Origin of the sequence: Acinetobacter sp. SM1B, assembly GCF_003289665.1 — a bacterium.
Lineage (GTDB): Bacteria > Pseudomonadota > Gammaproteobacteria > Pseudomonadales > Moraxellaceae > Acinetobacter > Acinetobacter schindleri.
In genome coordinates this window covers 2,209,705-2,267,375 of the sequence record NZ_QMBM01000001.1, presented here as the reverse complement: position 1 = coordinate 2,267,375, position 57,671 = coordinate 2,209,705, and the positions used below count along the sequence as shown (strand labels likewise).

The 57,671-nt window shown below is 43.9% G+C and carries 46 protein-coding genes and 2 tRNA genes (1 of these 48 running past the window's edge); 30 read left to right on the top strand and 18 right to left on the bottom strand.

All coding sequences use genetic code 11. The annotated features are described in order from the left end of the window. The 3 genes in view from nusA to C8322_RS10965 are tightly spaced (at most 10 nt apart) and all read left to right on the top strand, a layout consistent with a single transcriptional unit that may run on beyond the window. Positions 1-1,416, top strand: the 3' portion of a protein-coding gene (gene nusA, locus C8322_RS10975; protein ID WP_004810069.1) for a transcription termination factor NusA. It extends 69 nt beyond the left edge of the window; the window shows 1,416 of its 1,485 coding nt (coding positions 70-1,485); its start codon lies off the left edge, out of view; the stop codon is at positions 1,414-1,416. A gap of 10 nt (positions 1,417-1,426) precedes the next feature. Further along, the gene (gene infB / locus C8322_RS10970; RefSeq protein ID WP_004810067.1) at positions 1,427-4,135 is read left to right on the top strand and encodes a translation initiation factor IF-2; all 2,709 of its coding nucleotides are present in this window, start codon (positions 1,427-1,429) and stop codon (positions 4,133-4,135) included. Next, complete coding sequence (locus C8322_RS10965) at positions 4,135-4,539, top strand: ribosome-binding factor A (protein ID WP_019836077.1); 405 nt, start codon at positions 4,135-4,137, stop codon at positions 4,537-4,539. The genes infB and C8322_RS10965 overlap by 1 nt, the downstream gene beginning before the upstream one ends. A 122-nt stretch (positions 4,540-4,661) precedes the next feature. On the opposite strand, the gene C8322_RS10960 is transcribed toward C8322_RS10965, so the two are convergent. The 11 genes from C8322_RS10960 to C8322_RS10910 all read right to left on the bottom strand — a co-directional run bounded on the left by C8322_RS10960 (position 4,662) and on the right by C8322_RS10910 (position 17,712). Then, positions 4,662-5,060, bottom strand: a complete 399-nt coding sequence (locus C8322_RS10960; protein WP_111810628.1) for a Na+/H+ antiporter subunit G — start codon at positions 5,058-5,060, stop codon at positions 4,662-4,664. A gap of 11 nt (positions 5,061-5,071) precedes the next feature. Continuing rightward, positions 5,072-5,347, bottom strand: a complete 276-nt coding sequence (locus C8322_RS10955) for a monovalent cation/H+ antiporter subunit F (RefSeq protein ID WP_111810627.1) — start codon at positions 5,345-5,347, stop codon at positions 5,072-5,074. Beyond that, on the bottom strand, positions 5,344-5,877 hold the full coding sequence (locus C8322_RS10950; protein ID WP_111810626.1) for a Na+/H+ antiporter subunit E: 534 nt from the start codon (positions 5,875-5,877) through the stop codon (positions 5,344-5,346). The genes C8322_RS10955 and C8322_RS10950 overlap by 4 nt, the downstream gene beginning before the upstream one ends. A gap of 2 nt (positions 5,878-5,879) precedes the next feature. Then, the gene (locus C8322_RS10945; protein ID WP_111810625.1) at positions 5,880-7,688 is read right to left on the bottom strand and encodes a monovalent cation/H+ antiporter subunit D; all 1,809 of its coding nucleotides are present in this window, start codon (positions 7,686-7,688) and stop codon (positions 5,880-5,882) included. Then, positions 7,688-8,053 carry a Na+/H+ antiporter subunit C gene (locus C8322_RS10940; protein WP_111810624.1) on the bottom strand — a complete coding sequence of 122 codons (366 nt, stop codon included), beginning with the start codon at positions 8,051-8,053 and terminating at the stop codon, positions 7,688-7,690. Before C8322_RS10940 ends, C8322_RS10945 begins: the two co-directional genes overlap by 1 nt. A gap of 4 nt (positions 8,054-8,057) precedes the next feature. After that, positions 8,058-10,895, bottom strand: a complete 2,838-nt coding sequence (locus C8322_RS10935) for a monovalent cation/H+ antiporter subunit A (protein ID WP_111810623.1) — start codon at positions 10,893-10,895, stop codon at positions 8,058-8,060. Between the two features lie 420 nt (positions 10,896-11,315). Further along, a complete protein-coding gene (locus C8322_RS10930; protein WP_004810052.1) occupies positions 11,316-12,698 on the bottom strand; it encodes an AAA family ATPase in 1,383 nt (460 codons plus the stop codon). 37 nt (positions 12,699-12,735) lie between these two features. Then, positions 12,736-14,238: a UvrD-helicase domain-containing protein gene (locus tag C8322_RS10925; protein ID WP_071319786.1), complete on the bottom strand. Its 1,503-nt coding sequence runs from the start codon at positions 14,236-14,238 to the stop codon at positions 12,736-12,738. Positions 14,239-14,253: 15 nt separating this feature from the next. Further along, positions 14,254-15,036 (bottom strand): bifunctional phosphoribosyl-AMP cyclohydrolase/phosphoribosyl-ATP diphosphatase HisIE, encoded by a 783-nt coding sequence (gene hisIE, locus C8322_RS10920; protein WP_111810753.1) that lies wholly within the window; start codon positions 15,034-15,036, stop codon positions 14,254-14,256. A gap of 217 nt (positions 15,037-15,253) precedes the next feature. Further along, a complete protein-coding gene (locus C8322_RS10915) occupies positions 15,254-16,141 on the bottom strand; it encodes an SDR family NAD(P)-dependent oxidoreductase (RefSeq protein ID WP_004810045.1) in 888 nt (295 codons plus the stop codon). Positions 16,142-16,434: 293 nt separating this feature from the next. Next, positions 16,435-17,712 (bottom strand): O-acetylhomoserine aminocarboxypropyltransferase/cysteine synthase family protein, encoded by a 1,278-nt coding sequence (locus C8322_RS10910; protein ID WP_111810622.1) that lies wholly within the window; start codon positions 17,710-17,712, stop codon positions 16,435-16,437. Between the two features lie 317 nt (positions 17,713-18,029). On the opposite strand from C8322_RS10910, the gene ettA reads away from it, so the two are divergent. Continuing rightward, positions 18,030-19,691, top strand: coding sequence for an energy-dependent translational throttle protein EttA (gene ettA / locus C8322_RS10905; protein ID WP_004810042.1), 1,662 nt, complete (start codon positions 18,030-18,032; stop codon positions 19,689-19,691). 57 nt (positions 19,692-19,748) lie between these two features. On the opposite strand, the gene C8322_RS10900 is transcribed toward ettA, so the two are convergent. The 6 genes from C8322_RS10900 to C8322_RS10875 all read right to left on the bottom strand — a co-directional run bounded on the left by C8322_RS10900 (position 19,749) and on the right by C8322_RS10875 (position 23,037). Further along, entirely contained in the window at positions 19,749-20,135 is a 387-nt protein-coding gene (locus tag C8322_RS10900) for an SEL1-like repeat protein (RefSeq protein WP_004810040.1), read from the bottom strand. Between the two features lie 175 nt (positions 20,136-20,310). Continuing rightward, a complete protein-coding gene (locus C8322_RS10895) occupies positions 20,311-20,652 on the bottom strand; it encodes a hypothetical protein (RefSeq protein ID WP_111810621.1) in 342 nt (113 codons plus the stop codon). 168 nt (positions 20,653-20,820) lie between these two features. Beyond that, a tRNA-Glu gene (locus C8322_RS10890) sits at positions 20,821-20,896 on the bottom strand. Positions 20,897-20,930: 34 nt separating this feature from the next. Then, a tRNA-Ala gene (locus C8322_RS10885) sits at positions 20,931-21,006 on the bottom strand. Positions 21,007-21,063: 57 nt separating this feature from the next. Next, the gene (gene gltX / locus C8322_RS10880; protein WP_111810620.1) at positions 21,064-22,572 is read right to left on the bottom strand and encodes a glutamate--tRNA ligase; all 1,509 of its coding nucleotides are present in this window, start codon (positions 22,570-22,572) and stop codon (positions 21,064-21,066) included. Positions 22,573-22,707: 135 nt separating this feature from the next. Further along, positions 22,708-23,037, bottom strand: a complete 330-nt coding sequence (locus C8322_RS10875; RefSeq protein ID WP_004810034.1) for a hypothetical protein — start codon at positions 23,035-23,037, stop codon at positions 22,708-22,710. Positions 23,038-23,425: 388 nt separating this feature from the next. Here C8322_RS10875 and C8322_RS10870 point away from each other — a divergent pair, with 388 nt between their 5' ends. The 9 genes from C8322_RS10870 (at position 23,426) to C8322_RS10830 (ending at position 33,890) form a co-directional block, all read left to right on the top strand. Continuing rightward, positions 23,426-24,427: a sulfate ABC transporter substrate-binding protein gene (locus tag C8322_RS10870; RefSeq protein WP_111810619.1), complete on the top strand. Its 1,002-nt coding sequence runs from the start codon at positions 23,426-23,428 to the stop codon at positions 24,425-24,427. A gap of 254 nt (positions 24,428-24,681) precedes the next feature. Continuing rightward, positions 24,682-25,701 carry a sulfate ABC transporter substrate-binding protein gene (locus C8322_RS10865; RefSeq protein ID WP_005223477.1) on the top strand — a complete coding sequence of 340 codons (1,020 nt, stop codon included), beginning with the start codon at positions 24,682-24,684 and terminating at the stop codon, positions 25,699-25,701. A 190-nt stretch (positions 25,702-25,891) separates the two neighbouring features. Further along, positions 25,892-26,803 (top strand): 16S rRNA (cytosine(1402)-N(4))-methyltransferase RsmH, encoded by a 912-nt coding sequence (gene rsmH, locus C8322_RS10860; RefSeq protein WP_111810618.1) that lies wholly within the window; start codon positions 25,892-25,894, stop codon positions 26,801-26,803. Between the two features lie 10 nt (positions 26,804-26,813). Then, the gene (locus tag C8322_RS10855; protein WP_004810026.1) at positions 26,814-27,146 is read left to right on the top strand and encodes a cell division protein FtsL; all 333 of its coding nucleotides are present in this window, start codon (positions 26,814-26,816) and stop codon (positions 27,144-27,146) included. 15 nt (positions 27,147-27,161) lie between these two features. After that, positions 27,162-28,985, top strand: a complete 1,824-nt coding sequence (ftsI, locus tag C8322_RS10850; protein WP_004810024.1) for a penicillin-binding protein PBP3 — start codon at positions 27,162-27,164, stop codon at positions 28,983-28,985. A gap of 11 nt (positions 28,986-28,996) precedes the next feature. Beyond that, positions 28,997-30,493 carry a UDP-N-acetylmuramoyl-L-alanyl-D-glutamate--2,6-diaminopimelate ligase gene (locus tag C8322_RS10845; RefSeq protein ID WP_108675593.1) on the top strand — a complete coding sequence of 499 codons (1,497 nt, stop codon included), beginning with the start codon at positions 28,997-28,999 and terminating at the stop codon, positions 30,491-30,493. A gap of 12 nt (positions 30,494-30,505) precedes the next feature. Next, a complete protein-coding gene (locus C8322_RS10840; RefSeq protein WP_111810617.1) occupies positions 30,506-31,909 on the top strand; it encodes a UDP-N-acetylmuramoyl-tripeptide--D-alanyl-D-alanine ligase in 1,404 nt (467 codons plus the stop codon). After that, entirely contained in the window at positions 31,910-33,028 is a 1,119-nt protein-coding gene (gene mraY, locus C8322_RS10835; RefSeq protein ID WP_111810616.1) for a phospho-N-acetylmuramoyl-pentapeptide-transferase, read from the top strand. Positions 33,029-33,086: 58 nt separating this feature from the next. Continuing rightward, on the top strand, positions 33,087-33,890 hold the full coding sequence (locus tag C8322_RS10830) for a putative RNA methyltransferase (protein WP_111810615.1): 804 nt from the start codon (positions 33,087-33,089) through the stop codon (positions 33,888-33,890). A gap of 71 nt (positions 33,891-33,961) precedes the next feature. On the opposite strand, the gene ponA is transcribed toward C8322_RS10830, so the two are convergent. Then, positions 33,962-36,490, bottom strand: a complete 2,529-nt coding sequence (gene ponA / locus C8322_RS10825; RefSeq protein WP_111810614.1) for a penicillin-binding protein PBP1a — start codon at positions 36,488-36,490, stop codon at positions 33,962-33,964. A 169-nt stretch (positions 36,491-36,659) separates the two neighbouring features. On the opposite strand from ponA, the gene C8322_RS10820 reads away from it, so the two are divergent. The 17 genes from C8322_RS10820 to C8322_RS10740 all read left to right on the top strand — a co-directional run bounded on the left by C8322_RS10820 (position 36,660) and on the right by C8322_RS10740 (position 57,464). Next, the gene (locus C8322_RS10820; RefSeq protein ID WP_004810013.1) at positions 36,660-37,718 is read left to right on the top strand and encodes a pilus assembly protein PilM; all 1,059 of its coding nucleotides are present in this window, start codon (positions 36,660-36,662) and stop codon (positions 37,716-37,718) included. Next, positions 37,718-38,359 carry a PilN domain-containing protein gene (locus C8322_RS10815; protein ID WP_111810613.1) on the top strand — a complete coding sequence of 214 codons (642 nt, stop codon included), beginning with the start codon at positions 37,718-37,720 and terminating at the stop codon, positions 38,357-38,359. The genes C8322_RS10820 and C8322_RS10815 overlap by 1 nt, the downstream gene beginning before the upstream one ends. Further along, positions 38,353-39,072: a type 4a pilus biogenesis protein PilO gene (locus C8322_RS10810; protein WP_026056744.1), complete on the top strand. Its 720-nt coding sequence runs from the start codon at positions 38,353-38,355 to the stop codon at positions 39,070-39,072. Before C8322_RS10815 ends, C8322_RS10810 begins: the two co-directional genes overlap by 7 nt. After that, positions 39,072-39,599, top strand: a complete 528-nt coding sequence (locus C8322_RS10805) for a pilus assembly protein PilP (protein WP_004810006.1) — start codon at positions 39,072-39,074, stop codon at positions 39,597-39,599. The genes C8322_RS10810 and C8322_RS10805 overlap by 1 nt, the downstream gene beginning before the upstream one ends. Before the next feature lie 16 nt (positions 39,600-39,615). Then, positions 39,616-41,781, top strand: a complete 2,166-nt coding sequence (gene pilQ, locus C8322_RS10800) for a type IV pilus secretin PilQ family protein (protein ID WP_005223467.1) — start codon at positions 39,616-39,618, stop codon at positions 41,779-41,781. Positions 41,782-41,817: 36 nt separating this feature from the next. After that, the gene (gene aroK / locus C8322_RS14600; RefSeq protein WP_005223465.1) at positions 41,818-42,354 is read left to right on the top strand and encodes a shikimate kinase AroK; all 537 of its coding nucleotides are present in this window, start codon (positions 41,818-41,820) and stop codon (positions 42,352-42,354) included. Positions 42,355-42,381: 27 nt separating this feature from the next. Further along, positions 42,382-43,461 carry a 3-dehydroquinate synthase gene (aroB, locus tag C8322_RS10790; RefSeq protein WP_111810612.1) on the top strand — a complete coding sequence of 360 codons (1,080 nt, stop codon included), beginning with the start codon at positions 42,382-42,384 and terminating at the stop codon, positions 43,459-43,461. 13 nt (positions 43,462-43,474) lie between these two features. Continuing rightward, positions 43,475-44,317, top strand: coding sequence for a hypothetical protein (locus tag C8322_RS10785; RefSeq protein ID WP_005223461.1), 843 nt, complete (start codon positions 43,475-43,477; stop codon positions 44,315-44,317). A 461-nt stretch (positions 44,318-44,778) separates the two neighbouring features. Further along, on the top strand, positions 44,779-49,254 hold the full coding sequence (gene gltB, locus C8322_RS10780) for a glutamate synthase large subunit (RefSeq protein ID WP_171063866.1): 4,476 nt from the start codon (positions 44,779-44,781) through the stop codon (positions 49,252-49,254). 72 nt (positions 49,255-49,326) lie between these two features. Next, the gene (locus C8322_RS10775; RefSeq protein WP_111810611.1) at positions 49,327-50,748 is read left to right on the top strand and encodes an FAD-dependent oxidoreductase; all 1,422 of its coding nucleotides are present in this window, start codon (positions 49,327-49,329) and stop codon (positions 50,746-50,748) included. A 292-nt stretch (positions 50,749-51,040) separates the two neighbouring features. Next, positions 51,041-51,631, top strand: coding sequence for a LemA family protein (locus tag C8322_RS10770; protein ID WP_004809996.1), 591 nt, complete (start codon positions 51,041-51,043; stop codon positions 51,629-51,631). 19 nt (positions 51,632-51,650) lie between these two features. Beyond that, a complete protein-coding gene (locus C8322_RS10765; protein WP_111810610.1) occupies positions 51,651-52,751 on the top strand; it encodes a TPM domain-containing protein in 1,101 nt (366 codons plus the stop codon). After that, positions 52,745-53,305, top strand: a complete 561-nt coding sequence (locus C8322_RS10760) for a TPM domain-containing protein (RefSeq protein ID WP_111810609.1) — start codon at positions 52,745-52,747, stop codon at positions 53,303-53,305. Before C8322_RS10765 ends, C8322_RS10760 begins: the two co-directional genes overlap by 7 nt. A 455-nt stretch (positions 53,306-53,760) precedes the next feature. Then, positions 53,761-54,231: a pilin gene (locus C8322_RS10755; protein WP_111810608.1), complete on the top strand. Its 471-nt coding sequence runs from the start codon at positions 53,761-53,763 to the stop codon at positions 54,229-54,231. 284 nt (positions 54,232-54,515) lie between these two features. Next, positions 54,516-54,920 carry a pilin gene (locus C8322_RS10750; RefSeq protein WP_201897984.1) on the top strand — a complete coding sequence of 135 codons (405 nt, stop codon included), beginning with the start codon at positions 54,516-54,518 and terminating at the stop codon, positions 54,918-54,920. After that, positions 54,921-55,679 carry a TfpX/TfpZ family type IV pilin accessory protein gene (gene tfpZ, locus C8322_RS10745; protein WP_111810607.1) on the top strand — a complete coding sequence of 253 codons (759 nt, stop codon included), beginning with the start codon at positions 54,921-54,923 and terminating at the stop codon, positions 55,677-55,679. Between the two features lie 153 nt (positions 55,680-55,832). After that, on the top strand, positions 55,833-57,464 hold the full coding sequence (locus C8322_RS10740; RefSeq protein WP_111810606.1) for a PglL family O-oligosaccharyltransferase: 1,632 nt from the start codon (positions 55,833-55,835) through the stop codon (positions 57,462-57,464). Positions 57,465-57,671 lie beyond the last annotated feature (207 nt).

Genomic DNA, 57,671 nt, shown 5'->3' with positions numbered 1-57,671 from the left:
TTTGAAGCACTAGAACAAGCTTTAGTTGCAGCGACCAAGAAAAAGTTCTACGAAGGAACTAACTCGGAAGAAGCACGTTTACGTGTAGAAATCGATCGTAAAACTGGAGACTACCGTACTTTCCGTCAATGGGAAGTGGTTGCAGACGAAGATCATGAAATGCCAGCCTGTCAGGATGCCATCTCTGATGTTGATCCGGCAAAATGGTCAATCGGTGACATTCGTGAGCTGGAAGTTGAGTCAATCGATTTCGGTCGTATTGCTGCGCAGATTGCTAAACAGGTGATTGTACAAAAGATTCGTGAAGCAGAACGTGCACTGGTTGCTGATGCTTATGAATCTAAAGTCGGTGAGCTGATCTATGGTGAAGTGAAAAAACAAACCAAAGACGGTTTCATTATTGACTTAGGGGACAATGCTGAAGCATATCTTGCACGTGAAGAAATGATTCCGAAGGAAATCCTTCGCCCGAAACAACGCGTGAATGCGATTCTTTTCAATGTCAACCGTGAAGGTCGTGGTGCTCAGCTACAGCTTTCTCGTGCTAAACCTGAAATGCTGATCGCATTGATGAAAAAAGAGATTCCAGAAATCTCGGAAGAAATCATTGAAATCAAGGCAGCCGCACGCCAGCCAGGTGTACGTGCCAAAATCGCAGTGAAAACAAATGACCACCGTATTGATCCGGTTGGTGCTTGTATTGGTATGCGTGGTACACGTATCCAGGCAGTACAACAGGAACTCAATGGTGAGCGTATTGATGTCGTAGTATGGTCAGATGATCCTGCTCAGTACATCGCAAGCGCACTTGAACCAGCAGATGTATCCAGTATTGTTATCGATGAAGATGCACGTACTGCAGACATCATTTTCGCAACGAGTGATCAGTTGGCTCGTGCGATTGGTTCACAGGGTCAGAACGTTCGTCTGGCATCGGAACTGACTGGCTACAAGTTGGATATGATGCTGGAAGAAGAATACTACGCACGTCAACAAAGCGAAGCGCAAAAATACCTGGACATGTTTGTAACACGTCTGGATATTGCTGAAGATTTGGCTATGGCGTTGGTAGAAATGGGCTTCACCTCGCTTGAAGAAATTGCATACGTACCTGCAGAAACGTTTGATGAAATCGAACTGGATGCGGAACTGGTTGAACTACTGCAAAGCCGTGCAAAAGAAGTTGCACTTGCTGATGCATTACAACAGCAAGAAAACGTACAAGCGCCAAGTGAAGAACTTGTTGCAATGGATGGCATGACAGCAGAGATCGCGCAAGCTCTAGCAGCTCGTGGTGTGGTAACAGTGGATGACCTTGCAGATCAGGCAACTGACGATATCGCAGATATTGAAGGTTTAGGCGCTGAAAAAGCGGGTCAGCTCATTATGAAAGCGCGCGAATCATGGTTTAACTAGGAGGTAGTATATGACGGACAAGTCGATTAAAGAGTTAGCCCTCAAATTGGGTCGCCCAGTTGAGAAGCTCCTGGAACAGGTTCGTGAGGCAGGTTTACCACAGCGCAAATCTGACGAAATTATTACCGCCGAACAACAAGATCACCTGATGAGCCATGTGAAAAAATCACAAGGTTCGGATGGTCATGCAGGACAAATCACGTTGAAACGTAAAACGACCAGTACGGCTAAAGTAGCCAGTACTTCGGGTAAGGCAAAAACCATTAATGTAGAAGTTCGCAAGAAACATACATTTACTAAGCCTGATCCAGAACAGATCAAAGCAGAAGCACTGGCAAAAGCGCAAGCTGAACAGCAAGCAAAAGCTGAAGCTGAGCAAAAAACAGCAGCGCCGAAGCCAGCTGACGCACCAAAACCAGGTGCAAACAATGCCAGCAAAGCATTAGAAGCAATGCGTGCTGCTGCGAAACAAACCAGCGACAAGCAGGAAGTTTCTAAAGCGGCTGTAGTTGTAAAACGCAAATCTACAAACAAACCAATTGTGAAGCAGGTTGTTAAACCGACTGAAACTGCTGAACAGAAAAAAGCACGTGAAGCGCAAGCAGCACAACTCAAAGCTGTTGAAGAAGCTGCACGTCGTAAGGCTGCTGAAGAAGCGCAACAACGTACGCTTGAACAAATGCGTCAAATGGCGTCTAAGTACACAGCGGAAGATACAACAGCAACGATTCGTGTTGTTGATGATTCTCCTCTTGCTGCTGGTCTGGTTGGTCAAGCATACGAAGACTCTTTCGCAAAAGAAGACCGTGAAATTAAACGTGGTACGAACACGAATAATACTCGCTCATCTAAGAAAGGCGGTCGTCGTGGTGAAGAGCAATCTTTCCGTGATAACTCACATAAACGTGGTCTGAAAACAAGTCAATCGAACAAACATGGCTTCGAAAAACCTGTTAAGAAACAAGTTTATGATGTTGAAATCGGTGAAACGATTGTTGTTGCTGACCTGGCTGCGAAAATGGCAGTTAAAGTTCGTGAAGTTATCAAATCACTGATGAAAATGGGTGAACTGGTTACTCAGAACCAGGCGATTGACCAGGAAGTTGCTGCGCTGATCGTTGAAGAAATGGGCCATAATCCGGTACTGGTTTCTGAAACTGCAGCAGAAGATACGCTGATGGAGCAAGCTGAAGAGGCGCGTGGTGTGCAATCTACACGTGCACCTGTTGTTACTATCATGGGTCACGTTGACCATGGTAAAACATCGCTGCTTGACCGTATTCGTCGTGCCAAAGTGGCTGCGGGTGAAGCGGGTGGTATTACACAGCATATCGGTGCCTACCACGTAACAACTGATAAAGGCATCATCACTTTCTTGGATACTCCGGGACACGCAGCATTTACAGCAATGCGTTCACGTGGTGCGAAAGCGACTGATATCGTGGTGTTAGTTGTGGCGGCAGATGATGGTGTAATGCCACAAACTGCTGAAGCAATTGACCATGCGCGTGCTGCGGGTACGCCAATCATCGTGGCGATCAACAAAATGGATAAAGAATCTGCTGATCCAGATCGCGTATTGAATGAATTGACGACCAAAGAAATCGTGCCTGAACAGTGGGGCGGTGACGTTCCTGTGGCCATGGTTTCTGCGCACACTGGTGCCGGTATCGACGAGCTTCTTGATCTGATTTTAATTCAGGCTGAACTTCTAGAGCTTAAAGCTTCTGAAGAAGGTGCTGCACAAGGTGTGGTTATTGAAGCACGTGTTGATAACTCTCGTGGTGCAGTAACGTCAATCCTTGTACAAAACGGTACCTTGAAAGTAGGTGATCTTGTTCTTGCAGGTTCATCATACGGCCGCGTTCGTGCCATGACAGATGAAAACGGTAAACGTATTCAATCTGCAGGTCCTTCGATTCCAGTGGAAATCTTGGGTCTTCCAGAAGCGCCAATGGCAGGTGACGAAGTTCTTGTTGTGAATGACGAGAAAAAAGCACGTGAAGTTGCTGATGCGCGTATGGATCGTGAACGTCAAAAACGTCTTGAGCGTCAATCTGCAATGCGTCTTGAGAACATCATGGCATCAATGGGCAAGAAAGATGTGCCGATTGTGAATGTGGTTCTGAAAACTGATGTACGTGGTACATTGGAAGCATTACACGTTGCGCTTGCTGACCTGGCAACCGACGAAGTTAAAGTACGTATTATTGGTTCAGGTGTAGGTGCAATCACCGAGTCTGACGTAACACTTGCTGAATCTTCTGAAGCTGTACTTCTAGGCTTTAACGTCCGTGCCGACAACACTGCCCGTCAAAAAGCAGATGCTGACAGTATCGATATCCGTTACTACTCAGTAATCTACCAATTGATCGACGATGTGAAAGCAGCCATGAGCGGTAAGCTTGCACCTGAACACCGTGAAACAATTCTTGGTGTTGCGCAAGTACGTGAAGTATTCCACTCTAGTAAATTTGGTGCAGCTGCGGGCTGTATGGTACTTGAGGGTACTTTACACCGTAACAAACCGATTCGCGTATTACGTGATGACGTAGTTGTGTTCCAGGGTGAACTTGAATCTCTACGTCGCTATAAAGAAGTGGTTGAAGAAGTTCGTGCCGGTATGGAATGTGGTCTTGCAGTGAAAGGCTATAAAGACATCAAACCTCTCGACAAGATCGAAGTGTATGATGTTCAACTGATTAAACGGAGTCTTTAATGGCGGGTAGTCAGCGTCTTAAGCGTATGGCTGATACAGTTCAGAGAGAACTCTCTGAACTGATTCGTCAGGAGCTTAAAGATCCACGTCTGGGTGGTCTAGTGACCATCTCGGCGGTGAAAGTCAGCCCTGATTTAGGCTATGCTGAAGTTTATGTGACTGTAATGGGTCGTGAACTGGGTGATGAGCAAAGTGAAGCGGCAAATAAAGAAACGCTGGATGTGTTAAACAAAGCGTCTGGTTTCTTGCGCCACGAACTAAGCCGTCGGATCAAGACACGTATTACGCCACGTCTGCGTTTCCATTACGACAAAACCAATGCATATGGTAACTATATGTTTGGTTTGATTGCAGAAGCGGTAAAAGATTTACCTCCTGCAGCACCTAAGCAAGATGAAGAATAAATCAGTGATGATAAAAAATGCCACCTTCGGGTGGCATTTTTTTGTCTATCATGTTTGAGCTTTTGCAATGTAAGCAAGGTTATATCCGATACGATGCTTTTCTTTAATGCCTGACTAATATTCTAGACCAAATCATCATGGGACTTTTTTTCATAACGACGTAAATTACGACGTTGGCGTTGCCACGGTAATGGACGATCTAAGGTTTCAGGCACATTGCCACTCATCGAACGTAAACGTAAATGAAGTGCGGCCTGCGCCATTAAATTGGCAGAAACAGGTGCGGTAATAAATGCAAATAGGGTGATTAATACTTCTGGAAAGCCAAATCGTCCTTCAAATGCCGCATAAATAATGGCTGCAATTAAGAAACTTCCCAGTCCTAAAGTGCTGGATTTTGTAGGGGCATGCAGTCGCATAAATAAGTCGGGCAGGCGAACCATACCGATGCCGCCCACTAACATGAAAAATGCACCAATGATTAAAAAGAATGACACTAAAATTTCCATGAGTAATTGCATGTTCATTCTCCTTAATCAATCACATGACCACTGGTGAAATAACGCGCCAGTGCTGCAGTAGACACAAAGCCTAGCATCGCCACCAATAATGCACCTTCAAATAAGGAGGTGGTGCTCCAATAGATACCCAGAACTACCACCAAGCAGGTTGCATTTAAAAATAAGGTATCCAAGGCCAACAGACGGTCCACAATTGAAGGGCCAATAATCAGACGGTATAGGCACATAAACATGGAAAGCGTGATCGCAACCATGCAGATTCCAAGTGCATAAGGCAGAATCATCATTGCTTTTCTCCTGACTGCGCACCAAAAATTTCAATTAGTGGTTTTTCATAACGATTTTTGATGTCTTGAATATCTACACTTTCATCTGTAGTGTTTAAGGCATGTACCAAAATATCGCCACGATCTTGGTCGATACCGGCAGTGACCGTGCCCGGTGTGGTGGTAATGATCATCGCCAGAATACTGTTGACCTGTTCGTGTTGTGTTTCGAGAGGGACACGGAACCATTTTGGCTGCATGCGATCTGTCGGGCCAAGTACCAGTTTAGCCACAAGAATATTAGAAATCATAATATCCCAGACCACCACAAAGAATAGGCGACTGGCTGCAGTCCAGTTGATGTCTGGTGTACGCGTGATAAAGGGCTGGATCAATTTAGGAATTAATAGTGCCAAAACCAGTGCCATCAACAGATTTCCTGCAGAAACACTATGCGCCAACATCAGCCAACTCAGTGCCACCAATACAGATACAAATGGATGGGGCAGCAGGTTGTCCCAAAACGAAGTTTTCGATGTCGTTTTTTGCATGTTTAGGGCTCCGCAGGTTTGAGTTGAGTATCGCTAGGTTGCTGCGCTTGCTCACGATTTTGCTGTTGAATTTGACGTTGTTTATAGTCAGAAATATGTTCACCTTCCAAGGTATTTGGATGAATCACGTATGGAATTAAATGTGCATTGGCATCGATTGCTTCGCCACCGTACTTGGTTTCAGGTAAGTACAATGGATCATAAGGTTGTACGCTAATCACATTTCCAGTACGGTCTTTTTTCAGAATCAATGCTTCATAGGCCGCATTATGTTGAATTTGCTGTGCAGTATTCAGCATATATTGTTGAATTGGATTGGCAAATACCACGTACAACACTAAACCCGTCAGGAGCAAATAAATGACACGGTCATTGCGGGGCGGAGCAATTGCAGGCAATGTCTGATATTCATCATAGGCTTTAGTTTGTATATCATCTTCAGGTTTGGTCGCGCGCCAAAATAAAATAAAGCCGACACGGGTGAACGCAATAATACTGAGCAAGCTGACCAAGAGAATGATGCCAATAATCCAGCCTTGATGTGCCATATTGGCAGTAGCTTGTAAAATAAAGACCTTGCCCAAAAAGCCACTAAACGGTGGTAAGCCCGCCATCATTAAGGCAATCATGAAGTACGTGATAGCCAGTACTTTATGTTGCTTCATTTGCGGGGCAATGTTGAAGTGATCTTTAAATGCGCCACGTTGAGAGGTAATCCAACCGCACAGCAAATAGAAAGCCGCTGCAATTAAGGTACTGTGTACCAAGTAATACAGTGCAGCTGACCATGCCTGTGTGTTCAGCATTGAAATAGCAATCAGGATGGTACCAATTGAAGACAGCATCATAAAACCGACAAAGCGACGTAAGCGCTCTGCACCAATCGCGCCAATGACCCCATACAGTGAGGTAATCAGACCAATCGGCAATAACCAGTCTTGTAGGATTTTATGGCTCAGTTCATCATCAAATACGGTTCCATTGACCCGTAAAATCGCATACACACCGACTTTGGTCATGATGGTGAACAAGGCTGCCACAGGAGTTGTTGCCACGGCATAGGTTTTAGGTAGCCAAAAACCGACAGGAAGCATGGCAGCTTTAATACCAAACACCACAAATAACAGTAAGCCACCTGCCACCGCAATTTTATGTGCATCAGCATCGAGTAGGGGAATCAGACGCGCCACATCGGTCATGTTTAAACTGCCGACACTGCCGTAAATCATTCCTAAGCCAATCAGGAAGAGGGCAGAGGCTAATAGGTTGATGGTGACGTAATGAATCCCGAGTTGAAAACGTGCTTTGCCTTGACCGTGCAATAACAACACATAAGAAGCGAGGAGTAATACCTCAAAGAATACGAACAGGTTAAATAAGTCACCTGTGAGGAATGCACCGCAAAGTCCCATGAGCAGGAAATGCACCATGGTGTGAAAATAGCGACCACGCTCATCCCATTTTTTGCTGGAAAACCAGAGCAATGGCAAGGCAAGTGAATAAGTCAGTACCAACATGAGGGCAGACAATTGATCTAGCACCAAAACAATGCCAAATGGTGCGGCCCATTCGCTCAAATTATAAATAATAATTTGTCCGCTGCTGACTTGGATTAAATAGCTGATCGCAGTGATTAAACCGAGCGTGGCAGAGATCAGACTAATGCCACGACGCCATGGCTGACGCCAGTCACGTGAGAGTGAACCAAAGCCCGGATTACCTAATAGCACCAAAATAAATGCGGTAAAGGTTGGAATTAAGATGCTAAAGATAGGTGAATGCTGTAGCCAAAATTGGAGGAAATCAGTCATTATGGCTCATCCTCGCGTGGGTCAAGCAGTGGATATTCTTCTTTGGCATCAACGTGGTCTGTCCCTGTTTCATAACGGCTACGCAGCGCCAATTGCACAATAAATGCAGTGGTGGCAAAGCCAATCACAATTGCAGTTAACACCAAGGCTTGCGGTAATGGGTCAGAGACTTTCGCGGCTTCAGTCAAAATTGCAGGCGCATTGATCTGAATACGCCCCATACTAAATAAGAAAATATTGACTGCATAACCAATCATCGCTAAACCCAAAACAACAGGAAAGGTACGGGCACGTAAAATTAAATAAATCCCTGTCGCGACTAACATCCCAATGGCAGACGCAATTAAAAACTCGATACTAATCATTGCATTATTCCTTTGGAAGTGGGCCAAACATGCCTGAGTGACGTGAATCGCCCAAGACCGAAATCATCAACATAACCGCGCCAACCACTGTGACATACACGCCCACATCAAATAAGGCGGCTGAAGCGAGGTGCATTTCACCAATGATTGGAGGATTGACATAAATATGTGCGCTAGTGAGGAAAGGACGTCCCCAGAACCATGCGGCAAGACCTGTCAGACCTGCAATGCTTAAACCCACACCAATCCAAATTTCGTATAAACGTCCAGATTTGGCTTTGAGCATTTGTTCGGTCTGGTCTTGACCAAGCGCAATGTATTGGATGATTAGTGCCATTGCGGTAATTAAACCAGCAATAAAGCCTCCACCTGGTAAGTTATGACCGCGCAAGAAAATATACAGACTGACCACAAGGGCGATAGGTAAAATCCATGAGGCGGTAATACGCAGCATCAACGGTGAAGGATTAAAGCGGTAGGTTAAACCTTGCGTCATGATAGTGCCGTGCGCACGCATACCATCCATTAAACAGAGCGTACCAATCGCGGCAATGCCCAAGACGGCAATTTCACCAAAGGTATCGAAAACACGGAAGTCTACCAAAATGACGTTGACCACGTTGGTTCCGCCACCGAGAGGAATGGATTGCTGATTAAAGAACCATGAAATTGAATTATGGTCGCGGGTTATCACCAGCCATGCAATCCAGCCGATACCAATGCCGCCACCAATCGCAATCAAGGCATCTCGCCAGCGACGTGAGCGGCTTGATTCATAAGGGGTTAATTGTGGGAGCAGGGAGAGACTCATCAGCAATAAAACAGTGGTGACGACATCAACCGTGATTTGGGTTTGTGCCAAGTCAGGTGCAGACAGTCCGACAAATATCATGGTGACAACCAAGCCAACTGCACCGCTAATTAAGACAGCTTTGATGCGCTCATGGTGGAACCACAGCATCATCCAACAGGCAGAGAACAGCAATAACCATAAAACAATGGCAATTATAGGTGCATGTGTGAGTTCGCGTGTACCAGTTGTTAAGCCCTGATTGAATAATGGTAGGGCGACTATGAATACTGTAAAGACAATGATCCACACCAAATAGCTTTGCAGTGAACCATTTTCAGTTTTACGTTTAATTTTGCGAGAAACTTGTAGTAAATGTTTTAAGAATAATTGAAACAGCAGTTTGCCTTGGAATTGACCTAAATGTGGATCGAGGTCAATTTCACGGATTTTTCCACCTTTGGCGAGCGAGAAATAGAAGATGATCCCGCCAAGCAAAGCAATTGCACTCATTAGCAAGGGAAGGTTAAAGCCATGCCAAATTGCCAAATGTGTGCCTTCAAACTGTAACAGTTGGGTACTGGCACGAGTTGTGCTATTGACAATATGCTCGACCAATAAGGCAGGCATCAAGCCGACTAAAATACATAAAACCGCCAATAAAGTTGCGGGTGCACGCATGCCAAACGGGGGTTCGTGAGCTTCTTTATTGGGTACATTTTTACCAATAGGACCGTCAAAGAAAACGCCGTGTACCAAACGTATTGAATAGGCCACTGCAAAAATACCAGCCAGTGTGGCAACAATTGCAGAAACCCACAGTACAGGGCCAGATAAGTTTGCTACCAGTTCGGTAAAGAACATTTCTTTAGACAAAAAGCCGTTGGTCAACGGTACGCCAGCCATAGAAGCCGCGGTAATCATGGTGAGGGTAGCGGTAAAGGGTAGCAGTTGCCATAAGCCACTAAGTTTACGTAAATCACGTGTGCCTGATTCGTGGTCGATAATTCCCGCAATCATAAACAGTGCCGCTTTAAAGGTGGCGTGGTTGATGATATGGAAAATGGCTGCAGCCACTGCCAACGGTGAACCAATGCCCAGTAAACACATGATCAGACCTAAATGACTGATGGTGGAATATGCCAATAAGCCTTTTAAATCTTCTTTGAAAATGGCAAAGAATGCTGCCATACAGAGCGTAAACAGACCAATAAAGGTGACTAGGTTGTGATATAACGCTGCGCCTGCAAAAATTGGCAATAAGCGCGCCAGCAAGAAAATCCCTGCTTTGACCATGGTTGCCGAATGCAGATAGGCAGAAACAGGCGTGGGAGCAGCCATGGCATTCGGTAGCCAGAAGTGAAACGGAAATTGCGCACTTTTAGTAAATGCACCCAGTAAAATCAGCAATAAGGTTGGCACAAATAAATCATGACTTTGAATTTGTTCAGTCATCATTAAGATTTGGTCAATTTGATAGGTGCCTGTGATTTGCGCCAATAACACAAAACCACCGAGCATGGCGAGTCCGCCCATACCTGTAATGGTCAGTGCCATACGTGAGCCGCGTTGTGCCGCTTCGTAATTGCTCCAATAACCCACCAATAAGAAAGAGGAAATACTGGTCAGTTCCCAAAACGTCAGCAACAAAATCAGGTTATTGGAGAGCGAGATTCCCAACATGGCAGCCATAAACAGCATGAGGAGAAAATAGAGTTTACTGAGCGAGTTTTGCGGACTTAAATAATAATAGGCATAAATAAAGATGAGTGTGCCGATTCCTGTGATCAGCAAGGAGAATAATAAACCAAGCGCATCCAGACGAAAGCTTAAATCAATCCCCAATTGTGGCAGCCAAGACCATGTTTGAATGATCGTTTTGCCATTAAAGACTGCTTTTGCTTGAGTCAGGAGCAGAATAAGACTACTCAGACTGACGCCAATCGCCCCTAAAGCCGTTACCCCGCGTGAAAATTGTTTCAGCCACGAGACAAGGGTTGTGCCCAGTACTAACGGTAACAATATAATAATCGGTAGCACACTCATATCCATTGTCGTGAATAGGTTGAAAACCTAAAGGGTGAATCTTATCTTCCAAGGATTACAGGAATGCAAGGAGCAGCCCAAATTTCTCAATCTTGAAAGCCAAATCGTATTCAAAGAATAAAAACAGTTGTATTGCGCAACTTATAAACGATAGCAAATTCAGATTTTACAATGAAAAATGCAAGTAATTCCGATCATATTACAGGATAACAACAACATCAATCTTTTTGTGTACGACTTAACAATTATACGATGACCCCATGAAAGCATGGGGCGCATGCTTGAGCACATCGACCGGATTGAACTGAAAATAAAGATCAAACTTGAAGAGTCTATTGAAAAAAATGGACAGTCTTGAAGACCTGCCTCGATGAGGAGGCATTCAGAAAAATTAAATCAGGTTAATTCAAGAGCCAGCTTATTCGCTTAAAACGGAATTTGGGGAATTTTCCGGTCATTCTGATTCAGTAAACGTAGCAACTCCTGTTGCTGCTCTTCATTCAATGTTTGCTGAATCAGTTGCAAGATTGAAAGTGGCGTTACTTGTTCAAGCTCGGGCTCGAGCAGCACGATTTCCTCAGTATTCAGGGTTTCTTGACCCAGGCCTAAATTCGCATAGAGTTGATCATATTGCGCTGGGATTGTATCAACTTGAACTGGATAGAGTTGTTTATCTTCAAGACACACACATTGAAAATCTGCTGCCTGTTCCAGTAACTCAGGACGGTTACCAGTCACAATGATTTGCAGTTCAGGAAAGGCTTGATGCAGACGAGACAGAATGACTGCTGCCATGTCCTGATCCAGCTGATGATCAATCGCATCAATCAGTAGAATGCCACTGCCTTCCTTGCATGGAAACAGGCTTTTCGGATTGAGCAGACACAGGCGACGTACAATATCTCCGACTAAGGCAATCCAGTTACGGATGCTATTCGGTAATTGCTGTAAAGTCTGGGTTTGTCCTTTGTAGCTCACCATCAGCTGCATTTTAGGTTGGTACTGCAAATAGAGATTGCTGACTTCAGGCAGAACGATCGACAAAGCTTCACGCAGGCTATTTAAACTCGGAGTATTCACCTGGATCTGGGCATGTTCAATATGCTTGACCAGTTCATCCATATTGTGTTTTTTATCCTGCTGCGAAGCGCGGCTCAGGATTTGCTCCAGAATCTGCGCACTTTGCGCATTTTCAATGTCGCTGATTTCCCGGAACCATTCAAAAAAACGGGTAAAAGTCGTGAAGGGAATAGCTGCAATTTCATAGGCATAGACCGTCTGTAAAATCGCCGGATTATTTTTACTAAGCAGATTGATTTCATTGACAAAACGCTCAGCCGGATAATAGGCAATCAGCGGTAAGCCCAGCATCGGATCTTTGGCAAGGGCTTTCTGATACAACGTGACCATCGCTTCGAGTTGCGATGTATCTACCTTACTCAGTCCCACACCCTGACTATTTAAAGTTTTATAAAGCTGCCAGCTGCACTGCTGGGTAGAAGATTGCTGTTGATCGCTACTTTCTGCAAAAGAGCCAATTTCTTCAGGAAAACGGACCTGAATATTGATCTTGGATTGCAGACGATGTTGCATGATGTCCTGATCCAGCATCACCATGCCGGCAGTACGCAGGTCGCGATAGCGCGCAGCGAACCAGGTCAGTGCCTGATAGGTGCTACGCAGCAGCGCCGTTTTACCAGAACCCTGATCACCGAGAATTAAGGTAACAGGCAGTTTATGATATTTAAAATCAAGCTGGATATCAGAAAAGTGCAGGGTATGTTTGAGTTGTATGGATTCGACTTGCATAGACCACCTGTATCGTGATGCCTACATCCATGCTGTACTAGCCTGCTGCCTGCCGTAATGATAGAGGCATTTTAATTTTTAGCTGCTGAATCAGGTCATAAATGTGGTGAATATTTAAGCTTACTTTAGCACGTGTACAGGCCACGTAAAGCAGTCTTAACTCTTCATCACTAATCTTGTGATCTTTTTCATTTAATTTAAACTGGTAGTCATCTTCAATATGGACTCGGTCCCATTCCAGCCCTTTAGCTTTGTGGGCGGTGGAGATGATGTAGTCGGCCTGTCCGATTGGCGTGATCTTGGCCAGCGCAGTTTTTAGCGGATCAGTCCCATGCTCATCGACCAGTTTCACCAAAGGTTTAATGTCACTGCCTTCATTGGTCTCGCAATATTCATGTACATCATGCCAGGAGTTAAACCAGGCCAGTTCAGGCACATCCACCACACGTTTGCCCTGTTTTAACATGGCAGCCGCTTCGACAAAACGGTTCAGCTTGACATGGTCGGCCTGCAGACTGACCTTTTCACCACGCACAAGTCCAGCAAGCAGCAGTTCCATGGCTCGGGCATTGGTACGGCATAAAATCGCATCACGCATTTTAGTATGCGGTTTATTCACTACTTTAGAATTCAGGTGCGGATTACCGAGCAAGGGCACGGTTTCATTCAAGGCTCCCAAAATTGCATTGGCATTCAGGGCAATTTCAGGACCAAAACGGAATGAGGTAGTTAGGCGGGATTCTGGTAATGGCAGTTGCTGCATGGCATTGACTGCACCACGCCAGGCATAAATCTGCTGATGCGCATCCCCGACATAGATCACCTGGGTGCTGCGCTGTTTTAGCAAAATACCCAACATCAGGGGGTCAGCATCCTGAGCTTCATCAAACAGTACATAATCCGCTGGAATATTCGGTTCTGACAATGCCCAGAGTTTCAGATAAATATCATGTCCAATACCGGCCTGATGATTCGGATCAATTGATTCCAGCCAGCGACGCTCAACCGCAGGATAGAGTTTCTTTTGCAGGGCTTCGACATCGTCCGGATGTAACCAGCTTGGTGCCTGAATATGTCGTGGAGCAGGGTATTGAGAACTGGTTGAACAGAAATAACCGACCGCATTCGCGACCAGACTGGCCAGACGCGAAGGCATCATGACATATTTTTCATAACGGCCACCCATCATGCGGCGCAGGGTCATCGGCTCAAGGCGATATTCCTTGGCAATGAAGCTTGGACTGAGACGGGGCAGGCGCAGTTTATCCGTGACTCCACGTGGAACACTGCGATAGGCCAGTGAGTGGAAAGTCCGGCAGTCCACACCACGATGGAATTTATTTTGTGCTTCCGCAGCAATTGATTTGTTAAATGCCAGATACATGCCACGCCGCTGCGGCATGGCATCGCTGATCATTTGTAAAGTTGTGGTTTTACCTGTGCCGGCATAGGCAATCACTTTAAAAGATTTGCCCAGACGTGCGTTATCAATGGCAGTGGCCTGCTCATAGGTTGCGGTCGGTTTAATTGGCTCAGACACAGTTAAATTCAAAACTTAGTGTGAACGGTTGGCTTTTTCAACCAGACCAGATAAGCCCTGACGACGTGCCAGTTCATTTAAAACCAGTTGTGGATCAAGGTCGAAATAGCCCAGCATCACGATAGTATGGAACCACAGATCTGCCACCTCATAGATCAGGTCATTTTTATTGTCTTCGGTTGCTTCAGCTTTAAAGTCTTTGGCAGCAATCACGGTTTCAAAGCTTTCTTCACCGACTTTTTCCAGAATTTTGTTTAGACCTTTGTGATAGAGCTTGGCGACATAAGATGAATCGGGATCAGCCTGCTTACGTTCAGCCATCATCTGACCCAGATAAGACAACACTTCAACCTGTTCTGATTGGGCATTAGATGCATTCATCGCCATGGTATGCGGGTTTGCAGATTTTTCACCATAGATCGCTGCAGGATCTTTGATTTGTGCATCGACAATTTCCCAGCCATTCGGCGTCAGTTTGCGATAGAAACAAGATTCACGACCAGTATGACAGGCAATTCCACCATGCTGTTCGATTTGCAGCACAATCACGTCAGCATCACAATCCAGGCGGATTTCATGCACTGTCTGGAAATGACCAGATTCTTCGCCCTTATGCCATAACTTGCTGCGGGAACGAGAGAAATACACGGCCTGATTTTTTTCAGCTGTCAGTGCCAGTGCTTCACGGTTCATCCACGCCACCATCAATACACGACCGGTTTGATGATGCTGGGCAATGGCAGGTACAAGTCCTTGTTCGTTAAATTTTACTTCATCGAGCCATTGCAGGTTATTCATAAGGGTGCCCATCTGTTGAATCAATATCTAAATGTTTAATACATGCGGATCAAATATCCGTCCAATAGTGTACGTGATCTGAGATCATTTGCGGCAAAAATCTGCATCTGAAATGACAGGATCTGTCGTGATAACTCACGGTATCTTGATTGATGACCGATCAAAATAATAAAGCCGCCAGCAGGCGGCTTGGTTCAAATTGCATTTTCGCCTGGACTTACCAGTGCTCACCCGGGAAGATACGTGCATATGCTTTCTGCACCCAGTTCAGCTTCTGTGGCTGACCTACAGAGGCAGATGAACTTGGGAAAAGGTTGTAGCCGATCGACATCAGTTTATTGTTAATGTCTGGTGCAATTGCATAAGTAATTGAAGCTAGACGACCCAAACCGGTAGCAACTTTTTTCGGTCGTTTCACAATTGCATGTGCAATCAGATCAGACGCTTCTTCAGGAGAAAGCGTCGGAACATATTTATAGATCTTGGTTGGTGCAATCATTGGCGTACGTACCAATGGCATATAGATGGAAGTAATCGCGATCTTATGTGAATTGACTTCTGCAGACAGACAGCGGCTAAATGCATCCAAGGCTGCTTTCGATGCCACATAAGCAGAGAAGCGGGTCGCATTTGCCAATACCCCAATCGAACTGATATTGATGATGTGACCCTGACGACGAATCATCATATGTGGCAGGATGTTCATCACCAGACGCACAGCACCGAAATAGTTCAGCTGCATGGTGCGTTCAAAATCGTGGAAGCGATCCACCGATTCATGTACCGCACGGCGGATCGAACGACCGGCATTGTTAATCAGAATATCAATGTGATCAACAGAAGCCAGAATCTGTTTGGATACTTCATCAATGGCGTCCAGATTATTCAGGTCACACGGAAAGACTGTTGCCATGCCGCCTTTTGCTTCAATTTCTTCTTTTACCTGATCCAGAGTCTCTTTGGTTCGTGCTACTAGCAGGACATGTGCACCTGCATCTGCCAGACGGTGTGCTGCCGTCAGGCCAATGCCGCTGGATGCACCCGTAATAAGGATGGTTTTGCCTTGAACTCGTTTCAGTAGATGTTTCTGTAGTCTGGATTTCACGTTTGTTATTCCTGAAATATGCTGTAGGTTTACATTTTTTCTTATTTGGTTTGTACGTAGGTATGCACGAAAGTTCGTACACAATGAAGTCTGTATATGATAACGAATTATGCAGGAAAATCCAGAGATTAAGTTGTTGAAAATAAGGAAAGTTTTAGAGTAATTGCTCTATTTTTAAACTACGTTTCAATTAATTTTTATTGTGATCTAACCATAAGATAAAGCTCATGAAAAGTAAAGCCAGATAAAAAACTCCATCAGAAATGATGGAGTTTTTTGCTTTAAAAGAAGGCTTAAACGGCTGCGAGTGACTGTTTCAGATCAGCAATCAGGTCATCAATGTGTTCAATCCCGATAGAAAGACGAACCATATCTTCACTCACGCCAGCCGATTTAAGTTCTTCTGGATTAAGCTGGCGATGAGTCGTAGTGGCCGGATGACAGGCCAGACTCTTGGCATCCCCAATATTGACCAGACGGGTGAACAGCTGCAGGGCATCAATAAAACGAGCACCGCCTTCACGACCACCTTCAACACCAAAAGTCAGAATGGCAGACGGTTTCCCTTTCACATATTTCTGTGCCAAAGCATGTTGAGGATGATCTTTCAGGCCAGCGTAATTGACCCATTTTACTTTCGAATGCTGCTGCAAATATTCCGCAACTTTAAGTGCATTTTCAGTATGACGTTCCATACGCAGGCTTAAAGTTTCTAAACCTTGCAAAATTAAAAATACATTTTGCGGGCTGATTGCCGCACCAGTATTGCGAAGTGGTACCACACGGGCACGGGCAATATAGGCTGCTTCACCCAAAGCTTCGACATAGTTGACACCGTGGTAGCTTGGGTCAGGTGTATTCAGGGTAGAGAAGCGTGCTGCATGTTTGCCCCATGGAAACTTGCCGCTATCGACAATAATGCCGCCAATCGAATTGCCATGCCCGCCAATATATTTGGTCAGTGAGTGCACCACGATATCGGCACCGAAATCAAAAGACTTTTGCAAGACGGGAGTTGCTACAGTGTTGTCGACAATCACGGGTACGCCGTATTCATGCGCAATCTTTGAAATCGCTTCCAAGTCGATAATGTTGCCGAGTGGGTTACCAATTGATTCCACAAAAACCAGTTTGGTTTTGTCGTCAATCAGACCACGCAGTGCTTCCGGGTTTTGATAGTCAAAGAAGCGGACTTCAATGCCTTGCTTTGGCAGGGTATGTGCAAACAGGTTATAGGTGCCACCATATAAAGTAGACACTGAAGCAATATTGTCTCCGGCTTCAGCAATGGTCTGAATCGCATAGGTAATCGCAGCCATACCGGAGGCTAATGCCAGTGCGCCAATACCACCTTCTAGCGCAGCAATACGCTGTTCCAACACTGCTGTGGTCGGATTCATGATACGGGTATAAATATTGCCTTGAATTTTCAGGTCAAACAGGTCTGCGCCATGCTGGGTATTGTCAAAGGCATAAGAGGTGGTCTGATAAATTGGCACCGCGACAGCTTTGGTGGTGGGTTCCGGGCTATGACCTGCGTGAATTGCTAAAGTTTCTGCTTTATAAGTCATGATCGTTAGTCTTCTTTGTGTTTTGCTTTAATAAAATTGCTCAAATATTAGCACTTGAAATATGAAGAAAAGTGCATATTTATTCAGATGAATATCTTAATTCACGATATAACCTCAACAAAATAATGCAAGTTCAGGTACTAAAAATTCTGTTTGAAAAATAAACAGGATTAAACTTGTAACAAGGCATTAACTTCACCGGAATGGCTTATGTTTTGTAGACATTCTGCGTATAATAGCCGATTATTTTTTCGCTCATGATTGAGCAGGGGAAATTCATTTTTTCCCCATCTGGTTTTTCAATTGAGGAGTCCTACGTGGCCCAATATATTTATACGATGAACCGAGTATCCAAGATGGTTCCGCCGAAGCGCGAAATCCTCAAAGATATCTCCTTATCATTTTTCCCAGGCGCAAAAATTGGTGTGCTTGGTCTGAACGGTGCGGGTAAATCTACTTTGCTTCGTATTATGGCGGGCGTAGATAAAGATTTCTCTGGTGAAGCTCGTGCGCAACCGGGTATCAAAATCGGTTATCTGGAGCAAGAACCACCTTTGGATGAAACCAAAGACGTTCGTGGTAATGTTGAAGATGGCGTACGTGAAGCACTTGATGCTTTGGCACGTTTGGATGAAGTTTTCGCTGAATATGCAGCAGAAGATGCAGATTTCGATGCACTTGCAAAAGAGCAAGAAAAGCTAGAAGCGATTATTCAGACTTGGGATGCGCATAACCTGAACAACCAACTTGAACAGGCGGCAGCTGCATTAAACCTGCCAGCTTGGGATGCTGATGTAACTAAATTGTCTGGTGGTGAGCGCCGTCGTGTTGCACTTTGCCGTCTGCTTCTGTCTAAACCAGACATGTTACTTCTAGACGAACCGACGAACCATTTGGATGCATCATCTGTATCCTGGTTAGAGCGTTTCTTGAAAGACTTCCCAGGTACCATCGTTGCGATTACGCATGACCGTTACTTCTTGGATAACGTAGCAGAGTGGATTCTTGAACTTGACCGTGGCATGGGCATTCCATACCAAGGCAACTACTCTTCTTGGTTAGAGCAGAAAAATGCCCGTTTAGAGCAGGAACAGAAGCAAGAAGAATCTTTTGCTAAAGCGCTTAAGAAAGAACTTGAATGGGTTCGTTCTAATGCCAAAGGTCAGCAAAAGAAAAACAAAGCACGTATGGAACGCTTTGAAGAGCTTAACTCGCGCGAATTCCAGCAACGTAACGAAACGTCTGAAATCTACATTCCACCTGGTCCACGTCTAGGTAACAAGGTTGTAGAAGTTGAAGGTATCAGCAAATCGTTTGGTGATCGTACGCTCTATAAAGATTTATCGTTTGTTGTACCGCCTGCTGCGATTGTGGGTATCGTCGGTGAAAACGGTGCGGGTAAAACTACACTCTTCCGTATGATGACAGGCGAATTACAACCTGATACGGGTACAGTAACTTTAGGTGATTCAGTTAAAGTTGCTTATGTAGGTCAGATTCGTGATACCTTAGATAACAACAAAACTGTTTGGGAAGAAGTTTCTGGCGGTTTAGATATCTTGCGTATTGGTGAATACGAAATTGCATCACGTGCGTACATCGGCCGTTTTAACTTTAAGGGCCAAGATCAGCAAAAACGTGTCGGTCAGTTGTCCGGTGGTGAGCGTAACCGTTTACAGCTTGCAAAAATCCTGCAAATGGGCGCTAACGTAATCTTACTCGATGAACCGTCAAACGACTTGGACATCGAAACTTTACGTGCACTCGAAGATGCGATTCTTGTCTTCCCGGGTACAGTGATGGTGATCTCGCATGACCGTTGGTTCCTTGACCGTATTGCAACGCACATCCTGTCATTCGAAGGTGAAACACCTGAATTCTTCACCGGTAACTATGCAGAATTCGAAGAATACCGTCGTAAACGCGATGGTGATGACCTTGTTGCGAAACGTCAGAAATACCGCAAAATTGGTGCTTAACTAAAGCGCAAAAAACCAGCCCTAGGGCTGGTTTTTTATCCTCTATTCTTAAGTTCTTCAGCTTTCTATTTCTGATAAAAGTTGTGCAGCCTTACTATGATTTTGCTGTCTGGCTTTATCTAACCATAATCTGGCCTGTTCATCATTTTGATCTAAACCTAGTTTCCCATGCAAATAATACACGCCAAGTCGATATTGTGCTTCCATATGTCCTCTTAACCCGGCACTCAGGTAGTTCCAGACAGCATTGCGTTGATAGATGTGTTTTGGGGTTAGGCGTTGGCTAATCTCTGGTATAGCCTGTAGTTGTTGCAGGGTCATGCACAGTGACTCATATTGCAAAGCCTGCAAATAATAAGTATCTGCTTCACTGGGCTGCTCCTCAATGAATGGAATAGGTGGATCATTACAAGAAAATAGAAAATTTATAATTTTTTTAAGCATTTTTATTCTTCCTTTATGTTGCATCCCTGCAATAAATTGGAATCCTTTTTTATAAGAATAAATTACACCAGTTTGTCTGATGATGTTTTTAAATTTTTAGATAATCCGATAAAACTAATCTAATGAAAGGCATAAAAAAGACTGCCGAAGCAGCCTTAAATACGAAAGAGAAAAATCAGATTTCCCATTCATGATTACATTCACGGCATTTCCATTTTTTCTGGCTTTGCATGAATGCCTGCATAGAGATTTTAAAGTCAGGCAAGTCTTTATAGAACAGAAAGCCTGCAATCAGACAGATCACGAATACAATTACTGTCGCAGTCTGTAGGGTAGTGCCTGCGCCGTCACCAAAAATCCACATACCAATACTGATGATCACCAGCAGAAGTAAGACAAATAGGGCAGGTACAAGAAGTACCAAGCTTTTTGGCACGACTGGACGTGCTGCTGGCTGACCTGGTTGTGCAAGCGGCATAATTTTAGGACTTTGACATTTCGGACAACGGTATTGCATTGCAACTCCAGAATTTTTCAATTTTGTCTATTTTAATCTTAATCATACAGAAAGCCAAAAGTGGCTCAAAGTTATCATAATAAATTTCAGACAATAAAAAACCCAAGTCGCAATGCTTGGGTTTTTATTAAGATCACCCTAATGAATGTATTATGGTGATCTTGAATATGGCGTCCCTACGGGGATTCGAACCCCGGTTACCGCCGTGAAAGGGCGATGTCCTAGGCCTCTAGACGATAGGGACAAATGAGGCAAATACACAAGTAAAGCAAGACTTTTGGTGGAGTCAAGGAGGATCGAACTCCTGACCTCTACAATGCCATTGTAGCGCTCTACCAACTGAGCTATGACCCCAGTCTGTGTGAGCGCTATATTATGGATATAACGTTCACACGTCAACTAAAAATTTAATTAAGCTTCATCAACTGCATCATTTTTCGGCAATTTTAAGCTTTCATTAAGTTTTTCCCAGACTTTCAGCTCTTTTTTGCTTGGACCACCGACAATTTCCAGGGCATGACGCAGACGGGCAAAGGTCAGGTCCGGTCCAATCGTCACCATGGTTTGCATCACGGGTGTAGATGCAGTTGAACCGGCAATGGCAATAAAGAAAGCTGGCATAAAGTCACGCAACTTGATGCCCATCTGGTTCGCAAGATCCATCAGAGTTTGGCTGACCGTATCATTATTCCAGGTAAACAGGCTTTCCAGACGCCAGATAGCAAACTGCAAACTTTGACGTACCTGTTCTTCAGTCAGTTTTTTGCTTTCAAACTGTTCTTTACTTAGTGTCGGGAAATGGTTGAAATAATGCGCTGACCAGTTCACCGCTTCAGACAGCAGGTTAATACGTGGCTGAATCGCAGCCGCAATTTCTTCTAATTTGGCACGATCTGCTTTCCAGGCCAGTAAAGTATCCAGCAGTTCGGCAGGAGAAAGTGCCTTAATCCACTGACCATTTAACCAGTTTAGCTTTTCTACATCAAAAATCGGACCACCCAGAGACACACGATTGATATCAAAATGCTTAATCATTTCAGCCAAAGTGAATTTTTCGCTTTCATCTGGCATTGACCAGCCCATACGACCCAAGTAGTTCAGCAGGGCTTCTGGCAATACACCGATGTCTTTATAGTAGTTAATAGACGTCGGGTTTTTACGTTTAGACAGTTTTGATTTGTCCGGGTTACGCAGTAGTGGCATGTGGCACAGCACTGGCATATCCCAACCAAAGTATTTGTAAAGCAATTGGTGTTTCGGTGCAGAAGGAATCCATTCTTCACCGCGAATCACATGGGTGATTTGCATCAGATGATCATCGACCACGTTTGCCAAATGATAAGTTGGCAGACCGTCTGTTTTTAACAGAATTTGCATGTCGACTTGCGCCCATGGAATTTCTACTTCACCACGCAACATATCATTGAAGGTACATACACCTTCAGTTGGCACTTTCATACGAATCACATGCGGTTCGCCAGCTGCCAGACGACGTGCGACTTCTTCTTTAGAGAGTTTCAAACCACGGCCATCGTAACGTGGTGATTTACCACGTGCCTGCTGTTCAGCACGCATTTCATCTAACTCTTGCGCAGTCGCAAAACAGTAGAAGGCATGACCTTTATCTACCAGCTCTTCAGCATATTTTTTATAGATGCTCATACGTTCTGACTGACGGTATGGCGCATGTGGACCACCAATATCCGGACCTTCAGACCAGTTCAGGCCTAACCAGCGCAAAGAATCCAGAATCATTTTCTCTGATTCAGGGGTAGAGCGCAGCTGATCAGTATCTTCAATACGAAGAATAAATTCACCACCATGCTGCTTGGCAAAGCACAGGTTAAACAAGGCAATATAGGCAGTTCCTACATGAGGAAAACCTGTAGGAGAAGGGGCAATACGAGTACGAACAGTCATAGTCGGATGGAATCTAAATATAAATTTCTGGCTATTATAACGAAAAAGCCACATCACTTAATGCTTAATTCAACATTGAATGATATGGCTTTAGATCAGAAGCAGTTTTAAATGTTGCGAGCTGTCAGCTGATCATTAGGAATTGCTGCTAAAGAAGAAATTTTGCAGAAAACGAGTAAAACTCTGGTTTTGATCGGCAAAAAAGTTTTGTGATGGACGTACTTTAATTGCAGTCAAAACTTTCAGGTTTTCTTCAGGATGCAGAGATTTTTCAGTTTTTTGCTGCTGAATTGCCTTTACAATAGGAGATGACTTAGTCACTGTTACTGCTGGTTTAGAGGCAGCAGCTGTTAGTGCAGCCGGATTATTAACTAGCTCAGGGTGCGCAACAACAGCGTTGCTGAATTGTGCGGTAAATAAAATGGATAGGCTCAGGATGCCGGTCTTGAACGTTGCAAATTTCATGTCCAAACTCCCTCTCTTGTTGTGGTGCTGGATTTATAGTCTTAGGGTTTTTGTTGTGTTGAATACAATTCAATCACATTTAACCTCTAAAAAGTAGAACCAAGTCACAAAATTTACAAAAAAAATAAATATGACAATGGAAAATTGAGAAAAATCAGAGATCACCTCATAACGGCGCTATTTTTAGCACAGGACTATGAAGAGACTATGAAGATCATATCCTAAAGTAATCAATTGATAGGCGATAAGTATAAAAAATGCAGAGAATTGTCATTTATAAGATATCTAAAAATAAGAAAATCTTTAAAATTATTATTATAAGCATATGATTGTTAAATATATTTCAAGTTTATATAGTGTTTTTTAGATAAACAAAAGAGCTATTGTAATGAAAAAAATAATTGTATCTGCATTTTTCGCAGTGCTTTCGGGGACAAGTACACAGCTGGCAATAGCCAAAGATTTCCTGAATGTTTCCTACGATCCAACCCGTGAGTTCTATCAGGACTATAATGAAGAATTCGGCAAATTCTGGAAACAAAAAACCGGACAAACGGTTAACTTTAAGCAGTCACATGGGGGTTCAGGTAAACAGGCCCGGTCCGTAGTAGATGGTTTACAAGCCGATGTCGTTACCCTGACACTGGCCAATGACATTGAAGAAATCGTCAATGCTGGTCTGATTCATAAAGGCTGGCAAAAAGAGTTTCCGAATAACTCAGCACCTTATACTTCGACTATTGTCTTCTTGGTGCGTAAGGGTAATCCAAAACAGATTAGAGACTGGAATGACCTAACCAAGCCAGGGGTCGAAATTATTACCCCAAATCCGAAAACCGGTGGCGCACCACGCTGGATTTATCTGTCTGCCTGGGGCTATGCGCTGAAACAGCCGGGTGGTAATGATGTTCAGGCCAAAGAACTGGTGAAAAAATTATATAGCAATGTCAAAGTGCTAGATTCAGGTGCGCGTGGATCTTTAACCACTTTTGCTGAGCGTGGCATCGGTGACGTGTTGTTGTCTTGGGAAAATGAAGCCTTGCTGGCGACTCAAGGTTTAGGTAAAGACAAATACGAAATTGTTTATCCGTCTATCTCGATCTTGGCTGAACCATCGGTGGCGATTGTCGACAAAAGTGTCGCGAAAAATGGCAATGCGAATCTGGCTAAAGGTTATTTGAACTACTTGTATTCACCGACGGGACAGGAACTGGCAGCGAAATATTATTTCCGTCCGCGTGACCAAAAAGCGGCTGCAAAGTATGCAAAACAATTTCCAAAAATTCAAACCTTTACAATTAATAAAGTGTTTGGTGGTTGGGCTAAGGCACAGAGAACTCATTTCGTAAATGGTGCAATCTATGACCAGATTTCTGCTGAAAACCGCTAATTTGCCATGTTTTTCTAAATACTTGATAAGACGGCAAAACGGATAAATTGCTTATCCGTTTTTTTCATATTTAAAGAATAAAATGCTATAAAACCTGCATAGCTCTATATTGTTAAAATTTTTATTATATAAAACATGATATTAAAACAAAAAATAACAGAATATTACCCTGTATACACTTTGTTTGCTGAATTGCGAAAAATAACTTTATTTCATATAGTTATATGAATACAAGATAATCCTCCCGTGCTCTCATGAAAACTCAGTTAAAATCAATATTTAGCGCTGCCTTATTGGCAACAGGTTTGACCTTTACCGCAACGGCTACGCAAGCAGCTGACCGTGATTTTTTAAATGTTTCCTATGATGCAACCCGCGAGTTCTATGACGAATTCAATAAATCTTTTGGTGCTTACTGGAAAAGCCGTACTGGTATTAATGTGAACTTTAAACAGTCGCATGGTGGTTCTGGTAAACAGGCACGTTCGGTTGTTGATGGTCTGAAAGGCGATGTTGTGACGCTGGCTTTAGCCAATGACATCGAAGAAATTGTAAAATCCGGTCAGATCAAAGCGGGTTGGCAAAAGGAATTCCCATATAACTCTGCACCGTATACCTCGACTATTGTATTTATGGTGCGTAAGGGTAACCCTAAAGGAATTAAAGACTGGAAAGATCTGACTAAACCGGGCGTGGAAATTATTACACCAAACCCGAAAACTGGTGGTCTGCCACGTTGGGTGTATTTGTCAGCTTGGGGTTATGCAGAAAAACAACCGGGTGGCAGCAAGGCCAAAGCTCAAGAGTTTGTGGGCAAGCTTTATAAAAACGTAAAAGTCATGGACTCAGCTGCACGTGCATCGATGACTACCTTTGCAGAGCGTAATATTGGTGATGTATTGCTGACCTGGGAAAATGAAGCTTTAGTGACGCAAAAGACATTGGGTAAAGACAAGTTTGACATTATCTACCCATCTCTGACGATTCTGACTGAACCTTCTGTGGCAATTGTGGATCGTACTGTTGAGAAAAATGGCAATAAATGGTTGGCAACAGGCTATATCAATTATTTATATTCTCCACTCGGTCAGGAAATGGCAGCGAAACATTATTACCGTCCACGTAATCAGGAAGTTCTAGCGAAATACTCGAAGCAGTTCCCGAAAATTAAAACTTTTACTATTGATGAAGTATTCGGTGGCTGGGCCAATGCACAGAAAACTCATTTCGTGAATGGGGCGCTCTTTGATCAGATTTATAACTCAAAACGTTAATCTGTTGATTTAAAATTTAATTTTATAAATAAAGAAGCTTCCTCCAAGGAAGCTTTTTTATCGTTTGAGTAAAAATAAAAACGGTTTTCTCTATGGAAAATAATATTTATCTACAAAAAGTCGTTTGGAGCTTTAGCTAAACAGAGTGATAATGTGCAGTTAAATTTTTCGCCCTATTGATTGAGTTTTTATGTCCCATATTTCTGTATTGCTTCACGAAACCGTTGATGCCCTGGTGGCTGATCGAAATACGGGAATTTATGTGGATGGAACTTTCGGCCGTGGTGGCCATACGCGTCTTTTATTGTCTAAATTAGATGAAAATGCCCGTGTTTATGCCTTTGATAAAGACCCTCAGGCACTTGAAACAGCTGCGGTCCTGGAACAGGAAGATCCCCGGTTTAAAATTATTCATGCCAGCTTTGCTGACCTTAAAGAAGCACTTGCTGAGCATGGTATAGAAAGCGTGGATGGGGTGATGGCGGATTTAGGCGTGTCATCTCCACAGCTGGATCAGGCTGAACGTGGCTTTAGCTTTATGAAAGATGGTCCGCTGGATATGCGTATGGACAATTCACAAGGCCCGACCGCAGCTGAGTGGTTGGTGAATATTGAAGAAGAAGCTTTGGCCAATATCATTTTCCAGTATGGCGAAGAGCGATATAGCCGGCGGATTGCCAAAGCAATCAAGGCTGCCGGATATATTGATACGACAGCCAAGCTGGCAGAAATTGTCAAAGTGGCACACCCGAAATGGGAAAAAAATAAACATGCGGCAACCCGAACTTTCCAGGCGATTCGTATTGCTATTAATAAAGAATTAGAAGATATTGAAGTTTTCCTGCCACAAGCCGTTGAAGTACTTAAACCTCATGGTCGTTTGGCGGTTATTAGCTTCCATTCATTGGAAGACCGTTTAATTAAACAATTTATTCAAAAAGAATCTACCTTAGAGGAAGACTCGGGCTGGGGGATGCCGCAACAACGCAAGGATACACGTCGACTGAGAAAAGTATCCCGTATCAAGGCAAGTGATGAGGAAGTGAAAGCCAATCCTCGTTCACGTAGTGCATGGCTCCGAGTTGCAGAACGTTTAGCTTAATAGGCAAATAATGAAAACTGAAGTGGTCGAAAGGAAGTTGAATCAGTCAGGGATGAAGAAAGCCATTACTTACGGCATTCTGTTGATGATGGTTTTCATCAGTGCTGTATTTGTGGTGTTTCAAGTCTTTGAATATCGTCAGGATTATCGAAAACTGAGCAGCTATCTGCGTGAGCGTGATGATCTCAATGCAGAGTGGGGACGTTTGCTGATCGAGCAGCAGACCTTTGGTGCAACCGCCCAGATTGGAACACGTGCCGTGACCCAGCTCAGAATGTATTCTCCTCCTGTTTCACAGACCGTGGTGATTTCATTGCCACAAACTTCAGATGTAAAAAAATAAGGCTAGCGCTCAGACATGGTAGACAAGAAAACCAAGCAAGTGGCACGTAAAAAACAGTCCGTGACGACAAAAAATGCTTTAAGCGTTGATATTAGCCGTTTTTATATTATGTGGGCCGTGGTACTGCTGTGCTTTCTAGCTTTGATCGGGCGCGCTTTCTATGTACAGGTGATTAATAAAGAATTCCTGCAGAACAAGGCCAATGCCAAGATTTTAAGAACCGACAAAATTAAAGCCATGCGTGGTGTGATTTATGACCGTAATGGCGTGCCCCTGGCGATCAGTACTCCAATTATGCGGGTAGTGATTGATCCACGTGATTATTTTGATAATAAAAAACTCTATGATGAAACGATTCAGGCTTTGGAAAAGGATCCGAATAACCGCAAGCTGAAACGTCAGTTACCGGATAAAAACCTGAACCTGGATGAACTGGCTGATGCGGTGGGTATGGATCGTGCCGACCTGCGCCAGAAGATGGAAGCGCGTCCGCGTTCCCGTTATCTGATTCTGAAAAAAGAAGTTCCGCCTCAACAGGCTGAGCTGATTATGCAGCGTAATTTCCAGGGTGTATACACCGAGAAAAACTATAAGCGTTACTATCCGCAGCCACAACCGAACTCACAGATTATTGGCTTGACCAATAGTGAGAGCGTGGGGATTGAAGGCCTGGAAATGCAGCTGAATACCCGTCTGTCAGGTGTAGACGGCGAGCAGCAGATAGTACGTGATAAGAAGGGCAACCGCGTTAAAGACCCTGAAATTATTAAAGAAGTTGAAGCAGGGGAAAATATCACGCTTAGCATCGATTCACGCTTGCAGTACATTATGTATCGTGAACTGACTGCAGCAGGTGTTGCAAATAATGCCCGTTCTGCAACCGCAATCGCGGTGGATGTGAAGACGGGTGAAATTCTGGCGATGACTTCATGGCCAGCTTATAACCCGAATGATAAAAACGGATTATTGAACAAAGATGCGATGCGTAACCGCGGTGCGGTCGACTCTTTCGAGCCGGGTTCAACCATGAAGCCGCTGACTGTAGCGATGGCGCTGGAAAGTGGTAAATACACAGCCAATTCAGTGGTGAATACGACCCCGGGAAGTATGCGGGTCGGGAATCACACAATCCGGGATACCCACAATTATGGGCAATTAACCTTGGGTGGTATTATCCAGAAATCCTCTAACGTTGGTGTCGCCAAACTGGCGTTATCACTGCCTTATGAAACCTTGCCGACTTTCTATAAACGCCTTGGTTTTGGTCAGCGTTCTGCCGTGAAATTCCCGGGTGAAAGTGCCGGTCTGATTCTGCCACCTAGTAAATGGAACGTGTCTGAAGTGGCGACTATGTCTTATGGTTATGGTCTGAATGCGACGGTGCTACAACTGGCTGATGCCTATGCCATGCTGGCTAACAAGGGCGTAAAAGTCCCACTAAGCCTGTACAAATTAGAAGAGCAGCCGAAAGGCGAGCAGATGATTGATCCGAAAATTGCAGACCAGGTTCTGCTGATGATGGAAACTGCAACCTTGCCAGGGGGTACCGCTACTCGTGCGACAGTGCCAGGTTATCGGGTTGCAGGTAAAACAGGGACTGCGCATAAATTGCGTGCTGACCGTAAAGGTTATTCGACCAATGAATACCGTGCTTTATTTGCCGGCGTGGCACCAGTCAGTGACCCACGGATCGCTATGGTGGTGGTGGTAGAAAACCCGCAAGGCACCTACTATGGTGGTACGGTATCTGCGCCGGTCTTTGCGCGTGTAATGCAAGAGTCTTTACGCTTGCTGAATGTCCCATTGGACAAACCTTTAGAATCTCCCCAAGTCCAGTAAACAGGTGATCAATGTCGATAACATTTCAAGATCTCTACGCCGTTCAAGATAGTGCTGAATGGATGCGACAATCCTTTCAGGGCTTTGAGCTGGACAGCCGAAAAGTAAAATTAGGGCAAATTTTTATTGCCCTGACCAGTCTGTCTCAACCTGAGAAAACTGTGGAATATGCGAAAAAAGCGCTATCTCTAGGAGCACTGGCAGTCATTTCTGAACAGGATCTCGGAATCTCTCCTGCATTAGTCGTGACAAATGTACGGCATCTAATGGGGGGGTGGCAGAAACGTTATCTGCAAGCGACCCAGCCAGTACAGGCTGCAAGTATTCTGGCCGTGACTGGAACCAATGGAAAAACCACCATTTCTCGCTTGGTCGCAGAACTCTTGATGCTGCAAGGCAAACCTTGTGCGGTGATGGGCACCACGGGCAATGGAATTTTGCCAAATCTGGAAGCCTCTTCGCATACCACACTGGATGCGCTGCAATTGCAAAATGCCCTACATGGTTATGCGCAAGCGGGCGCAGAATTTGCTTCGATTGAAGCCAGTTCGCATGGTCTTGAACAAGGCCGCTTAAATGGCTGTGATATTGAAATTGCAGCTTATAGCAACCTGAGCCGTGACCATCTGGATTATCACGGTACGCTGGAAGCTTATGCTGAGGCCAAGTCACGTTTATTCAAATTTGAATCTCTGAAAGTTGCGATCATTAATCTGGATGACGCACATGCTCAGGTGATGATTGAGGCGGCTCAGGCTAATCTAGCGCAGCCGAAAATTTTGACTTATTCATTGTCGCAAGTTGCTGACTATCAGGTACAGGATATTCAATACCGGATTTCTGGTGCAGAATTTAAACTGATCACTGCGCAGGGTACATTCACCGTACACAGTCCACTCTTGGGTCATTTCAATGTTGAAAACCTAGTGGCGAGTCTGGTTGTTGCAGAACAGGCTGGTTTTGATTTAGCAAATTTGATTGAGACTGTGCCTAATCTAAAAGGCGCACCGGGTCGTATGCAGGTACTGCGTGATGGTGAGCGCTTGTTTGTAGTGGATTATGCCCATACGCCAGATGCTTTGACGCAGGTATTGGTGACTTTAAAACGCCATGTCAATAACAAGCTCTGGGCGGTATTTGGCTGTGGTGGTGACCGTGATCGTGGTAAACGTCCATTGATGGCACAAGCGGCTCTTAATGGTTCGGATATTGCGATTTTAACCTCTGACAATCCGCGTACTGAAAACCCGGAACAGATTTTCGCGGATATGAAGCAAGGTATCGATTTCGCTGGTAAAACTTATCAGGAAATTCATGACCGCCGTGAAGCGATCAAGTTTGTAGTGAAACATGCGCAAGCGGGTGATATTGTCGTGATTGCAGGCAAAGGGCATGAAAATTATCAGGAAATCGATGGCGTTCGCCATTGGTTTGATGATGTTGTCGAAGTACAGGCGGCCATTGATGCGCAGCACTGTAACTCTGATTCAGCATATCCAGCGCAGTAATAGGACGAATTTATGCATACTTCAACTACCAGTACTGTGCCTTTGGTACCTTGGACTGCAGTACAATTACAACAGGCGACTCAAGGTTACTGGCTGAATGACAAGCAGCCTGAAGGCGAAATTAAACGTATCCTGATGGATTCTCGTGATGCTGAAGCTGGTGATGCTTTTCTGGCTTTGAAAGGTGAACGCTTTGATGCACACGATTTCGTAGCACAAGTGGCGGCAAACGGTTGCCAAATTGTCATTGTCGATCATCCGGTTGATGCTGAAATCTGCCAATTGGTTGTGGACGATACCCGTCAGGCGCTGGGTCGTCTAGGCGCTTTCCGCCGTCAGCAAAATCCACAACTCAAAGTCATTGCCCTGACTGGCAGTAGCGGTAAGACCACTACCAAGGAAATGCTGGGTAGTATCTTGTCTCGTCTGGCACCAACTTTGGTGACGCGCGGTAACCTGAATAATGATCTCGGTGTGCCTGTGATGTTGCTGGAGCTGCGCCCAGAGCATCAATATGCAGTGATGGAGCTGGGGGCCAGCCATCAGGGTGAAATTGACTATACTGCTGGTCTGGTACAGCCGCACGTCGCCGGTATTATTAATATCGGCACGGCACACCTGGGTGAGTTCGGTGGTCGTGATGGGATTTGCTGTGCCAAGTCAGAAATTTATTCGCATATTTCTGAAACCTCTATTATTCCTGCAGCGGATGATTATGCCGAGCAGATTCGAGCTGCTGTGAAAACCGAAAAGACCTTAAGTTTTGGTCAGGGTGGAGAGGTCTACGCAACTGAGGTGGAATTACATCCGCAGTCTGCAAGCTTTATTTTGAATACACCTCAAGGTAATAAAACAGTAAACCTGCCATTTGCTGGTGAGCATAATGTGCAGAATGCAACTGCTGCTGCTGCCTTATCTTTAGCCCTTGGTATCAGCCTGGATGATATTGTGGCTGGCCTGGAAGAGGCAGTAGGTGCCAAAGGTCGTCTGAACTTCATCAAGCACAAAGAATTTGTGTTTATTGATGATACCTATAATGCCAATCCAAACTCGATGCGTGTTGCCGCTGACGTTTTAGCACAGCAGGAAGGTATCCGTGTCATGGTGATGGGGGATATTGGCGAGTTAGGTGCATCAGCCGCGATTGAGCATTATAAGCTGGGTCGCGATCTGGTTTCGGTAAAAGGCCTGAACTTTGTGGTGGCAGTCGGTGAATTTGCACCTGCCGCACAAGAAGGCGCGCGTAGTACACAATATGGTAAGAAAATGCAGGCTTTCCTGAATCAGGAGCAGGCATTACCGTTTTTAATTGATTTGATTGAAACACATCAACCTCAGCCGATGTCATTCCTGTTTAAAGGGTCGCGTTTTACCCATATGGAAACATTGATGGCTGCATTGATGGAGAAACTCTAAATGCTGTTATGGCTATTTGAACAACTGGCGGGCTATGACAGCACGTTTCAGGTGGTTCGTTATTTAACATTACGTGCTTTGCTCAGTGTCTTGACGGCATTGACCATTGGTTTGGTGCTGGGCCCTGTGATGATTCGCAAGTTACAGGCATTGAAATACGGCCAAGCGGTAAGCTCATTTGCACCGGAAAATCATGCCAAAAAAATGGGTACACCTACCATGGGTGGTGTGCTGATTCTGCTCTCAATTGGTATTTCGACCTTACTCTGGGCAGATTTATCGAATCCATACGTGTGGATTGTACTTGCAGTGATGGTGATTTTTGGTGCCGTCGGCTGGGCGGATGACTGGATCAAGATCCGTTATAAGGATAATGCCGGTTTGCCTGCACGCAAGAAGTTTTTCTGGACCTCTGTAGGTTCAATTGGTGCCGGTATTGCGCTTTATGTGATTGCACAGCAACAACCGAATCCGATCGTGACAGCCAACATGCTGGATGTGCTGATTCCATTCTTTAAGGATCACACGATTCCACTCTCAATTATTCCACTCGGTATTGGTTTTATTATCTTTACTTATTTCGTGATTAATGGCGCATCGAATGCCGTTAACCTGACGGACGGTCTGGATGGTCTGGCGATTATGCCGATCGTACTGGTGGCTGCTGGTCTAGGTGTTTTTGCTTATCTTGCCGGTGATGTACGTTTTGCGAACTACCTGCATATTCCATATGTAAAATATTCATCTGAGCTGGTGGTGATCTGTGCCGCGATGATTGGTGCTGGTCTAGCATTCCTGTGGTACAACGCCCATCCTGCGCAAGTGTTTATGGGTGATGTTGGTGCCTTGTCGCTGGGTGCGATGCTGGGGACGATTGCGGTGATGGTACGTCAGGAAATCGTATTTGCGATTATGGCCGGTGTGTTTCTGATAGAGGCGATTTCGGTTTTCCTGCAAATTGGTTCATTAAGAATGCGCAATAAACGCGTATTCCTGATGGCACCATTGCATCATCATTATGAAAAGAAAGGCTGGCGTGAAACCCAGGTGGTGATCCGTTTCTGGATTATTACGATTATGCTGGTAGTTTTAGGTCTAATGACCTTAAAATTACGCTAAGAAATGCATTTGAAAAAGTCGGCGCATGCCGGCTTTTTTGTTTTGGAGAAATTATCAAATGAACCTACTCATTTGTCCGGTGTGTCGTGAGCAGTTACGTCTAAATGAAGGGACCTGGCGCTGTGACAATCAGCATAGCTATGATGTAGCAAAGCAAGGCTATGTGAATCTACATGTGGTTCAGCATAAACATAGTAAAAATCCCGGTGATACGCCTGAATCAATACAAGCGCGTCGTGCATTTTTAAGTGCAGGTCACTATGCTCCTTTGCAACAAGCAGTGGTACAAAAGATTCGTGAACTGCGTATTGAAAATCTGCTGGATATTGGCTGTGGGGAAGGGTATTACACTGATGCCATGCAACAGGAAGTACTACAGTGTGTAGGCGTGGATATTGCCAAAAATGCGATTCAGGTAGCAGCGAAGCTGAATAAAGAGATTACTTGGGTAGTAGGTACAGGCGCAACTTTGCCTGTATTAGATGAGTCAATAGATCTATGTACCAGCCTGTTTAGCCCGATTCCGAAACAGGAAATTCTGCGTGTACTCAAGCCGAAATCTTATTTAATGGTTGTGACTCCTGCACCACAGCATTTGTATGCCATGCGAGAAGCACTATTTGAAGAAGTGAAACCACACGAGCCACAAAAGTTTGTCGAGCAGTTGCAAGATGCATTTGATTTAGTGAGTGAACAGATTGTTGAAGCGCCTATGAATTTGCCACAAGCAGACTTAAAAAACCTGATTGCGATGACGCCATATGCTTATAAGGCTAAGCCGGAACGCCGTCTGGCACTTGAACAGCAAGAACAATTTGAATTAATGGCACAATACCAGATTTATCTTTTTCAAAAGAAATAATACTGATTATTATCTAAACAATATAAAGCCCTCAATTGAGGGCTTTATATTTGACTGCTTAATCGGGAAAGTTACTGAACCTGTTCAATCAGAGTATCAAGAGAATCCGTTTTCTTTGGCTGCAATGGTTGTTCCTGCGTTGCTGGTGTTTCACCAGGTACAGTCAATTCTTCACCCGGTAGATCTTCAAAATCATTTTGCTCACGTCTAGGTATAACGACTGGGGCTGGACGATACAGTGGGGTGGCCATTGGCGGAGAAGAGCGGTCTTCCTGTACTTCTTCTAAATCCTGATTGATGACTTTAGTACGATTAACTGGGGCTTTGGCTTTACGATCCAGACGCACCCAGGATTCTGGTGTACCTTTTAGCGCATTGGCCATAAAGTCGGTCCAGATTGGCAGGGCAGCTACACCGCCATACTCACGGCGACCTAAAGTTGTTGGCTGGTCAAAGCCGACCCAGGCTACTGTTACCAGCTTACCATTAAAGCCGGCAAACCAGGCATCCTTGGCATCGTTAGTGGTACCTGTCTTACCCCCTAGGTCACTACGCCCAATGCGTAAAGCTGCACGGCCAGTACCGTGCTGGATTACATCACGTAAAATATTAGCCATTTCGTAAGCAGAGCTGGATTTAAGAATACGCTGTGCCTGACGGTAATTGCTATGTTCAGCCGAAACTTTCGGTGCTACTGCTTTGGTTTCCAGTGAGCGGTTATTCATTTCGATCACTTCATCATCTGGCGTCACCACGTCAGCAGATGCAATCGTTTGTTCTTCCTGATTAATACAGGAAATGCAGGCATATTCAGGTTTTGCTTCAAAAATCGTCTTACCATAAGCATCTTCAATACGGCTGATGAAATGCGGCTGGATACGGTAACCACCATTGGCGAAGGTGGCATAACCGGTTGCCATCTGAATAGGCAGTACTTGCGGCGTACCAAGAGCAATGGTGTAGTTGCGTGGAATCTGTTTGTCTTCTAGGCCAAAATCCATTAATAATTGTCGGGTGCGCTCAATCCCCACCGTTTGTAGCAGGCGCACAGAAACGGTATTACGTGAAAGGTATAAGGCACGACGTAAAGGAATCATGCCCAGATAACGACCATCTGAGTTTCGAGGAGTCCATTTACCAATCGTAATCGGCGCATCATTGACCATAGTATGCGGACTCATGCCGCGTTCTAATGCCAGTGCATAAACAAAAGGCTTGATGGTCGAACCCGGCTGACGCCAGCCTTGAATAGCACGGTTAAAAGTCGATTGATAAAAATTATAGCCACCCACCACTGCTTCAATGGCACCATTATTTGGATTGATGGCAATCAGCTGACCTTGGACTTTAGGAATCTGTACCAGTGCCCAGGAAGTTTTTTGTGCATTAGGACGTAAACGGACAATATCTTTCAGCTTAACAATATCCGCCGCATGCTTGGGTGCAGCGCCAACACTATTGGCGTTTCGGTAGCGGCGCGCCCATGACATTCCTGACCAGGGAACGGTGACGGTGGTTCCATCCTGCATTAAGGCTTCAAAACTATTTGGGTTGATTTTAGTGACTTGAGCAGGGTAGGTATTGGCAAAAGGCTGGAATTTTTTTAAGGGTTGATCATTTGCTTCAGCACCGCGCCAGCCATGACGTCGGTCATAAGCTTCAAGGCCTTCTTGTACCGATTGCTCAGCATACGCCTGACGTTGACTATTAATCGTGGTATAGACTTTATAGCCAGAATCGATGGCCTGTGCACCAAAATTCTGGATCAGTTCAGAACGAACCATCTCTCCGACATAGGGAAACTTATTGCGAGTGCTACGATCCGGCATATCCAGATTGATTGGTTCCGCAATCGCTTGCTGATACTGTGTCTGATTCAGATAACCAAGCTGCAGCATACGTCCCAGAATCCAGTTGCGACGTTCAAGTGTACGTTTAGGATTGGCGACCGGATTGTACTTGGAAGGGGCTTTCGGCAAACCGGCAATCATTGCCATCTGGGCAAGAGAAAGTTCTTCCAGGCTTTTGTTGTAATAGATTTTAGCCGCTGCTGCGATGCCATAAGCATTTTTACCCAAGAAAATCTTATTCACATAGAGGGTTAAAATTTCTTCTTTAGTCAGGTTTTGCTCAATTTTACGTGCCAGGAAAATTTCAGTCAGTTTGCGCTTTAGTGTTCGTTCTGGACTGAGATAATAGTTTTTTGCCACCTGCATAGTGATGGTCGAACCACCGGTCTGTACATCGGAACCCGTGACGCTTTCACTTAATGCCCGGCCCAAGCCTTTAAAACTGATGCCACTATGTTCGAAAAAGCTGGAATCTTCTGCAGCGAGGAAAGCATGAATAAATTCTGGTGGAATCTGATCATATTCTACAGGCACAGAAAGTTTGCCGCCATATTCTGCAATCAACTCTTGATCGGAACTAAATACTTGTAAAGGCTTAAGTAAAGGTGCCTTTTTAAGGATAGACATTTCAGGCAAAGATGGAGCAATATAAAGGTACATGCCATAAAAGCCCATCGGAATTGAGATCATAATTATGATAATGATCAAAAAAAATGGATGAACAAGGCCTGAACTGGATAGCTTTTTCATAACAAGTAAGTTTTAATAAGAGCTAATGGCAAACTAAGTGAGCGGTCAGTATATCCTTTAGATATACATAATGTTAGATGACTTATTGTATCTAGATAAAATTATTAGACCGATTATACCTAGTAGGCTACTTTATTTTTGGGGATAAAAAAATAATAGGAATGATATTGTGCGCAGGTTATATCGTAAGCCAAACAAGGGGTTAATAGGCGTCGACATCAGCTCGACTTCTGTTAAAGTTTTGGAACTCTCTATGAAAAGCGGACGGTACTGGGTAGAAAGCTATGCTTTGGTCCCATTACCAGAAGGTAGTGTTGTTGAGAAAAACATCTTAAATCCAGAAGCCGTCGGTGATGCTTTGGCTCGTGCTATTAACTTGGCCAATACCCAATCTAACCAGGCTGCATTTGCGATTCCTACGTCTATGGCGATCACCAAAACGATCGAAATGGATGCAGATATGACAAGTGATGAACGCGAAGTTCAAATTCGTGAAGATGCCGAACAATACATTCCATTCCCACTCGATGAAGCCAGCATTGACTTTGAAGTCTTGCCTGATCGATTGTCTAATCCAAATCGTGTCAATGTTCTGTTGGTCGCAACCCGTATTGAAAATGTCGAAGCCCGGTCTGAAGTACTGCAAATCGCGGGGATCACACCCAAGATTGCAGATGTAGAAAGCTTTGCATTGGAAAATGCTTTTAGAGTGTTTGCCGATACTTTACCAATGGGCGTAAATACTGTCGGTATTCTGGATATTGGTCATAGCATGACAACTCTATCAGTCATGCGGAACAACAAGATTATTTATACTCGTGAGCAGGTGTTTGGGGGCAAGCAGCTGACTCAGGAAATCCAGAATCGTTATGGTCTGTCTTTTGAAGAAGCGGGACGCGCCAAGAAAACACGTGCATTGCCAGATGACTATGATATTGAAGTCTTGGAGCCATTCTTGGATGCTGTGGTGCAACAGGCAGCTCGTTCATTGCAGTTTTTCTTCTCATCTTCTCAGTTTAATGAAATTGACCATATCCTGTTGGCAGGAGGGAATGCCAATATTCCGGGTCTGGCAAAATTATTACAGCAAAAGCTTGGTTACCGTGTCACGATCGCGAATCCATTTTTACAAATGGGCTTTTCTCCTCAAATTGATATTAAAAAAATTGAAAATGACGCGTCCTCACTCATGGTTGCATGTGGTTTGGCATTGAGGAGTTTTGATTAATGGCAAAAATTAACTTACTTCCTTGGCGTGATGAGCTCAGGATAAAAAGAAATAACGAATTTGTCGCCTATTGCGTCGGGGCATTATTGCTAGGAATGACAGCAGCAGGGGGAAGCTGGTTCTACTATGATCAAAAGTTACAGGATCAAGAACAAGCCAACCAACTCATCATCAGTACCAATCAGAATCTGGATGTACAGCTAAAATCTCTGGAAGGTTTACAGGAACAGCGTAATGCGATTGTGGAACGCATGAAACTGATTCAAGGTTTACAAACCCAGCGTCCAATTGCCGTACATCTTATTGACGAGATTGTACGTGTAACCCCAAGTGATATGTATATCACCAAGTTTGACCGTGTCGGTGATAAGTTCACCATTGAAGGGAAAGCAGCAAGTCCAAATACGGTTGCAGAATTATTGCGTAATCTCGAAGCTTCTACCTGGTACCGTAATGCTTTCATGAATGCATTCCTTGTGGCGGAAGAGAACAAGGACAAGGCGCCAAGCTCTATTATTCCACGTGTTGAAGAATCTTATGGCACATTTACAGTGACAGTGGATCTAGACCAGATTGCTCAACCGGTGCTTTCAGAACAACAGCCGCAAGCGGCTGCAGCAACAGGAGGGGCGACATCATGAGCGAACAATTTGATGAATTAGGTCAGGAAGCTGTTGTTGTACCAAAAAATAAAATGACGGTAGAAAAGTTTTTTCAGCAATTTAATACCCTAGATCCAAATAACTATGGTAGCTGGCCACTGGCTGTAAAGATTACCTGCTGGGTATTTATTGTTTTCCTGGTTTTGATGCTGGCTTATTTCGGTCTGATTCGAGGCAAGATTGAATCAATTACTCAGGCCAATGCACAAGAACAGAATCTGTTAAATGAATTTCGTGAGAAAGATTCCAAACTGCGTAATTTGCAACAATACCAACAGCAACTTCAGGATATGGAAGCAAGCTTTAACCAGCAGCTTGAACAGTTACCAAAGGAAACTGAAATCCCAGGCCTGGTTGAAGATATTAATTTGAGTGGTGTCAATGCCGGACTGAAGTTTAAGAATATCCGTCTTGAACCTGAAGTAAAGCAAGAGTTCTTTATTGAACAGCCAATTTCTATTGAAGCAACGGGTGATTATCATGCCTTCGGTTCATTTGTCAGCGGTATTGCAGGATTGTCTCGTATCGTGACGCTACACGACTTTACGATTACGGGTACTGAAAATAAAGAGAAGAAAACAGATATCCCGGTTGTAGATTATACCTTGAAGGCAAAAACCTATCGTTATGTCGGTAGTGCCAACTCAGCATCGGCAGATACAACAGCTGCGAATAGTCAGGGGGCACAGTAATGAAGATGATCAAGATTGCTTCAGCACTTACTGCCGGATTGATCCTGGCAGGTTGTGAATCACGTATTGATGTGGTCAATCAGGAAATGGCCAATATCCGCAATCAACCCGCATTGCCCATTGAACCAGCACCCGATTTTGCTCCGGTTGAAACTTTTAGTTATGCAGCACATCAGCTGAAAAGTCCTTTCTTGCCAAGTTCATTGGCAGCAGAACTGAAGATTATGGCAGGGAAACGGGTTTATCCAAACCTATCACGTCAATTGCAACCCTTAGAAAGTTATCCACTTGAAACTTTGACCATGAAAGGAAGTCTCAAAAACCAGGCTGGACAGATTATGGCTTTAATTAATACGCCAGATGGGGAAATTGAACGTGTACAGCGTGGCAGTTATATGGGACTTAATCATGGTCGGGTGATCCATATCACACCGACACAAATTGATCTGATCGAGATTATTCCAGATGGACGCGATGGCTATGTGGAACGCCCTCGCAGTATGGTCCTGATTGGGCCTGCGCCATAAGTTAAAGGGAATAACAATGAATAAAAGTTTTAAAGAATTTATTTTTGGGGATGTTAATACAATGAATCATGTGTTTCGTCAGTTTTCAATGGGGGCAGTTGCCATTGCTGTAATGCAGGCGGCAAGTGCACAGGTTTCGATGACCAATGTGGTGCCAATGCAGATTCCAGGACAAGGTACTGAAATTCGTGTGATGTTTAATGGCTTGCCACCTCAACCACAAGCTTATCAATTAGAATCGCCATCACGTCTGATTCTGGATTTTGATAAAGCACAGCAGAATTTAAAACAAAGCAGTATTGCTGTTGCAACGAAAGAAGCAAGTTCTGTAGATGTGACTTCAGATGCCCAGCGTGCACGTTTAACTGTGAATCTGGCTGATGCGGGTGCATTTACCACGCGTGTTGAAGGCAATACCTTTATTCTAAAAATCAATTCAACCAATCCAGTTATCCCTGTACAGCCAGTTGTACAACAAAATACTCAAGGCATTACCAATATTGGGTTCCAGCGCGGGGCGAAAGGTGAAGGTCAGGTCGTGATCGATCTGGCGAGTGGTAATACACCGGTTGATGTACAACAGCAAGGTACTAAAGTTATTGTACGGGCATTAGGCTCCAAGATCCCGGCACATTTAACCCGTCGTCTGAATGTGAATGATTTTGCTACACCTGTTTCGACAGTAGATGCGGTCAACCAGAATGGCTCTGGAGTGGTTACCATTCAAACTTCAGATAGCTATGAATACATGGCTTATCAAACCGATAATAAACTGACAATTAGTTTAAAACGCCCAGAAGAGAAAAATCCATTACGTCCAAAAGCTGCTCAGCATTATACTGGTAAGAAAATTTCTTTAGATTTTCAGGATATTGAAGTTCGCCGAGTATTACAGCTACTAGCAGATTTCACTGACATTAATATGGTTGCAGCAGACAGCGTACAAGGCAATATTACTTTACGTCTTAAGGAAGTGCCTTGGGATCAGGCTTTAGATATTGTTTTAAAGACTAAGAATTTGGATAAGCGTCGTAATGGTAATGTAATCTGGATCGCGCCTGTATCTGAGCTCATTAAAGCTGAAGAAGAAGAAGCCAAAGCACTTGCACAAAGTGTAAAGCTTGCTCCTATTCAGACAGAATATATGCAACTCAGTTATGCCAAAGCAGCTGATATTGAAAAGCTCATCACGCAGAATAAAGGGGCCTCAAGTGCCGGTTCTAATACAGGCAGTACAAGTGGAGATGATAAGGAGAGTCTACTGAGTTCACGTGGTTCTATTTCTATTGATGCACGTACCAATACTTTAATTGTAAATGATACTCAGCCTTTTATCGATAAAATCCGCAATATGGTGGATCTGCTTGATGTACAGGTAAAGCAGGTCATGGTTGAAGCACGTATTGTGCGTGCATCGACTGAATTCACCAAAGAAATCGGGGTGAAATGGGGAATTCTTTCTCAGGGCATTACTAATAATAATAATCTATTAGTGGGTGGAAGTGACACTACACTTTGGGATTTGCGTGATCCTCAAGAAAGTGATTTAGGTGGATATACCTATGATATTCAACGCCCAGATAATTTGAATGTTGACTTGGGTGTTGCAAACCCTGCTGGTCGAATTGCTTTTGGCTTGATTAGCTTATCTGACTTTATGTTAGATCTGGAGCTTTCTGCTTTACAAGCAGATGGTTATGGTGAAGTGATCTCAACACCTAAAGTTTTAACAGCAGATAAGCAGGCGGCTAAAGTTTCATCAGGTACACAAATTCCGTATCAATCTTCAGAAGGGGGTGGTGCAAATGCAGTTTCAACTACTGAATTTATTGATGCAACCCTCAGCTTAGATGTAACTCCTAGTATTACACCTGACGGTAAAGTTCAGATGCTGCTCAATATTACCAGTGATACTCCTGGAAACCCGACTCCAACGGGTCAATTAACGATTAATAAAAATCAAATTAGCACTAATGTGCTGGTTGATAATGGAGAAACGGTAGTTTTGGGGGGGATTTTTGAGCAAGAAACACGGAATGGACAAACTAAAGTACCTTTCTTGGGAGATATTCCATATTTAGGTCATTTATTTCGTAGAGATCTTAAATCTGACAATAAGCGTGAGCTCCTGATTTTTGTTACACCTCGAATTGTTAATGACAGTGTTTCAAGAAATCATTAATATATTTTGAAATTAACAAAATGAATAGGTGACTCCTTGCCAAGCAAAGAGTTTGAATCCCTGCCAAATATCTATTTGGTAGGGCCGATGGGGGCGGGAAAGACAACAGTAGGACGGCATTTAGCAGAATTGTTAGGACGAGAATTTCTGGATAGTGATCATGAAATTGAGCGTAAAACAGGTGCAACGATTCCCTGGATCTTTGAAAAAGAGGGTGAGCAGGGCTTTCGTAGTCGTGAAACGGTTGTCATCGATGAGTTAACTTCACGACCACAGTTGGTTTTGGCCACAGGTGGTGGTGCGGTGACTCAGGCGCCTAACCGCGAATATCTGAAACAGCGAGGCATCGTTGTTTATCTCTACACTCCTGTGGAAATCCAGCTCCAGCGAACCTATCGCGACAAAAACCGTCCCTTATTACAAGTTGAAAATCCGGAACAGAAACTTAAAGATCTGCTTGCAATTCGGGATCCGCTGTATCGGGAAGTCGCACACTATATTATTGAGACCAATCAGGGTGCTGCACGTGATCTGGCACAGCGTATTCTGCATCTCATCCTTCCGAAAAAATAAGCTCAGTAGAAAAGTGGTTACCCCATCATGCAAACCTTACATGTCGAACTCGGTGAACGTCGTTACCCAATTTTTATTGGTAGCGATTTAAATCCTCAACAGCTGTTAGAACCTTATATTCATGGTAAACAGGTGATGATTGTCAGTAATGATACGGTGGCACCACTATATCTGGAACATTATAAGACAGCCTTGGAAAAACTGGGTAAAACGGTAGCGACCTGCATTTTACCGGATGGTGAGAAATTTAAGGATATTCAGCATTTAAACCTGATTTTTGATGCATTGCTTGAAGCAGGTTTTAACCGGGATTGTACGGTATTGGCATTGGGTGGTGGCGTGATTGGTGATATGGCTGGTTTTGCTTCAGCCTGTTTCCAGCGTGGTGTGTACTTTATTCAAGTGCCAACAACTTTGCTTTCGCAGGTGGATTCCAGTGTCGGTGGTAAAACCGGGATCAACCATCCACTCGGTAAAAACATGATTGGTGCTTTCCAGCAGCCACAAGTCGTGCTGGCGGATATGTCCCAGTTATCAACCTTGCCAGATCGTGAATTATCAGCAGGTCTTGCTGAAGTCATTAAATATGCATTACTCGGTGATAAGGACTTCCTGGTTTGGCTGGAAGCCAATATGGAAGGTCTGATTGCTCGTGATGAGCAGTTGCTCGCTGAAGCTGTTTATCGGTCCTGCGCGCATAAAGCCCGTATCGTGGCGAACGATGAAAAAGAGCAAGGTGAGCGTGCTTTACTCAACCTCGGTCATACTTTTGGCCATGCCATTGAGTCTTATCTGGGCTATGGTGAATGGCTGCATGGTGAGGCGGTGGCAACCGGTATGGTCATGGCCGCTGATTTATCACAGCGTATGGGCTGGATTTCCGAAGCAGATCTCGCGCGTACAAAAAAAATCATTTCTCGTGCCAAACTTCCGATTGTTTGCCCTAAAATTCCTCTGGATGATTTCCTGGGATATATGGCACATGACAAAAAAGTCTTAAATGGACAGTTACGTCTGGTATTGCTGGAACAATTAGGACAAGCGATTATCACCCGAGACTTTGATGTAGAATTAATGAAGCAGGCCATTCTGGCCAATCAGGCATAGGTAATTTTAGAAAATGACAGCACTCCATACGCCATGGCAAAAGATTCAGCATTATTTTTGGCTGGTGACTGCGGTAGGCTGTCTTTTTGTTGCGCTCATTTTTTGGGCAATTACAGATAAGGATCAGGTCACTCCTGTAGAGAAAAAGCCTGAAACAGAGGTTGAACTACTGATTCAACCAGAAAAAGTTTCTTCAATGACCCATCTTGGTGCATTAAATGAGGAAGTTCATCCGCTGGATATGACCACACGCACCATTGTAAATGCAAACCATGAAGCCGAGTTTCGTGGTAACAAATATGTTACTCAATTTAAAAATCAGTATGCGATTGAGCTATTTCGGGTCTCTGATGAAATTATTATTAAAAACTTTTTAAGAAAACAGGTAGATCGTAATAAATTCATATACTTGCGTCTGTCAGGCGAAAATATGCCTGAGCAATATGTTTTACTCTATGGTTCTTATAAATCAGCCAATCAAGCAAAGCAGGCACTGGACCATCTGAATATGGATTTGCCAAAATCAGTCAAACCAGCTGTGCAGCAAATTCAGGATTATCAACCTTATGTGAATAACTTAGGTTCTGATGAGCTGACGTCTAACCAGAAACTCTATCAAGTACGATTAAAAAATGTGCCTCTACCAAAAGTAGAGGAAACAGTAGTTCCTGAACCGCAGAGCCAGCCCTCATCAAATACGCCAAGTACCACCAGTACAACCATTGTTCGTCGTGATCCATCGGGAAATGTGGTAGATGTGCAGAAGTCTGAAAGCACTGTACCGTCAACGCCACGTGCTCAACCTAATGGTCAACAACGTGCTGAAGAACAAGAGATAAGTGATCCTTTTAACTGATACAAATTTGGGTGCGAGCTAAAATAGCGCACCCTGTATGAAAAAATGCTATAAATGTGCGCTTTTGGTGCAAAAAATACACAATAAAAATCATCACTCTGTATCTAATATTTGCTAAATCTTTGTCATTGGTATTGTTTCTGTCTTAGTGCATCAAGTTGGCATGTTCTTTGCTTTATTGGTGCATGAATTGAATTAATCTCCCTGTTTTGGCGCGAAAATGATTCGATGATTATGCGTAAGTGTCATATTTAGTCGTTATTTTTATGTGATTTCTGAGTCTTTTAAACTTTATTTTTCATGCGTATTAATCTGAAAAGGTTTATCTTCAAGGTGTGAAGAAAAGTTTTACTCTGCTAATAGAAATTTCCTCGAAAGTAAATTGGACGCCATCGCAAAGACGGATTTAGATTGTTTAACAGCCCGCCAGGGCTTTGTGATAAGAAGGGTACGCTATGCACATGCCATCGCCTAATAATGTAGCTCCCGCTCAAGGTTTATACCAACCGGATGAGTTTAAAGATAACTGTGGTTTCGGTTTGATCGCCCATATGCAGGGTGATGCAAGCCATGATCTCGTCAAGACCGCAATTCATAGTTTAAGTTGTATGACCCACCGTGGTGGTATTGCCGCAGATGGTAAGACCGGTGATGGGTGTGGTTTGCTTTTGGCAATGCCAAAGGAATTCTTTCGTGAAGAAGCAAAGCGTTTAAGTGATATTACCTTAAGCGAAATTTTTGCTGTAGGTACGATCTTCCTGAACCTGGATCCTGCACTGGCAGCACACGCAAAACAAGTATTAACCAAAGAAATTGAAGAAGAAGGTTGCCGCGTTATTGCATGGCGTGTGGTACCAACCAATAATGGCGCGTTAGGTGAGATTGCGATGCAGTCTTTGCCTGCTTTTGAACAGGTCATTGTTAACTGCCCAATCGGTGTCACTGAGGTTGAATTTAACCGTAAGTTATTCCTGGCGCGTCGTCGTGCCGAGCAGAAACTGACCAATGATCCATACTTCTATGTAACTACCTTATGCTCAACTGTGATTAGCTATAAAGGTTTGATGATGCCAGCAGCAATTGCTGACTTCTATACTGACCTGGCTGATGAGCGTTTGGCGTCACATATTGTGGTGTTCCACCAACGTTTCTCGACCAATACCTTGCCACGCTGGCCATTGGCTCAGCCATTCCGTTATCTGGCGCATAATGGTGAAATCAATACCATTACTGCAAACCGTAACTGGGCGCTGGCGCGTACACCTAAATTCGAAAATCCATTGCTGCCAGGCTTGACTGAACTGAACCCGATTGTTAACCGTACTGGTTCGGATTCTTCTAGTCTGGATAATATGCTGGAAATCCTCATAGGTGGTGGTATGGACCTGTTCCGTGCGCTACGTATGCTGGTTCCACCCGCTTGGCAGAATGTTGAAACACTTGATGCTGACTTACGTGCATTCTACGAATTTAACTCTAAGCATATGGAAGCATGGGATGGTCCTGCAGGCCTAGTCATCCAGGATGGTCGTCATGCGATCTGTATGCTGGACCGTAATGGTTTGCGTCCTGCGCGTTGGGTCGTGACTAAAAATGGTTACATCACCCTGGCGTCTGAGATTGGTGTATGGGGTTATGAGCCTGAAGATGTAGTATCTAAAGGTCGTGTAGGTCCAGGTCAGATTCTGGTTGTGGATACCTTGACTGGTAAAGTATTAGATACTCAGGATGTCAATAACCACCTGAAACGTATGCGTCCATACCGTGAATGGCTGCGTGAAAATTCAGTACGTTTACAGGGTAGCCCTGAGCTGGAAGAATACCTGTGCGATCAAGGCTTAAAAGGCGATAGCCTGAAAGCAGCACAGAAAATGTTCATGGTGACTTTTGAAGAACGTGATCAGTTACTACGTCCAATCGCAGAAAGCGGTCAGGAAGCTGTAGGTTCAATGGGTGATGATACGCCAATGGCCGTGTTATCACGTCAGGTCCGTCACGTTTCCGATTACTTCCGTCAGCAGTTTGCGCAGGTCACTAATCCGCCAATCGATCCATTACGTGAATCGATCGTGATGTCACTGGAAACCTGTTTCGGTCGTGAACAAAATGTATTTGAGCAAAGCCCAGAACATGCAGACCGTTTGATCGTATCCAGCCCGGTGCTGACGAATTCAAAAATGCATCAGATCCGTACCATCGGCCGTAAAGGTTATGAAATTGCGGACATCGATCTGAACTATCCAGAAGCGGAAGGTCTTGAAGCGGCGATCTCACGTATCTGTGAAGAATCTGCCCAAGCGATTCGTGATGGTAAGACTTTACTGGTTCTTTCAGACAAGAAAATTCGTGAAGGCTTCTTGCCAGCCAATGCTGTAATGGTCACTGGTGCAGTACACCATTATCTGATCAATACAGGTCTGCGTACCGATGCGAACCTGATTATCGAAACTGGTTTTGCTCGTGATCCACATCAGTTTGCTGTACTTCTAGGCTTTGGTGCGACAGCGATTTATCCATACCTGGCGTATGACGTGATCAATGATCTGGTCGCGAAAGGTGAATTGCTGGGTGATCCGGTATACGCGCAAAACAACTTCCGTAAGGGTATTGAAAAAGGCTTACTAAAAGTCCTGTCCAAGATGGGTATTTCAACGGTTGCGTCTTATCGTGGCGGTCAGCTGTTTGAAGCAGTGGGCTTATCCAATGAAGTGGTGGATAAATGCTTCATCGGTGTACCAAGCCGTATTCAGGGTGCTACTTTTGTCGATCTTGAAAATGACCAGAAACAGTTGGCGGATATTGCCTGGAAAAACCGTAAACCAATTGATCAAGGTGGCTTGCTGAAATTTGTCTTCGGCAAGGAATACCATGCATTTAACCCGGATGTAATTAACTCGCTGCACAAAGCAGTACGTTCTGGTAATTATGCAGATTTTAAAGAATATGCAGAACTGGTGAATAACCGTCCGATCGCAACGATCCGTGACCTATTCAAACTGAAAACAGACAATTCGATTGCACTGGATCAAGTGGAATCTGTAGAAGAGATCCTGCCTCGCTTTGACTCTGCGGGTATGTCTTTAGGTGCTTTGTCGCCTGAAGCACACGAAGCGATTGCAATTGCCATGAACACGATTGGTGGTCGTTCAAACTCGGGTGAGGGCGGTGAAGATCCAGCGCGTTACGGTACCATCCGTAACTCGAAAATCAAACAAATTGCATCGGGCCGATTTGGTGTGACGCCTGCTTACTTAACTTCGGCAGAAGTCCTGCAAATTAAAGTCGCGCAAGGTGCAAAACCAGGTGAAGGTGGCCAGTTGCCGGGCGGTAAAGTAAACGGTCTCATTGCCCGTTTGCGTTACTCTGTACCAGGTGTAACCCTCATTTCGCCACCACCGCATCATGACATCTATTCAATTGAAGATTTATCACAGTTGATCTTTGATTTAAAACAAGTTAACCCACAGGCGATGGTGTCAGTTAAGCTTGTTTCTGAACCGGGTGTCGGTACGATTGCGGCAGGTGTAGCGAAAGCCTATGCTGACTTCATTACCATTTCTGGTTATGACGGCGGTACAGCGGCTTCTCCACTTTCCTCTATTCACCATGCAGGTTCGCCTTGGGAACTTGGTCTAAGTGAAGCGCATCAAGCCCTTCGCGTAAATGACCTGCGTGGTAAAGTCCGCGTACAAACCGATGGTGGTTTAAAAACCGGTCTGGACGTTGTGAAAGCAGCAATTCTGGGTGCAGAAAGCTTCGGCTTTGGTTCAACACCAATGATTGCCTTAGGTTGTAAATACTTACGTATTTGCCACTTAAATAACTGTGCAACCGGTGTAGCAACCCAGCAGGATCACTTGCGTCAAGAACACTACATTGGCGAACCACAAATGTTGATCAACTTCTTCACCTTTATTGCTGAAGAAACACGTGAATGGTTGGCGGCACTTGGCGTATCTAGCCTGAAAGACCTGATTGGTCGTACAGATTTGCTGGAAGTCTTGCCAGGTGAAACTGACAAGCATGCACATCTAGACCTAAGCAAACTGCTGGAGTCACATCCTGCAGCTGAAGGTAAAGCACAGTACTGTGAAGTTCAGGGCAATGCGCCGTTTGACAAAGGTGTTCTGGCTGAGAAAATGGTAGAAGAAATTCTGCCAGCGATTGAAGCAGGTACTGGTGGCGAATATCACTACAGCATTGGTAACTGTGACCGTTCGATTGGTGCACGTCTGTCTGGTGAGATTGCCAAACGTTATGGCAACCTCAGCATGGAAGCTCATCCGGTTAAAGTAAACTTGCTGGGTACAGCAGGTCAGTCACTGGGTGTATGGAATGCCGGTGGTCTGCACATCAGCCTTGAAGGTGATGCCAATGATTATGTTGGTAAAGGCATGGCAGGCGGTCGTATCTCGATCTTCCCACCGAAAGGTTCGCCATTCCAGACGCAAAATACTGCGATCATTGGTAATACCTGTCTGTATGGTGCGACTGGCGGTAAATTGTTTGCTGCAGGTACTGCGGGTGAGCGTTTTGCGGTACGTAACTCAGGTGCCTTTGCCGTGATTGAAGGTGCGGGTGACCACTGCTGTGAATATATGACTGGTGGTATTGTGACTGTGCTTGGTAAAGTAGGCCACAACTTCGGTGCAGGTATGACCGGTGGGTTTGCCTATGTGCTTGATCTGGATAACGACTTCGTTGACCATTACAACCATGAACTGATTGAGCTGAATCGTATTTCTACGGAAGCAATGGAAGAGCACAAAGAGTTCCTGGGTCGTATCCTGGATGAACATATTAAAGAAACAGGTAGTGCTTGGGCGTACAAGATCCGCCACGAGTTTGACTTCTATAGCCGTAAGTTCTGGTTGGTAAAACCAAAAGCTGCCAACTTGCAAACGCTGTTGAAAACAACTCAAGCTGATCCACAATAATTCCACTACTGCAGAAATGAAGGCAGATGCAAGGCAACTGTGAACCCCTTGCATCTACCCACGGAGAGAGACATGGCAGAACGCCTAAGTAATGACTTTCAATTCCTGGATGTAGCACGCCAAGATCCAGAGAAAAAAGAGATTGACGTCCGCAAAGCAGAATTTGTGGAAATTTATAAACCTTTCACAACTGAAGTGGCTGCAAATCAGTCACATCGTTGTCTAGGTTGCGGTAACCCGTATTGTGAATGGAAATGTCCGGTTCATAATTACATTCCAAACTGGTTGAAGTTGCTGGCAGAGGGCCGTATTTTTCAGGCAGCTGAACTGTGTCACCAAACCAATACTTTGCCAGAAGTCTGTGGTCGTGTTTGTCCCCAAGACCGTCTGTGTGAAGGTGCTTGTACCTTAAATGATGGTTTTGGTGCAGTCACCATTGGTAATGCTGAAAAATATATCAATGACACCGCTTTCGCTTTAGGCTGGCGTCCAGACATGTCTCATGTGAAATGGACTGACAAGAAAGTTGCTATCATTGGGGCAGGTCCTGCCGGTCTAGGCTGTGCTGATATTCTGGTACGTAATGGTGTTAAACCTGTTGTATTTGATAAACGTCCTGAAATTGGTGGTCTGCTGACTTTCGGTATCCCAGAATTCAAGATGGAAAAAGACGTGATGAAACGCCGTCGTGAAATCTTCACGGGTATGGGTGTTGAATTCCGTCTGAATACTGAAATTGGTACAGATGTAACAATTGACCAGTTACTGGCTGACTACGATGCTGTCTTTATGGGTATGGGAACATACACTTATATGAAAGGTGGCTTTGCTGGTGAAGATCTGGATGGTGTATATGATGCACTGGATTTCCTGATTGCTAACGTAAACCGTTGCCAGGGGTGGGAAAAAGATCCATCCGAATACATCAGCGTTGAAGGCAAAAAAGTGATTGTCTTGGGTGGTGGTGATACCGCGATGGACTGTAACCGTACTTCAATTCGTCAAGGTGCGCAGCAAGTCACTTGTGCCTACCGTCGTGATGAAGCCAATATGCCAGGTTCACGCCGTGAAGTGACCAATGCCCGTGAAGAAGGGGTGAATTTCTTATTTAATCGTCAACCCATTGAAATTATCGGTGAAAATGGCAAAGTCACAGGTGTTAAAGTGGTGACCACACAATTGGGTGAGCCAGACAGCCGTGGTCGTCGTAGTCCAGAGCCTGTTCCAGGTTCAGAAGAAGTTCTTGCTGCTGATGCAGTATTGCTTGCTTTTGGTTTCCGTGCCAGCCCTGCAGATTGGTTTGCCTCTGCCAATGTTGGAGTAGACGGTTCAGGTCGTGTGCTGGCAGCAGAACAGCAAACATTTAAGTTCCAAACCTCTAACCCGAAAATTTTTGCCGGGGGCGATATGGTACGTGGTTCTGATTTGGTGGTGACTGCGATTTGGGAAGGCCGTCAGGCAGCAGAAGGTATTTTAGATTATTTAGATGTCTAAACGAGTTTGTTTTCGTTAGATGTGAAAAGGGCTGAGTTTTAAGGAATTCAGCCTTTTTTTTATTGGATATTTTATCAACTTCATCTTCTTCTGGAATATATTCTCATCCTTGAACCATATATGACGTAAGAGAAGTACCATCAATATTAATTCAATCTACTGTGCAAGGTTATTGTTTGATGTAACCAGTTTGGTGATTCGCTCGATTAAACAAAATACACAAACACGTCAGAATTTCACGTTAGAATGAAATCATTTCAAACAAATACAAAGAAAATTTAGAGGTTGATTTATGAATTTCACAAAAAAAACCATGCTCGCAGTTGCCTTAACCAGTACATTGACTTTAAGCGGTTGTGGCTATAACACCTTACAAGTGAAAGATGAAGCCGTAACAGCGGCTTGGTCAGAAGTCCAAAACCAATATCAACGCCGTGCCGATTTAGTGCCAAACTTGGTGAATGTGGTCAAAGGCTATGCCAAGCATGAAGAACAAGTCTTGACTGAAGTCACTCAGGCACGTGCCAATGTCGCAGGCTTAAAAGTGGATAAGTCGGTATTAGAAGACCCTGCGTTATTCCAGAAATATCAGGAAGCACAGGCGCAAATGACCAGTGCCTTATCACGTTTAATTGCGGTGTCTGAAAATTATCCAGACTTAAAAGCCAATGAGCAATTCCGTGATTTACAAGTACAACTAGAAGGCACAGAAAACCGTATTGCCGTGGCGCGTAACCGTTACATCAGCACAGTGCAAGACTTTAACAGCTATGCACGTCAATTCCCGCAAGTGATGACCGCAAAAGTCATTGGTATGGACACTAAACCAAACTTTAGTGCCGAACAAAGCGCACAAACAGCACCGAAAGTTTCGTTTGAATAACGCCTAGGAGGATGTCTGGATGCTGCAATCGCACAGCAAGACCCACATGAGTCTAGCGCAGATGCTGCTGCTCATGGCAGTTATGTGTTTCAGCTGCTTGGCATATAGTGAAGTTGCCACTGCAACTGATGAAACCGCCGAAGCTTTGGTGCTGGGTAAAATTGTGCAGCAACAGCATCCTCAAAATGCCAACCCTATCCCAGATCTTGCAAACTCACGCCAGTCTACATCCAGCACTCAGCAAGCACCTGTAGAAACACCTGTTCAGCAACCGCAAATTGCCAATGATATGGCAGAAGGTGAATCTATCCGTGCTTTGCCGACCTTGAATCAGCCCGTGGTCGATCAAGCTAATTTGCTCACTGCTGCAGAAAAACAGCAAATCAGCCAGCGGATTTTAAATATACATCAACAAGCCAAAGCACAAATTGGGGTGGTGATTGTACCGACCACAGGGCAGGAAGATATTTTTGATTTTGCCATGCGGGTCGCAGAACAATGGCAGCTCGGTTCTGCCAAGCAAGATAATGGTGTGTTGATGGCAATTGCAGTCAATGACCGCCGTATTCAAATTTTAACGGGGTATGGTTTAGAGGGTGTGCTGCCCGATATTGTAGTCAGTCGGATTATTAACCAACGTATTACGCCGTATTTTAAACAAGCGCAATATGCACAAGGCATTGACGCAGGCTTGGCAGAAATTGAACGGATTTTAAACCTAGACCCCGAAGTTGCGGCACAGGCAGCGCAAGAACTGAAACAGCGTCAGGAACAAGCCTTGCAAGAACAACAGGCGCGTGAAAAAACCTTGAGCACTGCTTTATTTATTTTAATTGCGGGGGTAATTGGCTCACTGATTGTCGGAAAACGCTTAAGTGCTTCAACCGCTGCCGTGGCAGGTACAGTGGCAGGTTTGGTCAATGGTGCAGGCTTAATCACCAGTTTAATGATTGGCGCGGGAATTTTCTTTTTACTCATCACTGCCATTGCACAGACTATTTTCCAAATTTTCTTGTCCTCTGCAGGGCGTGGAGGCGGACGTGGTGGTGGTTTTGGCGGCGGTGGCTATAGTGGCGGCGGTGGTGGCTTTGGTGGGGGAGGAGCATCAGGATCATGGTAACAACAACCGATACAACAGAAATTATTACTCAACCGAAAATGGACATTGCAGCGCGTCCGAGTGTAAAGCGCTGGCTGAAGCATTTCTTTTTTTTACCTGCCACCAAACGTTTTTTTAATGCGCAGGATCAACATGCGATTGCAGAAGCGGTGACTGCCGCCGAGCATGGGCATGTGGGTGAAATTCAGGTGGTGATTGAAGGCTGTTTACCCTCGCGTTTGGCGTATGCGGTAGATACGCATACCCGCGCGCGCCAATTATTTGCAGAATTGGGTGTTTGGGATACCGAACTGAACAGTGGGGTTTTGCTGTACCTGAATTTGTGTGAGCGCAAAGTTGAAATTGTGATTGACCGTGGGATTAAAACTGCGACCACTCAACAGGTGTGGGATGAGGTCTGTGCGCATATAGTGCAGGGTTTGGCACAGCAACAATATCGGCAAGCGGTAATCACAGGTGTGCAAGAAATAGGTGAAATTTTGGATGGTTTTTATGAACGCCAGTTGCTAGATACACAAAATGAACTGGGAAATGCGCCAATTATTTTGGGGTGAGTGTTGCTAATGTTCTTTGCTTTTTTTAAATTCTCGCTTTTTAAAGAGAGGCTAGGAGAGATTTTCAATATTGGCAGTTTTCATTACATTTGACTCATTTTTTCAAAGTGGGAAGCTGTGTGAGTACAAAAGATAACCACTGCACACAAGCTAAATTTGCTGAAATTTAGATTAAAAATGCAAATAAGTGTGTGATTAATTTATTTTTAAAATTAAAAAATGTGACACACTGCTATAAAATTGACAAAATTTGTTAAAATTTTAATTTCAACTGACAATAATTGTCACTTTTTTACAAAAATATACATCTAAATTAAAAGTTCTAAATTTTTTATGTATAAGATGCTGTTTTTCTGTGTAAAATGTTTATAATAAAAGTTGGCACGTTTAGTGCTAAGTATAAAATAGCTTACAAAGCTTATAATTAAATTAACAAACATTTGTGGAGAATGTTTATGAATACAGTACAAAAGGGTTTTACACTAATCGAATTAATGATCGTTGTCGCGATCATTGGTATTTTGGCGGCAGTTGCAATTCCTGCTTATCGTGAATATGTAGCAACTTCTTATGGCGCATCTGCAGTTGGTGGACTTAATAATTTTATTCCCAAAGTACAAGCTTGTGTACAAACAGCTATTGGCTGTGAGTCATTAAATGGCACTGCTGCTGCTGGTAATGCGGCTGCAGTCGCAGCTGAAATTCCGACTTCTGCGACGCCTAGCTTTACAACGTCAAAAACTGAGATATTTAAATCTGCGAATGTTGCTGAGAATACCGAAGTTACGATCACTTCAGGGAATGTAGGTTGTACTGTAGCAGCAGCAGTAACAGCAAATGGAGCAGTAACATATACTACGACTGCTACGAGTAATACTGGCCCATCTACTGAAGCTCAATGTAAAAAAGGTGCGAAAGTAGGCTAATTAAATTTGCTAATTTTTCACTGTTAAAAGAACGCATCAAAGTTGATGCGTTTTTTATATTATTTAAAAAATGACTTGATTAAACAATTTTTTTTAAAAAAAATGTTTGTGATGTTTTAAAAGTTATTTAACCTGATCTTGTTATCTTATGTAATAACAAAAAAAATAAAATAGTGACAAATTTTTTTAAATTAATTATTTTATTAAATTTAAGATTTTGATTTTTATAATTTATTTTTTTGGCATGCTTTTTGATTGTATTCTTTTTTATATAGTTTGGGGCAATGGTCATGCAAAAAGGATTTACTTTAATTGAGTTAATGATTGTTGTCGCGATCATTGGAGTATTGGCTGCGGTGGCTATTCCTGCTTATCGGGAATATGTATCGGTATCTTATGGGGCGGCTGCAATGAAAGTTGTTTCGGGACAAACTGTTAATTTACAAATGTGTGTGCTGGATGCGGGAGTGTGTTCGATTATTAATAGTACAGTATCTTCAACTACTGGATTATCTTCCCAACCAAGTCCAGTAGTTACCAATGCACCTGCAACTTTAACTTTTGATAATTCAGTTTGCCAAGTGACTGTAAGTGTAGATATAAATGGCGGATTGATATATTCAGCAAATACATCGAATGCAGCAAAAGCGACAGTTCAACAATGTAAGAAAGGTGCAGGTTTATCATAAATGATGGGAAAGATTGAGGGGAGTATGTTGAGGGATAAATTTAAAGCATTTGTGATACATTTAAGTTTAAGTGCTTTGGCTGGGTTGGTCTGTGCCTTTGTTATTTATAAAGTCTGGTTTATCGCACCTTTAGAGATTGCTACAAAAATTACTCCCATCTTTTTGATGATGGTAGGGATTGATATCATTGTCGGTCCTTTATTGACGTTCCTTGTGTATAAGAAAGGCAAAAAAACATTAAAATTCGATCTAAGTATTATTGTCTTCATACAATGTATTGCTTTGATTTATGGGGTTTTTAATATATATCAAAGTCGTCCATTGTGGATTGCTTTTGATCAAGATGCTTTTTATCTAGTTAGAGCGAATGAGGTTGATCTGGAGAGTGAGAAAAAAGCCGCTATCGCTTATCAAAGCCGCATTGTTAGCAAGCCGCAGTTTGTGAGTATAAAAAGACCTGATATCGAAACACAAAAAGGTAAGGAGTTACGGTTTTATGATTTTATGGGGATGAATTTAGCTGTAAAAAAACCGGAACTGTATGATTCTATGAATAACGCCCGACAAGCTTTGTCAACTCAAGCATTCGCTCTACAGGATTTAGAAAAATATAATGCGAATACCTCTCTAATTTTGTCTAAATATCCACAAGCAGATGCATTTCTACCACTGAAAACAAATGTTATTGATATGACGGTTCTCATTAATAAAGAAAAAGGCGAAGTGGTTAAAATTGTCGACCTACGACCTTGGAAATAATCGCTTAAATTTAAAATGGGGAATTTCAGTATTCCCCATGCAATTATCCCACTTCAAAACGGGTAGAATTTCAATCAAATTTGCTATACAAAGCACTATCATCTTGCTTAAAAAAATATAAGATAGAGCCAGTTTTTAGTCTATTTTTTTCCTATGAAATCTGCACTGCTACTTTTGGCTGCCATCCTTATCTCCCTTGCATGGCTATTGCCCATTCACTACCGTCCATGGGTCACCTATACAGGCGAACTCTACGCATTTTTTGCCCTGTTTGCCCTTGCAGCCTGTCTATTTAAAGAAAAATTACAAATACCCAAAATTAGCCTGCCCTTACTGGCACTGAGCAGTGTTCCACTCATTCAGTGGGGCTTTGGCTTAGTCTACTTCTTTGACAAAGCTTTGCTCAGTAGCGTGTATATCTTCAGTTTTTGGTTGGCAATCATTTTGGGCTATAACCTTACGCAAAACAACAGCGAACGTGAACGCATCTTTACAGGCTTTAGTTATGTGCTACTTGGCGTGGGAAGTATTACCGCATTCATGGCGATTTGCCAGTGGCTCACACTCGATCAATACCTGCCAATGATGGTAGATATAAAAATTGGACAACGTCCTTATGCCAATTTCGCCCAACCGAATAATATGGCGACCTTTTTGGTGATGTCGCTTATGGCTTGCCTATATTTATACGAAAAACAAAAACTTAAAACCGTGTGGATTGTGATTGCTGCTGCCATGATTTTGGTCGGTGTGGTACTGAGTCAATCGCGGACTTCATGGTTGGCGTCGCTGTGTCTCTTGACCTATTTGAGCTATCAACAATACCGTGGCGTGATGCGGATTAAATGTCGCTATAGCTTGCTGTGGTTTGCCGCATTTATCGGGCTGATTTTTATCGCACCTGCTTTTAGTCAAATGCTCTCACAAAGTGCAGACCTTTCGGTGCAATCTCGTGACGTGGTACAGCGCGCCACAGGTGATATGTCACGCTTGGCCATTTGGCAGCAAATGCTCGCTGCGATTGCACATCAACCTTGGTGGGGCTATGGTTGGCATCAAACCAGTGTGGCGTATGTCACGATTAGCGAATTTGTCCAAGGCCCTGTGTGGATTCGCAGCGCACACAATTTTATTTTGGACTTTTTACTTTGGAATGGTGTGATACTCGGCGTGCCATTTTTGGCGTATCTGGGCTATTGGGGCTACCAACTGCATAAATATAACCAGTCGGTGGAATCGGTTGTGGGGATTTTAATGCTCGGTGCATTTAGCGTGCATGCTATGCTGGAATTTCCACAAAACTATGCCTACTTCTTGCTGCCTGTAGGTTTTATTATCGGTATGATTCAGTCACAGCGCGTAGTGAAAGGTCTTACTTTATCTCCACTATATTTACGCAGCACTTTTGTGGTGGGTGCATTGTTACTAGTGCTGATTTATCGTGATTATGAGATGATGGTGCCTAAATTGAATCAGTCGGTACGCTACGAACACACACCTGAAAAAATCACCCATCAAGATCGTATTTTTGTACTGGAAGAATTTAACCGCCGTATTGCGTGGATTCGTTTAAATCCGTATAGCCTACAAACGCCTGATCAATTGCAGGATATCCATGAAATTGTGTTGAATTATCCAACCCGCTACGATTTATTGAAATATGCACGCATATTAGCCTTTAACGGTTATGAGGCAGAAGCCAAAAAGCAATTATGGTTGTTAAGCACTTTGTGGCAGGTCAATGTAGATTATGCGACTTTATTGGATGAGGCCGCGTCACGCTGATTTAAGTATTCTATTTAAAAAAATATGCTTGTGTGGCTTCCCCCTTTGAAAAAGGTGAGCCATATATGGCGCAAGGAGGGGGATTCAAAAAATATAAGCCAAATATGGTGAAAATCCCTCCTAACCTCCCTTTAAAAAAGGGAGGAACATTCATCATAAAATTTATTTATTGTGCAAACATGCTTTTCAAGCTTCCCCCTTTATCAA

Excerpts from the sequence above, each read along its gene's own strand:
- infB (WP_004810067.1), top strand. The coding sequence starts at position 1,427 with ATGACGGACAAGTCGATTAAAGAGTTAGCCCTCAAATTGGGTCGCCCA.
- C8322_RS10965 (WP_019836077.1), top strand. The coding sequence starts at position 4,135 with ATGGCGGGTAGTCAGCGTCTTAAGCGTATGGCTGATACAGTTCAGAGA.
- C8322_RS10960 (WP_111810628.1), bottom strand. The coding sequence starts at position 5,060 with ATGCAATTACTCATGGAAATTTTAGTGTCATTCTTTTTAATCATTGGT.
- C8322_RS10955 (WP_111810627.1), bottom strand. The coding sequence starts at position 5,347 with ATGATGATTCTGCCTTATGCACTTGGAATCTGCATGGTTGCGATCACG.
- C8322_RS10950 (WP_111810626.1), bottom strand. The coding sequence starts at position 5,877 with ATGCAAAAAACGACATCGAAAACTTCGTTTTGGGACAACCTGCTGCCC.
- C8322_RS10945 (WP_111810625.1), bottom strand. The coding sequence starts at position 7,688 with ATGACTGATTTCCTCCAATTTTGGCTACAGCATTCACCTATCTTTAGC.
- C8322_RS10940 (WP_111810624.1), bottom strand. The coding sequence starts at position 8,053 with ATGATTAGTATCGAGTTTTTAATTGCGTCTGCCATTGGGATGTTAGTC.
- C8322_RS10935 (WP_111810623.1), bottom strand. The coding sequence starts at position 10,895 with ATGGATATGAGTGTGCTACCGATTATTATATTGTTACCGTTAGTACTG.
- C8322_RS10930 (WP_004810052.1), bottom strand. The coding sequence starts at position 12,698 with ATGCAAGTCGAATCCATACAACTCAAACATACCCTGCACTTTTCTGAT.
- hisIE (WP_111810753.1), bottom strand. The coding sequence starts at position 15,036 with ATGAATAACCTGCAATGGCTCGATGAAGTAAAATTTAACGAACAAGGA.
- C8322_RS10910 (WP_111810622.1), bottom strand. The coding sequence starts at position 17,712 with ATGACTTATAAAGCAGAAACTTTAGCAATTCACGCAGGTCATAGCCCG.
- C8322_RS10900 (WP_004810040.1), bottom strand. The coding sequence starts at position 20,135 with ATGCTTAAAAAAATTATAAATTTTCTATTTTCTTGTAATGATCCACCT.
- C8322_RS10895 (WP_111810621.1), bottom strand. The coding sequence starts at position 20,652 with ATGCAATACCGTTGTCCGAAATGTCAAAGTCCTAAAATTATGCCGCTT.
- gltX (WP_111810620.1), bottom strand. The coding sequence starts at position 22,572 with ATGACTGTTCGTACTCGTATTGCCCCTTCTCCTACAGGTTTTCCTCAT.
- C8322_RS10875 (WP_004810034.1), bottom strand. The coding sequence starts at position 23,037 with ATGAAATTTGCAACGTTCAAGACCGGCATCCTGAGCCTATCCATTTTA.
- C8322_RS10870 (WP_111810619.1), top strand. The coding sequence starts at position 23,426 with ATGAAAAAAATAATTGTATCTGCATTTTTCGCAGTGCTTTCGGGGACA.
- C8322_RS10865 (WP_005223477.1), top strand. The coding sequence starts at position 24,682 with ATGAAAACTCAGTTAAAATCAATATTTAGCGCTGCCTTATTGGCAACA.
- rsmH (WP_111810618.1), top strand. The coding sequence starts at position 25,892 with ATGTCCCATATTTCTGTATTGCTTCACGAAACCGTTGATGCCCTGGTG.
- C8322_RS10855 (WP_004810026.1), top strand. The coding sequence starts at position 26,814 with ATGAAAACTGAAGTGGTCGAAAGGAAGTTGAATCAGTCAGGGATGAAG.
- ftsI (WP_004810024.1), top strand. The coding sequence starts at position 27,162 with ATGGTAGACAAGAAAACCAAGCAAGTGGCACGTAAAAAACAGTCCGTG.
- C8322_RS10845 (WP_108675593.1), top strand. The coding sequence starts at position 28,997 with ATGTCGATAACATTTCAAGATCTCTACGCCGTTCAAGATAGTGCTGAA.
- C8322_RS10840 (WP_111810617.1), top strand. The coding sequence starts at position 30,506 with ATGCATACTTCAACTACCAGTACTGTGCCTTTGGTACCTTGGACTGCA.
- mraY (WP_111810616.1), top strand. The coding sequence starts at position 31,910 with ATGCTGTTATGGCTATTTGAACAACTGGCGGGCTATGACAGCACGTTT.
- C8322_RS10830 (WP_111810615.1), top strand. The coding sequence starts at position 33,087 with ATGAACCTACTCATTTGTCCGGTGTGTCGTGAGCAGTTACGTCTAAAT.
- ponA (WP_111810614.1), bottom strand. The coding sequence starts at position 36,490 with ATGAAAAAGCTATCCAGTTCAGGCCTTGTTCATCCATTTTTTTTGATC.
- C8322_RS10815 (WP_111810613.1), top strand. The coding sequence starts at position 37,718 with ATGGCAAAAATTAACTTACTTCCTTGGCGTGATGAGCTCAGGATAAAA.
- C8322_RS10805 (WP_004810006.1), top strand. The coding sequence starts at position 39,072 with ATGAAGATGATCAAGATTGCTTCAGCACTTACTGCCGGATTGATCCTG.
- pilQ (WP_005223467.1), top strand. The coding sequence starts at position 39,616 with ATGAATAAAAGTTTTAAAGAATTTATTTTTGGGGATGTTAATACAATG.
- aroB (WP_111810612.1), top strand. The coding sequence starts at position 42,382 with ATGCAAACCTTACATGTCGAACTCGGTGAACGTCGTTACCCAATTTTT.
- C8322_RS10785 (WP_005223461.1), top strand. The coding sequence starts at position 43,475 with ATGACAGCACTCCATACGCCATGGCAAAAGATTCAGCATTATTTTTGG.
- gltB (WP_171063866.1), top strand. The coding sequence starts at position 44,779 with ATGCCATCGCCTAATAATGTAGCTCCCGCTCAAGGTTTATACCAACCG.
- C8322_RS10775 (WP_111810611.1), top strand. The coding sequence starts at position 49,327 with ATGGCAGAACGCCTAAGTAATGACTTTCAATTCCTGGATGTAGCACGC.
- C8322_RS10770 (WP_004809996.1), top strand. The coding sequence starts at position 51,041 with ATGAATTTCACAAAAAAAACCATGCTCGCAGTTGCCTTAACCAGTACA.
- C8322_RS10765 (WP_111810610.1), top strand. The coding sequence starts at position 51,651 with ATGCTGCAATCGCACAGCAAGACCCACATGAGTCTAGCGCAGATGCTG.
- C8322_RS10760 (WP_111810609.1), top strand. The coding sequence starts at position 52,745 with ATGGTAACAACAACCGATACAACAGAAATTATTACTCAACCGAAAATG.
- C8322_RS10755 (WP_111810608.1), top strand. The coding sequence starts at position 53,761 with ATGAATACAGTACAAAAGGGTTTTACACTAATCGAATTAATGATCGTT.
- C8322_RS10750 (WP_201897984.1), top strand. The coding sequence starts at position 54,516 with ATGGTCATGCAAAAAGGATTTACTTTAATTGAGTTAATGATTGTTGTC.
- tfpZ (WP_111810607.1), top strand. The coding sequence starts at position 54,921 with ATGATGGGAAAGATTGAGGGGAGTATGTTGAGGGATAAATTTAAAGCA.
- C8322_RS10740 (WP_111810606.1), top strand. The coding sequence starts at position 55,833 with ATGAAATCTGCACTGCTACTTTTGGCTGCCATCCTTATCTCCCTTGCA.